Here is a 57,671-nt window from a genome sequence, read left to right as displayed (position 1 = left end):
GATTTCTTCATTCTGTTCTTTTGTATACATTTCTGCTCCCTTACTCACACTTTTCTATTTTCTCTTCGATTTTCATTTTCCGATGATCTAGAATATCACTAATCATTATCAGGACTTCCGAAATAACTACTAAGAGCAACCCTGCTTTTGCAAGATTTTTTCCTTGTTCATCATCGCTTTCTTTTGCTTCTTTGGCTGACCTTGCAAGCAAATCAATTAAACTGATATTAGCCAGGCGTTGAATATTTCTGTTTATTGCTCTATTTTCATAATAGATTTTTCTCAATATCTCTTTGTTTTTCATTATTGCTCCTCATCTTTTACCAGACTCTTTTTACAAATTTTGCAGATTGTCCCAGCTGGTGTAACAAGTATTACCTTTGCATATGCAACATCTCCAATCTTGTCGTAGAGACGTCCGGCACTCATCGACTCACCAATAACAGTATAAGAGCTGTTCGCCACATACCCGATTTTTCCAAGGCCTTCATAAGTTACTTTGATTGCTTCCTTGTCATACTCATTATCCGGCTCTTTCTCCAGTCTGATTTTCGTACCCTTTTCAAGAAAATCATTTCCGAAATAATGTTTTGTTCCTGTCAGTGTGATAAATACTTTTGTCATTGTAACCACTCCTTCCTTAGAAATCATATTCATCCGGATCCAGTCCGGCATCTTCTAGTGCTTCTCTTCGTTCATCTGCATCCATAAACTCCAACTCGTCTGGATCCAGTCCCGATAATTCTAACTCCGTCTGTACGTCAGAATCGTCTTTCAGTAGTTCATTTAGGAAAGTAAATTCCATTGCACTTTCCAGTGGACTAATATTTCCATCATGGTTCAGATCAAACATACTTCCGAATATTCCTTTCATAGCAGCTCCTCCTTTAATCGTTCATGTATTCATAGTAATCGGATTCACTGGCAAACAAGATATATTTACCATCTACCAATCCCATGTAACCATCACCAGTGTTAAAACCTTTCATTGCCAACTCCTCCATTTCTTTGAATTTTATGATTTAATCTTCTTTGATGGTTACAGTGTATATTAATAGGTGGGGCATAAAAATCCCACATAATTTTCGATTTTTTTAGCAACCAGCAGTCTTTCTGGCTTCCTATCCATTTATAACCTTGTTGTTTACTGATGCTTCCAGTATAATAAAATCCATAAAGGAAATACACGCACAGCATGTGGACTTAACACCTGATAATCCTCATGTTCGGCGATATACGGGGAGGTTATTCTCATGGGGAAACAATCTACAAGAGAAAATAAAACAATTTATCAGATTTGCCGGGAAGAAGCCGGTCTTACCAGATCAGAAGCCAGCGAAAAAATGACTGCTGTTTCTGATTCTAAAATTGAAAAATTTGAATATGAAATGCAGGAACCTACACCTTACGATATTATCCAGATGGCAGACGCTTACGGGCGACCAGATCTCTGCAATTATTACTGCTCTCATAAATGCGAAATCGGTCATCGTTATGTCCCGGAAGTCGAAGTTTCTAACTTATCCAATATAATCCTGGAAACCATTGCCAGTCTAAATGAAATTAATCCTCTTACCACACGTCTGATCCAGATTGCCCGTGACGGTAAGATCAGTGATGATGAGATCAAGGATTTTGCTTTTATCAGTAACAAACTGGATGAAATTTCTCTGGCAATAGATTCTCTGAATCTCTGGGTTGATAAAACAGCCGGAGAGCAGGGACTAAACATCGAATTGCTCAGAGAAGAAAAAAAAAAACAGAAATAAGTATGAAAAAACAAGGCAGCGAACCTATTTATGGTTCACTGCCTCTTTCCTTTACATATGCTGTAACTGGTTTATGATGTATTCCGTTCTGCGGATAGCTTCTTCCACCTGATGTCTGGCATTATTGATTCGATCCTGCACCATCCAATCCACAACAAATCCATCAAAAAAATAATCTGCAAAAGATAAGAAGTCTCCAGTATTGATGTTTAAATTACAAGCCATGTTCACATCATTTAATTCTCTACTGAAATTACGAAGATCATATTTCGCCTGTTCCATATTTTGTCTGGCTTGATCCATCTTGGAGTGTTTAAACATCGTAGAAAAGAATCCACCGCCAAACATATCCACCAAGCCCCAATTTTTTGCACTGTTCAGGTTTTCTTTTGCTGTCCGAAGACTACTTAACGCACGTTGTCCTGCTTCAATCGCTTCTCGTTTCTCTTTTTCTATATCATATCCCATAATTTCTTCCCTCCTCGTATTTTTATGAGTTAGATGATATAAGTGCAATGATTCCACCGATGATCAACAATGGAAATGCAATATAAATCAGTCCGCCAACAACCATTCCTATCAAAATCACCGGGAAAAATACAACTGTACAGAGCAGCTTTAAGATTCCCCAGGATGCTTTTACACCAAATATAAAAAATTTTCCAATAAACCAGATCATGCATATAGTAAATAGTAACGATAACATATTCTACTCCTTCTGACTCCTGTTATGATTTGAATCATTCATTTTTTTGATTGTTTACTTGATATAAACTCAGATGTATTTCTCACACCGATTTTACTACTGAATTTTGGGTTCTTCTCTATTTTTTCAATCATCCGAATTAACCTTATTCTCTGTGCTGTATCCATCTGCTCACCTCATTCTAACAGTTCTGCCTTTTGATATTGTCAGTATAACCGGACAACTTTTCAAAATATATACCTAATACAAAGAATTGAACATATGTAATTCTCAATTTTCGAGGAATATTAAAAAAGACCCAGAGGAAATTCCCTGAGCCTATTGGTTATATAGCAGTATTTTTTTCAAACAGAATCAACTTAACATCTATTCCATCCAACTTCTCATTAAATTCAAAAGCTCCTTCTGCTCTTTTTCGTCCCTTCTCATCTGTCCCATAATCAAACCATTTCGCAAAATCTAAAACAACAAGTGTATTTTTTGATATAGCTGATGAACAGCTGCAATATACAAATACAGCATCGTATTTTTCATATTCGCTCTGATTTACTTCGTTGCTTCATGCCAACTTATCTCTCGTAGCCTAGCCTTATATATGATTTCTGTTCGTCAGACCAGAGATTTGCTTACAGCTTCCTTCAGATTCTACCTCGCGATAGACACCCTTGCTGTTCGGCTATACACTTCCCACTATCTGGGCATGTTCGGGACTTGCACCCGTTAGAGCGCGCCCATGGCGCGCAAACACAAAAAAGCGCCGTATTGCTACGACGCTTTTGTCTTGCTCGGAAGATGGAGCAAGGGAACGCTATTCAATTATCTGTTGTACTTTTTCTTCCTGCTTACAACCGTTTTTAGTATATCTAATGATTCCTGCTCATCATCGCATAATGCAATGTTAATTATCATTGTAACTTTCCCTCATTTTTCTTTATATATTCTCTTTTACATTAAAAATAATTGCAAGACAGATTACTGCATAAGATATAAACGTACGGAAATATTCTCCGATTGCAACGCTTGAGAACAGTGTCTGCCCAGCAAGTGGCGATACAATAAACAGAAAATGGAACAAAAATAATCCTAAAAACACATTGCGGATATTCGCATTTTTTATTCCGGCTCCACCAGCCAGAATTGCCGCACTTGAGAAAATCTCACGATTGCTTTGCGCGGTATACACGCTCAACATTCCAACATTCTGTAAATACATGATCTGTCCGTAAGCCGCAAGCACCGTAGAAATAATAATTGCGATGATTCTCATTTTATTCACATCGATGCCAAGGCTCTGCGACTTATCCATACTTTCACCGACAGCTTTCATATTAATACCGAGCTTGCTTCGAAGCAAGTAAAATATGAACAGACTGACTACTGTGATGATCACAAGATTCAACACCGAGCATTTAATCCCCCATATTTCAAATTTCAAACAATCATCGATAATGCCACTCAGACTTTCCAGGTTTACAACATGCTGAATTCCCAGTCCGGATTTTAAAAGCAATTTTTCATTTGTAGCAGGAATGATCGTTCCAAATCCGACCATAAAGATTAACTGATAGATACTGATTCCGATATATCCGATAATGATGGAAGTAATCATCTCTCGCCCTTTTACACGGTTTAAGATTGCTCCGATCACATAACCAAATGCGACAGCAAGGATTGTAGAAAGAAGTACAACCGCTAAAAGTGCCGGATATCCTTCCAGTCCATAATTTAATACAAAAAGAATGGCTGTCTGTGCTGCCAGTGCACCAATGCTGATGGCAAAGTTAAGTCCCAAACCGGCTATGATCGGAACGATCAGTGACAATACCATCACGCTGTTTCGCAAAATTCTTGTTACTACTTCAGACATAACAAAATTAAGCGACATTCCTGACACAATATATCCTATGACAGACAGGATAATGAATAACAATGGAATTCGATTTGATTTAAGCTTTTTCAACATTCTTCTCCTTTTTTGTTTCTTTAAACATTGCAAATAAGATAATGACATTTGTCAAAATAGATCTTGTGATCTCTGTAAGCTCTGTCGCAACCAGCTCATTTGCAAGAGGCACACTAAACACTAAAATCCCGTGAAAAATCAATGTACCTACAATCACGTTTAAAATATTTCCATTATGTTCCGTACAGCCTCCGATAAGAAGCGCAGATGCTGCAGAAAAGGCGATTGCTTTCGGTGCATTATAAAGTTCCAGATATCCATAGCTTTGTGAATAGAAACAGATACCTACACCTGCAATGATCGTTGATAAAACGATTGCCGTCATCTTAATCTTATTCGATTGCAGCCCCATAATCTCGCAATAGGCTTCATTTTCACCGAGGGCAAGCATATTTTGACCGATATTACTTTTAAAAATAATATAGATGATCACGCACACGATAAAAAAGCAAAGGAGATATCCTACCGGAATCATTATTCCACCTATTTTTATCTGGAAAATTTTTTCAATGATTTTGTCAAAATATCCTTCCAGCCCAATCTTTGGACGCATTCCTTTTCCTGCGATTGGAAATACCATGACCGGATTGTCAAATGGAATAGTCACCCATAAAATACAGGACAGCGGAATGATTGATAAACCTAAAAAATTTCCTGTGATCTCCTCTGTTCCACTTGCCTTTATTAAAATGCGTCCATAAATTCTTCCGAACACAAAACTAATAAGAATTGTAAGGAGAAGCACGCATAAAAATCCTTTCACACCAGTGATTTCAAAGTTCATAACCGTGCTGATACTAATAAGACCGGCTATGATCCCGACTGGCATTCCGAAGTTAAATCCCATTCCGGCATTCAGCATCGGAAGAAGTGATAATACAAACACACCGTTCATAGGAAGTCGGATCAGCATATCCGTAAGCAGCGGGCGGATTGGAATTCCCATGTAACAGGAAACAGCGATCATGACAAGCAAAAAGATCAGCAATACATTTTTTTGTAATTTAAACTTTTTCATAGCTGTCCTCCTCTCTCATTTTTGAAAAAGCTCTCGCAAACTGTTCTGCATCTGCATCGTGTTTTAAAACATCTACAAGTTCCCCCTCATAAAATACGCAGATGCGATCACATATTTTTTTCATCTCTTCAATATCTCCGGATGCGAGAATGATCGTAGTCCCTGCTCTTTTATTCAAATCTGCGAGCAATTTTAAAATATTGTCTTTTGATTTGATATCAATCCCTCTCGTCGGTTCATTAATAAATAATACGTCCGGATCCATTAAAATCGCACGTGCCAACGCTACTTTTTGCTGGTTTCCACCGCTCAATTCACAGATTGGCTGTCGGATTGACTCACATACTACGTCATATTTCGTTACTACTGTTTCTGCCTGATTTTTCTCTTTATTTTTATCATAAAATTTAATTTTATTTCCGATAGACAGACGATTTAACTTATCAGAGAAATTCTTCAAATAGAAATTGATATTCTCTGCTACTGATTTGTCCAAAAGAAGTCCATTTTTTCTTCTCTCTTCTGTGACAAACACAATACCTGATTCAATCGCTTCCGCTGTTTTATTAATTTTTATTTCCTTCTCATCTTTGTAAAATGTGAAATCTCCGGCAATTTTATCTGCTCTTAACGTGCCATATGCCAGTGCATTTTTCCCATGTCCGTTCATTCCGGTAAGACCGATGATCTCTGACTGATATATGTCAAAGTTCAGATTTTTTATCGGTTCGTTTTTTCGTGCAACATAAAAATCTTTATACGTCAGCACTACTTTTTCCTGCTTTGCTTCTTTTTCCTTAAAACGCTCTACAAATGCGTAATTATATCCGATAATCTCTTCCGCTATTTTTTCGCGGCTGAATTCTTCTTTTTTGTCACTTAGATAAACCGGATCTCCGTCCCTTAATACGAGGATTGTATCCGAAACTGCGATGATCTCTTCAATTCGGTGTGACACTAAAATAATAGTTAATCCTTCATCTGCCAGTTTTTTCAACTGTTCCAGAAGCTTGTTAGAGTCTTTTTCATTCAATGTAGCTGTCGGCTCATCCAGCATTAATAATTTTGTATCTTCATTGGCGATCGAGCGGGCGATTTCTACAAACTGCTTATTATTAATCGGAAGTTCACAGATTTTCATCTCCACATCCAGATCAAGCCCTAATCTTGCCAGGATCTCTTTTGCTTTTCTTTTATTCTCTTCTGTATAGAAATTCTTCATGCTTCCTTTTATCTCACGATAGGAATTCATTACATAATTAGGCAATGCTATATTTTCCCATATACTTAAATCTTCTAACAGACTGAATTCCTGGTGCACCATACAAATCCCGTAGCTCTGGCTTTCTACCGTTGATGTGATCTTTACTTTTTGTCCATCTATGAAAACATCACCTTCGTAACCACCTGTCTCGTCAATAATATGGTCACCGGAAATAATATTAAGCATTGTACTTTTCCCGGATCCATTAACTCCCATAAGTCCTAAGATCTGCCCTTTTTTCAACTCTATATTCACATTTCGTAAAACGGAGTTACCACTAAATTTCTTTCCCAAATTGTTTAATTTTAAAACTGTATTTTCCATCGTCATTCCCACTTATAAAAGATAGCTGTGGCACGACTGTGTCACAGCTAGTCTTTTTCATTATATTTTAGTAATAAATTGAATCCATAATGTAAAGGAGATAGTTGTCATATTTACCATCAAGTTTTTCCATTTCGACTGATACACCTGTTACGTCTTTTGCGATTTTTCCTAATGCATCAATATCTGTTAATTTGATGTCGCCTTTCAAGGCCTGGATTGCTACTTCTGTCGCAAATTCCGGCTGGAACGCTTCCATAGAAATTGGCCATGTAGACAGTCTTCCTGTAACACCATTCTTCTTTGCAACATCGCTGATCATCTTGTTGATTGCATCGTAATCACCTGCAATGTCTTTTGTGATCTTAAGGTTCATACCTGCCGGATATCCCTGTGTAGGTGTCGGGCAACACTGCTCAGCTACGATATATTTGTATTTTAATTCCAGCCCGATTACGAAATCCTGTGTCGGACAGTATGTACTGAAGATACAAGTATCTTTTCCATATTTTTTGATCTCTTTTGGAATATCTTCTTTGATGAACTGATTTGTTGCACCGTCAGATGTTACGTATGGGTCTGGCATTGTTACATCGATGAAGTCCATACCAAGCTTCTTCGCTGTCTTTTTCATCGTCTCTCTTCTCTGTGCAATTTCTTCCATCTTAAGATGTGTCGGGAAAGAATAGTGGATAATTCTCTCAGCACCCATCTTTTTCGCTTTCTCTGCAATTACCTGCCCACGTTTGTTCCAATTTGCATCGATACATAAATCAATGACATCCGCCATCTCATATGGATCATCCCATACAGGTGCAGTGATCACTTTCAAGTCCGGATTTTCTTTTTTTGCCATTTTGATTGCCGGTAAAATACCAGAATCACCATAGCAGATAACAAGTGCCTTGAAAGATGGATCCTTTGCAACATTCATGATCTGAGTGATTCCCGTCTCCTGCTCTGCTGCAAAGTCATCTGGCAATGTCAGATGCTCAACAACGCCCGGATACTTCTCAGCCATCTTCTCACCGGATCTGTACTGATCTTCACTCCAGGAAAGTGTCGGTGTCAACACACATACTTTTCCATCAATTTTCTTGTCTTCCTTTTTTGCTGTTCCTTGTTTGCCACATGCTGCTACTGAAAACATCATCACGCAAATCATCAGAACTGCAACCAGTCTTTTCATCTTTTTCATTTTCGTCTTTCTCCTCTTTTCCCCATTTTTTTACGCATTAAATCTGTTTTTGCGCAAAATAAAATCATTAATATATCTTCCAAATATTAATAACTTTATCCTACTATCATAGTAGCACCAATATGCTGTTTTTTCTAATTGAAGTTCTATATAACTGCGTTTACTTATAGTTTTTTTCTATTTTCTTTCTCAAAGAAAACTTCCGGCTCTTCAAAGGCTGCCTCTTCACCTGTCGCAATCACGTGAAGGTCATACCTCCGATATTCATTCGATTATACGGAGATTGTAATGAAACAGATAAAGTCCGTTGCCGCTTCCTCACGGGCATTCGGTCTGCCCATCCTCGGAGCCGAGGCAGAGAAGGCGTCCTCCGCACTCAGCTCCAGCTCATCAAGAAAGTTCACGCCCTTGTCGGCTACCTCAAAGAGAATAGCCGAGCCCATCGGTGCAAGATTGCTCTTGACCTGCACCAGATAACGCTCGGCGGGGTTTTGCTTATTTGCCGTGCGTGTGACAGCAAGAATGCTTCTCGCTGCACCGGCAATGTCGATAGAGCCGTTGGTGCGATAGAGGGGGCTTGTATCCTTCGCCTTGTTCATATGGGCGATGATAACGATGGCGCAGCCGGTGTCCTTGGCAGCGGCAATCAGGTGGTTGAACTCAGCTCTTGTTTCGTTGGCGTTGTTCATCGAGCAGGTGTCACCGATATACGAACTCATCGGGTCGAGAATCAGCAGCTTGGCGTGGTACTTCTCCACAGCTTCACGGATACGGTCGTCTCCAAAGGTCAGGCTCTTTTCGTCCTCCTTGATGAAGATGAGCCTGTCTCCATCACCACCTGCCGAATTAAATCTCGGCACAACGGTATCGTCTGCATCGTCCTCGGTGGTCTGATAGATAACTGTCATCGGCTCGGTATGTTCCTCCTCATCTGCAAAGGGAAGCGGCTCTCCCTTGGAAAGCAAAGCGGCAAGGGAAAGCATTAGCTTACTCTTGCCGTCGCCCGGATCGCCTTGCAGAAGCGTGACCTTGCCGAAGGGAATATACGGATACCACAGCCAGCGCACCTCTTTCGGGATAATCTCGCTCGCCTTGATGATTTCCAGCTTTGCGGAAATGTTGTTCAGATAGTCTGTCATTGTCTTGTTCTCCTTTTCGATAGATAGTGTGGGCAGTGAATAACGGCGGCACGGAAGCTCTGCTTGCAGCTCCTTTCGCATTTCCTGCAAAGCTCGTTGTATTTCTTCCGTCCACGCTCGTCAAGAAAGAACGCCCATTCTCTCTTGAGATATTTCGGCATACGGGGTATAGGGGCCACCTCCTTTTCACTGCCGAATTGCCGATTTGCTCCCGAAACACAGAAACGCCCAAAACCGTTTCCCGCTGTATAGTTTCGGGGCGATTTTGGGCGTTTTCTTTCGATATGAGCGGCTTTCAACCGGCAGGGGTATTGCTTACCATCTGCCGCAAAAGCGCGCTGTTTGTCGCTTCCGGGTAACAAAAAAACGCCGTATCGCTACGACGCTTTTGTCTTGCTCGGAAGATAGAGCAAGGGAACGCTATTCAATTATTTGTTATACTTTTTCTTTCTGCTGATAACAGTTGTGAGGATTATCACACCGCCGCTGACAAAGAGCAGCGCGATCCACAGGAACATATTGCTGTTGTCGCCGGTCTGAGGCGAGGTAGTTGCATTACTGCTCGGTTTATTGTTATTACCAGTGCTACCGCCAGCGCTTGTATTGTTATCACTCGGAAGCTTTGCCGTTACAGTTTGCTCCTTGGTGATTTCCTGTGTTGCTTTGGCATCCTTGTAATATTTGCCGCATCCTTCGCAATACCAGTATTCGATATTGCCTTCAGAAGTCTTGGTTGCCGCTTTTGCTTCAATGTGCTTCAAGTCGGTATGGTTATTTGCGTCGAGTTCGCCGTAGCTTTCGCCGCAGACCGCGCACTTTGCCTTATCCTTGCAGGTGGCCGTGCCGCCGGTGTGTTCACTCAGCGTTTTGCCACAAAGGTCGCACTTGTGATCCTTATTGGTATCGGCGCACTTGCTCAGAATCTTGCCGCAAACATCGCATTTGTGATCTTTGTTACCATCCGCATGGTTGTTCACATCGGTTTTCTCGCCGCAGGCACACTCCTTCCAATGGGTTTCATCATCAGCTTTATACGTATCTGAATATTTGTGGCTGATAACGAGCTGATAGCTCGTTTCAGCAGCGGCATAAATATCCGTTTGAGCAGCGTGAATCGTAATTGTCACCGTACCCGGCTTATTTACCGTGATTACACCGGTTGCTGAATCCACCGAAGCAATTTCGGGATCGCTGCTCTCGTAACTCAAAGTACCCTGTGGGTTGCTGACATGGCGAGGCTGCAGCACTTCCTTGCAAGAAGCCGTGCGGTCTGCGGTGTCCATTATGAGATTCTGCTTCAGCCGCTCAATTTTCGGATACTCTACCGTAAATGTAAAGGTCTTTCCATCGCCGCTGATGCCCTGACCGTCCTCCACTCTACAAGTAACCTTGTCATTCTTTGCTCCATTGTCAAAGGTGGGATATGTGGTCATATCTGTCCAGGAGTAAACCTGCAACTTGTTTACATCAAAACTGTTATCGAAGAAATAGAAGTCATTTGCTTTCAGTGTTACGGTCAGTTTCGGTATCTCGTCAGCACTCCAGCTTGTACTGGCATTTCCGCTCCATGCCGCATCGAAGGTACTTATCTCAAAGTCAAATCCAGCCAACCTGACATCGGCAGGATTATTTGGCACATGCTTGATTTGCGGCTCATAGCCAACAGCAATCTTGCCATTTTCAGATGTAATACGCTGCGCCAGGCACAGATAATTTCCGTTATACTGCGCGCTGAACACAACGCCATACACACCGCTTGTGTCAGATAATGCAAAGCTGGTTGCTGCTATCGAATTAGGAACCTCTAACAGCTTATCTCCGGCTTTGGCGTTTTCAAAAGGAACCAGCTTGACCGGCGTTCCTGCAGTAACCGTGCCACTGATAAGGCTGGGAGCATTCTTTTTGCAGCTGATGGTGCAATCACCCTCGGCGGCAAAATTCTTTGTATTGAATTGACCACTGAATGTAGAAGACTTCATGGAGAGTGACTCAGACGCACTGATGTTGCCGCTGAGCTGGCTGTTTTCCATGGTAATATTAGAAATATCACCCGAACCGATGGAAAGGCTGCCGGTGCAGTTCGTGAAAATCAGCGAACCGGTGCCCTGCGTGTCTCTACAGAAGTTGGAATCCGAAAAATTCAGATTTTTCAGTGTGACGGTGACGCCATCCGACACATAATTGGGAGATGAAGATGTCAGCGTAAAAGCGTTTCCATCTTCGCACTTGACCGTAACGCTCTTGCTGAAAGCGATCAGACCTCTGTAATCGCTCAGCAGAACGATCTGGCCGCCGTCGGTGATCTTATCCAGTGCTTTAGCTATGCTTTTCACAGGCTGTGCCGCAGTATCACCCAGATTGGAATTATTGCCGTTGTTTTGGTCGACATAGACGGTATCCAGCAGCTTCTGCGTCACCGTACCTCGCGCGTCCAGACTGCCCATAGTTCCGTTAGATGTACACATCACATAGGGCGTTTTCATAGAAAGACTCAGTTTTAGTGCGCCGGTCTCCGTTAATGTCGGCGTTGCGGCATTGTCATATAGTGGGAAGTCGCTGCTGTTTTTCCATGTGAATTTAAAGACATCAGCAGGATTCACGCCATCAATCAGATTGCTGAATGTAACGTTGATGGTATCGCCGGTCTGCATAGTATCGGGCAACGCCGCTGTGACCGCTTGGGAAATATCCTTCACAATATTGATGCGGCAGCCATCCAACATTGTTTCAGGGACGCAGCCATAGTCTACATAGGTGGAAGGGTCACCCCATGAATCCTTGCCACCAATCAGCTTGCCTTTGCCGGTAGTCGTTGCTGTCCAGGAGCATTTCTTACTGCTGTTTACCTGAATTGTACCATTGTTTATAATCGTACCAGACACTGTCGTTTGATAATTATTCAATGTGAGTGTCACACCGTCATCCACTTGAACGGGCTTGGTTGCGTTCAGCGGATCATTATAAGTCATATCGGCGCTGATACGAATTTCTGTGACACTTGCATTGTTCAGTGCATCATTCAATTCTTCCTTTGAGCGGACGTTTGCAACACTGTCTGCTGCCCAAACGGACACAGGCAGAAGTGTTAGCGCCAGACACAGCATCATCAGAATACTCAATACTCTTTTCTTCATTTGTTTACCTCCCTATAAGGTTTCTCTGCTCTTATCTGTTTTGTTACTTGTCGTAATCTGTATCATCCCTTCCTTTTCGCAAGCTGCATCAGTCCTTTTTTCGCCGCCTCTATCTGCGGCAGGAACAGCGCCCGCTCATTAAAAATCATATAGTTGTTCAGCGCCAGAATAGACAGGTGGACATACGGTTCTACTTCCGCTGCGGTGCAGCCGAGAATCTCGGCAATTTTTTTCGTATAATAAGGGTAGCGACCTGCAAGCTGTACAAGGTATGGCTTGACTTTGTTTCCGTATTCCTGCGACACACATACGCTGACCAGAAAACGCATAACCGGAGACAGTTCATCCGCAAGAGTGCCGAGATGGTCCATCATATTGGCAATATCTTTGATATCTTCAAAGGCAATGCTGAACGCACCCTGCTCAATGCGAGAAATTGCTTCTTCGACACAGGCCAGAACCATCTCTTCTTTTGTGTCAAAATAGTAATAGATCCCGCCGTTTTGCAGATTGTTTGCATTGCAGAGATCTGTGGTGGTCGTTACCGTCAGCCCTTTTTCAACAAAGCAGTCAAGGCATATACCGATGATTTCCTTCGTCCTCTCAGCTTTCTTTGATATGTTCAAGCTCAAATACTCCTTTCCCGCCGAATATACTGCATCATAGTAAAGTATAGCACACCCCTCCTGAAAATCAAGTATCTTCTTGAAAAATAATATAAATTCAACATAAAATCTTTTGAGCTTCTTCGACTGTACACAGAACTTTATGACTTCTTGATTACTTCCCGAAAGTAAAAGCCGCCGTCGCTTGACAGCAGCCTTTCGGTAGATATTTGTTATGTGTAAATCAAATCGCTTGAAACAATCTCCATAGCGTCATTGCAGATGCTGTTCATCCTCTGCACCCACAGCAGTTGGTTTTCTGCTTTGATGGCTTCCGTTACGCCCTCCTTTTCGGCAAGTTGTTTTACCAGCCGAGAGAACATTTTCTCTGCTTGCTCGTTTAGGTCGGCAAGGTAATCGTTCAGCTTTCCGCTTATCAGCAGTTCGGAATAGAGTACCTTGCGGTGCTGTTTCAGATACCGCAAATGCCGCTTTCCCCATATCCCGATTGGTCTGCTCTCCGGCTCGTCCTCTCCGGCAATCAGATAGTAGTCCCCGGCAAGCTCATAACGCAAGCCTGTCCTTTCTCTGCTTTTCGGTTGCACTGTTCGGGGTGGTATTGGAGGGTGTATGCCGATGGAATCAGCACCTTTTCCTCCGTAAGCTGTCTTGCGATTGCCGGAGGCGTCAAGCCCTCTGCCGCAAGCTCAAAGATGTGTTTTACCACCTGAGAAGCAACAGGATCGACCACTAAGGTCTGCTTATCTTCGGGCAGTCGATTGTAGCCGTAGGGAATGCTGCCGGAGCAGCGTTTACCATCGCTCATACGGGACAGAAAGATGGACTTTATCTTGTTGCTGGTGTCCTTGGCGTACCACTCGTTCATTATGTTGAGGAATGCCAGAATATTCAACTGCTTCATCAATCGTCAAATTAGACTTATGCCATATCGGCACATCATATTTTTTTCGGATAATCTTTTCTGTATCTGCCATTACGGAAGCACCTCCTTGTTTTTTTCTGCCCTTATGATAATTAAAAAATGGCGATGAGCCTATTATGCGAACCGACCCATCGCACATTTTACAAATCAGCTATATCGAATACGCATTATCAAGATATTCGTCCAGTTTTCTTCTTTTAATCAGTCGCTTACTTCCATTCCAAAGAACAAAAGGGCAAAACTCCGAGTCGGACATTTCTCTTAATTTTCTTGAGCCAATACCACAATAAGCTGCGGCTTCTTCTACTGTAAGATTGGACTTCTTCCAGATAGGAATAATGATTTTATTTTCTGTCATTGCTTCCCCTCTTTTCTTTGATGAATATCTGTCGGTAACAACATAATCCCAACCATCTCCATCACACTTATCACATCTGTCTTTTCGCTTTGCAAATGGGTCAAGTCGCCTTACAATATAGTCCGGATTGTGGATGTAATCATTCAGGCACTTCGGGCATAGACAACGAATATTTTCTTTCCCCTCCGGCTTGTAAACCCAAAGTCCAAAAGTCTTTTTCAAAGTTGCGTTTATCTGCCTGAAAAGTTTATCGTCATCTACCGTACCTATGTATTCACGCAAATCCTCTCTATTGACTGTCCGTATCTGCTCCAGAAGAACAGTAAGTTTGTTACCATTCACTGAAAAGCTCACTCCACTGATACTTGCCTTGAAATTATATTTGGACAGCACATTATTGGACCTGTTCTATTGATGGTTCTGCTCTTTACAGTGGCTATCCATTCGTGTCCTAATTTACATTTCCATATCACTTTCTTGTGTGAGCCGATAGATACCTCTGTCGGTTCGATTTCATTTTCCTCTGACCACTCTGAAGCTAATTCCGGCTTCAATGTACTTAAATCGTTAATGCCTGCAACTACTCTTGCACCGGAGCATATCGGGCATTTCTCGCCGTTGGAACGAGCCTTTACGCTTGTTTCCCATTCGTGACCGCAAGCACCTTTCCACCATACTTTCTTATTCGAGCCGAAAGTTATACTGTCCGGTGTCAGTGGTAAATTCTTTTCTGACCACTCTGCAATCAATTCTGGATGTACTGCCGCTAAGCTGTTACTCATATCAAAACCTCCACTTCCTCTGTGATTAAAGTATATGAGGTTTCGGCTTTTTCTTGTAGTTTGCGAATATCCGTAAAAATAGAAAAAGCCCTTTGAGAAAAGATTTCTCCTCTCTCAAAGGGCTTGATAAATGGGAATTTTCAAATTAGTCTTTGCAAATAACCTTTGAACCTTCACCATCAATTACAATTCCCTGACGGTTGTTAATCGGGCATAGATTCAAATCCGAAAACTCAGTCATTATTTTCTCGGTAACTTTCTTAAATGGTGCTGTAAGATAATGCGGAAGAACATAGAAATCAATCAAATCAAGCCCTGCATCATCTTCTTGTGAGTAGTCCTCTGGCTTTTCATCCATTTGCTCGATATATTGGATGCTTGGAGCGCATATAATTGCGCCTGCCGACTCGCCGATCATCAATTTTCCATTTGCCAATTCCTTTTTCAGTAGCCCATCAGTTCCCGTTTTACGGAGCTGGTCCATAAGAAAGAAAGAATTTCCGCCGGTAAAATATATCACATCTGCTTCTTCAAAAACAGACTGTATCGTTGAATAAGCCTCCGTTGAAATATCAATTTCAGTTACGATTGCTCCCAACTTTTTGAATAATTTTCGAGCCGAGCCGACATAACCGGTGTAGCCTTCACGCAGTGAAGCTGTTGGAATAAATGCGACTTTCTTATTTTCAATTTCTTCCTTTATCAGACTTCCCACGCTTGAAAAGTGCGAACATAAAAATAGTTTCATCAATATTCTCCTTTATAAATACCAATTTATCTTTTTCTTTCTGAAAATGGGCAATCCCGATTGGGACTGCCCATTCATCTTGAAAATTATGCGATTTTTAAGGCTCTGCACCGTTTCAAGCACCATTTGGTGTAAATTTGGTGTATTTGTGTATTTTCAGAGCTTTTTCACAAATGAAATACATCCCGTTTTGTAAGGTAAAACGGTACTTCTTAATAAAGCTTTGCACCTGCCGGAATGTGGTTATCAACCATCAGAAGATGAAGTTTTTCTTCGCCCTCTTCCTCATGGATTGCACTAAGTAACATTCCACAAGAATCAATTCCCATCATGGCTCTTGGTGGCAGATTTGTGATTGCAATCAGTGTCTTTCCAACTAACTCTTCTGGCTCATAATAAGCGTGAATACCGCTTAAAATGGTTCTGTCTGTGCCTGTTCCGTCATCAAGAGTAAACTGTAACAGCTTCTTTGACTTCGGTACTGCAACGCACTCTTTAACCTTTACTGCACGGAAATCTGACTTGCTGAATGTATCAAAATCAACCATTTCTTCAAACAATGGCTCGACTTTTACCTTAGAAAAATCAATCTTTTCAACCGATTTTTCAGCCTCTGCAGGAGCTGCTTCGGAAGTCTTATTTGCCTTCTTATCAGCGTCCAGTGACTTCATTGTCGGGAACAATAATACGTCACGGATTGCTTCTGCTCCTGTAAGCAGCATACACATACGATCGATACCAAATCCGATACCACCTGTAGGCGGCATACCGATCTCCAGTGCGTTCAGAAAGTCTTCATCTGTTGTGTTTGCTTCCTCGTCACCCTGTGCAAGCAGTTCTTCCTGTGCTTTGAAACGCTCTCTCTGGTCGATTGGATCATTTAACTCAGAGTACGCATTTGCCATCTCCCATCCATTCATGAAGAACTCAAAACGTTCTACATAATTCGGGTCTTCCGGTTTCTTCTTTGTAAGTGGAGAAATCTCGATCGGATGATCCATAACAAATGTTGGCTGTAACAGGTGTTTCTCAGCATACTCCTCAAAGAAGAGGCTTAAGATATCACCTTTCTTATGTCTTGCTTCGTATTCGATATGATGCTCGTCAGCTAACTTCTTCGCATCTTCTTCTGTCTCAACTTCATTCCAGTCGATACCTGCATATTTCTTAACAGCATCGATCATTGTAATTCTTTCAAACGGCTTACCAAGGTCGATCTCGATTCCTTTGTAAACAATCTTAGTTGTTCCGAGAACTTCCTGTGCAACATGACGATACAGGTTCTCTGTCAGATCCATCATTCCATTGTAATCTGTATATGCCTGGTATAACTCCATCAGCGTAAATTCCGGGTTATGTCTTGTGTCCAGGCCTTCATTACGGAATACACGTCCAATCTCATAAACTCTCTCCATACCACCGACAATCAGTCTCTTTAAGTACAGCTCCAGAGAAATACGAAGTTTCAGGTCTTCATTCAGTGCATTGAAATGTGTCTCGAACGGTCTTGCTGCTGCACCACCGGCATTCTGTACCAGCATTGGTGTCTCAACTTCAAGGAATCCCTGGCCATTCAGATAATTTCTGATAGATGCGATAATTTTGGATCTCTTGATAAATGTGTCACGTACTTCCGGGTTCATGATCAGATCCACATATCTCTGACGATAACGTGTATCTGTATTGGTCAGTCCATGGAATTTTTCCGGAAGAATCTGAAGACTCTTAGATAACAGTTTTACAGCAGAGGCATGAATAGAAATCTCTCCTGTTTTTGTTTTGAAGACTTCACCTTCCAGTCCTACGATATCTCCGATATCCATCTTCTTGAAATCTTTGTATTCTTCTTCTCCAATGCTGTCTCTTGCAACATAAGACTGAATGTTTCCACTCTGATCCAGAATGTTACAGAAAGAAGCTTTTCCCATAACACGTTTCTGCATGATACGTCCCGCAAGTGTTACGTGTTTTCCTTCCATCTCTTCATAATTGTCTTTCACATCAGCAGCGTGACATGTCACATCATACTTTGTAATCTCAAATGGATTCTTTCCATTAGCCTGTAAATCGGCGAGTTTCTCTCTGCGGACTTTCTTTAACTGATTTATATCCGGTTCCTGTGTCTTCTTCTGCTCTCCCATTCTTTTCTCCTTCCCTTTTATGCGACTAAACCCCTCAGTCTCTGAGGGGTTGGATTGTCATCTTCTAAATTAGTTTGAGCGACTGATATCCAGTACACGGTACTGCATAATTCCTGCCTGTGTCTCTACTTCTACGACATCGTTCACTGTCTTACCGATCAGAGCATGTCCTACCGGTGACTCATTGGAAATCTTACCTTCCAGACTGTTAGCCTCTGTAGAACCTACAATCTTGAATTCCATCTCTTCATCAAATGTAATATCAAATACTTTTACAGTACATCCAACGTTGATTTTATCATAATCTACTTCATCTTCTACAACAACTTCTGCATTCTTTAAAATGCCTTCCAACTCTTCGATTCTTGCTTCTATGTCTCTCTGCTCATCTTTTGCTGCATCATACTCTGCATTCTCTGACAGGTCTCCCTGCTCTCTTGCCTCTTTGATTTTTCCGGCAACTTCTTTACGTTTTACAACTTTCAGATTCTCAAGCTCGTCTTCCAGCGCCTTCAATCCTGCATAAGTAAGTAATCTCTTCTTTGCTTCCATTATGCTTTTACTCCTTTTCTTTTATACTTGCAACTTTAGTATACATATTCATAAATCTGTTATTTTTATTCATTATTCTGCCTGTTCAGGCACAAATAAAGACACTTTCACAATTTCATTATTATATAGAAAGTTCCTGTTAATGTCAATATTTTTCTTTTCTAATTATATGCTCTTTATATTCAAATTAAAACAGGAATAAACATCCAGCCATGTTTAATATATCTCGTCAATAGGCTGTTGATAATTAATTGTTCCTTTTCTTTTTTCCGTATCTATACTAAGCCTTTCCTTTTCGTTCTGTATATTTCTTTTTCCTATATCCGAACATCACTCTACTTTTTATTATCACAACATTTTTGAATGGTTAATATAACTTTTTTCATATCCAATGGCTTTGCGAGATGTGCGTTCATTCCCGCTTCCATACTTCTTCTCGCATCTTCCGCAAATGCGTTTGCTGTCATCGCAATGATCGGAATCGTCTTAGCATCTTCCCGGTCTAACACACGAATCACACGAGTTGCAGACAGTCCGTCCATTACCGGCATCATAATATCCATTAGGATTGCATCAAATGTTCCTTCCGGTTTTTCTATGAATAAATCTACCGCCTGTTGTCCATCTCTGACAATTGTAACGTCTGCTCCTGCTTCTTTCAATTGTAATTCTGCAATTTCCGCATTTAATTCATTATCTTCAGCGAGTAGCAATGACAACCCATCAATCGTTCCATCAATCGGAAGTTCTTTGAATTTTTTCACCTCAGATTCCGCCTGGTCCAGCACCATACCGCATGCCATTCTGACACTTTTTATCCATATTTTAGACCAAAATTCAGTCTTATTATACCATAAAGTGATACCCAAAAAAATTATTAAACAAAATCGTTACCTCTTTAAAGCAAAATTGTTATATAGTTAAGAAAGCTACGGATATTTCAAGTATGAAAGTGAGGGGGGTGAGGATCTGAACAAGTATTTACTGGAACAACTGTATAAACGCTACTACAGAGAACTGTATCTTTACATCTATTCACTCAGTTCAAACTGCACTGTAACTGACGATATTTTACAGGATACATTTTTAAAAGCCTGGCTTTCGCTGAAGGATTCTCACACCAATATGCGTGCCTGGCTTTATATGGTAGCGAGAAATCTTTACTACAATTATTATAAGAAAGCAAAAACTCTTGCATCACTGGAGGCAATCCATACAGAAGATGCAGCTCCTGTTTCGGAATATTTTATCAAGAAGGATGTTCTGGAAGAAATTTTACAAAAAGAAGGGACAAAACAGCTTTGGGAAGCGATCCACCATTTAAAAGGACAGCAGAAAGAAGTCATTCTTTTACAATATTTTGGAGATTTTTCCCAGAGAGAAATTGCCGCCATGCTACGGCTCACTACCGGCAGCGTGAAAATGCTTGCCTATCGTGCGAAAAAAGAGCTCAAAAAATATCTTATATCATATAGGAGGGAACAAGATGACTTATCGTGAATTAATTGAATTATATAAAGCCGGCGAACTTGAGCCGGAACAGCAAAAAAAAATAGAACAGGACATTGAGCGTCAGGAAGCTATTGGTGATTATCTTTATGAAAAAGAGGAAATTCCGGAATTAGGCGATGTATTTATGGAAAAAGACGATACCGATTTTATCAAAGTCGTCAACCGCTCTATCCGAAGTGCTTTCCGCAAACTTGGACTCGCTGTGCTTGCAGTTACACTTGTACTGGTGTTATTTATACAATTTTGCCTGCCGTCAGTCGTTTCCAGATTTTATTATAATCCTGCCAAAGAAGCCAAGGCCGGTCAATCCACCCAGACACAGCTCAGCCGGGATATGGCAGCTTACACAGAACTGTTTCTTCCAGGTAAGCGCAGAGTTTCTGCCACTGTGGAATCAAAAGGATATGGCGATTATAATTTTACAATTCCACAGACTTTCAGCATGACCGGAACGATGACAGATGTCTCCGGTTATATTACACGCGGAAAAATCCATTACTATGACAGCAATGTTTTAAAAACGCCAGTCGGCAATTCATTTTTCTGGAATCAGGCAGGTGCAAAGTCAAAAACCTCTTCTGCTTCTGAAAATGTTGCATACATGGAAAAAGTTGTAGATTTGAAAGAAGGCGAATCTATTTCCACAAGCGCCGGTGGAAACAAAGAAGATTCAAAAGCTTACATCAAAGATCTGGATTCACGTAAAATGTACTTAGCTTATGTATCTCTGGAAAATATTATGGATTATCCTTCTTTTGCAAAATATATTCAAAAGCAGAAGATCAACGAAGTATGGTGCGGTGTGCAGATAAATGCATTTGATTCTTTAGATGGTGATCCATCCTATTCACTCCATACCTCAAATATCGGTTTCGTATGCAATCCTTCTTCTTTCGGTCCGATTGCATGGAATGATAAGAAATATCCTAATTTATTTCCGGGATGTAAGGTCAATAAAGATGGCTGGATTGATGAAGCAGATAGTGCAATTAAAAATCTATACAAAGGAAAATATGCGAAGCAGCATTTTCTGAGCCTTTTAAATTACCTTACCGATCAGGAAAAATTTGTACAGATGATGTCCGAATCCGGTAATACCGGAACTTTTAATGCCGGAATACTTGCACAGGCGAAATCCTATGTGAAGAAACACGGACTTCACATCTATGGATACGCAACCGTTACGGATAAAGAAACTCTGGAGGAACTGATTAATCAGAAAGAAGTCTATTCAATCTATACAGAAGAGATGCAGTAAAACTAAATTTGGGACGGGGATTTTCTAGAAAATCCCCGTCCCAAATTTAACACTTTATCACATTAAACTCATCGTTATTTTTTTGATTAATATGTTAAAAAATTATCACACTTTTTTGAAATTGTGCTATACTATAGACGGTGACAAAAAGATATATAATTTCAGGAGGTAACTGATCATGATGGAGAGACTTAGAGCAATGCGTGAACCACTCAAATATGTACAGGGCAGAGATGCACTTTTGAAATTTCAGGAAGAAATGGGCTATATGGGAAAAAGATGGTTATTTGTCTGTTCCCGAAGCGGATATAAAGCCTGCCACGATAAAATCGAGCAGAGTTTTGGAGATTTAGACGACTACAGACGTTATGAAATTTTCGGCGGCATTTCCAGCAAAAGTGAAATAGCCAAAATGCAAGACATTGTAAAAGAAGACAAAATAGACACTGTTGTTGCTGTCGGAGGTGGAAGTGCAGTCGATACAGCAAAAGCAACTGCATACTATTCAGGAAAACATATCGTTATTGTTCCTACAGTTGCTGCAACTGATGCACCATGTACCGGACTTTCCGTTATTTACAACGACGATCATAGTTTTGATAAATATTTATTCTATCCTACTAACCCGGATGCAGTCATGGTTGATACGACGGTCATCGCCAATGCGCCGGTAAAATTCCTCATTGCAGGAATGGGCGATGCACTCGGAACTTATTTTGAAGGTCGTGCTTCTATCCGTACTGAATCTGCCAGTCTGGAAGGTACTGGAATCACAAGAGCCGGTCAAGCACTTGCAAGATTGTGTTATGACACACTTCGTGAATATGGTAAACAGGCTGTAGAAGCATGCAAAGTACATGCTGTTACTCCTGCTTTGGAGAATATTGTAGAGGCAAATGTATATCTTTCCGGTGTTGGTGCTGATAATGTAAACTGTGCCGCTGCACACTCTTTCTACAATGGTGTAACTTCTCTTGGAATCGCACATGCCGACCACGGCTGCTGCGTTGCACTCGGAACATTGGTTCAGCTTATTCTGGAAGGTGTTCCAAAAGAAGAATTTGAAGAAGTACAGAATTTCTGTATGGAAGTCGGTCTTCCTGTCACACTTGAAGAAATTGGAGTTACTACTGCAGAACAGGTTGAAACAATCGCCAAAAATGCCTGTGTACCAGGTGAGACCATCCACAATCTTGCCGGCGACGTACAGCCGGTTGAACTGTATGATGCTATCCTTCAGGCAGATGCAATGGGTAAGCTCGCACTTGGCAAATAATATAATCATACATTAACAAACGAGGCTGGCGCTTTAATGATTACTAGCGCGCCAGCCCCGTTGTATTTCTTAATTATAACATTTCTCTATGATTCCGCACTTACTGCATCTGATGTATTTTCCTTTTCCGGAAATAATTTTCCAAAAATAAAACGAATACACGGTCCACAGTAAAAAATCTGCCAGAATAATGCAACCGGGAAATTAAAAAATGTTGTTTCAAACCATGTTGCAAGCACATTTGCTCCTGCATTTTTGAAAAGTACTGTCGCGATCAGACTCATAACCGGACACATAATGCATACGATCATTGCAGAAATTGCAAGCACGATTACAATCTGTCTGTCCTTCGGTGTCACAATACGGAACGCAAGTGCATGTGCCATCTTATCTACTACAAAGAACTCCAGTAAAAATGCAACCGGCCACATGATTTTCATTTCTCCAAAAGCCATCAGGAAAATTTCATTGCTCATTCCACCCATGTTCAGTGCGATATTGTAACAGACCATGACGTAGACCATCAAAAATGACATCATCAGTGTAAAAAAAATGTTTTGAAATAAAGTTTTTGGCATTGTTTGTTCTCCTTTTCTCTCATAAATTCTTAAAATGGGTACAAAAAAGACACTTGTGTTGTTCGTTAATCAAGCATACACTTGTGTCGTTTCCAATTAATACCAAAATCTTTATTTATTTTTCATACGGTTAACTATTCTAACAAATTCCCGTCGAAAATGCAACTCTCAACTCCAAAATATTCTTTGATTTTTACCAGGAAAGCATTATCTTACTTTCCTGGCATCTCTTTCATTTGCATCTCATCTTATAACACATCACCATAACATATCTAAGACAATCGCTTCTGCTATTTCAGAGTTAATGTTCTGTCCTCTGCTGCTTTTGTCACAGGTACTTCCGCTTTCACAGATGCATTATCGATTGCAACACTGTAAGTCTTATGGATCAGGCAGTTTACCGGATCTTCTGTTGCAATTACAATCGCAAGGCTATGTCCCGGCTGCACCGTATATCTGGTCGCATTCAGATAAATGTTATAATCGTGATATTCACCCTTTTTAAGTTCAATACTGTTCTGCGCTGTTTCCGGTTCGTATCCTGCTTCTGGGTTACACAGGTCTGCAAATGCTCTTGTGATCACACGGTATTTTTTATGTACTGTCTTAAATTCAGCTTCATCAAATGCCGGAAGATCTCCGCCATTTACAATGCCGCCTTCTTTTACGACCTCTACCGGAACAATATTTCTCTCCGGATCAACTGTCTGAATGCTGTCAAATTCCTCATCACACACATCGCAGAGAAGAACTGCAACTTCCACATCATCCATCTTACCGGAAATTTTTGAGTTTCCAAGCTTCATCGTAAGTGTATCTGCATCATTTCTGTTCTCCGGATGGAAATCGCATTCCGCATCTCCGTCTTTTAACGCAGCTCTCATCTTCAGGCACACAGTACCCTGCACTGTAACAGCTTTCTCAAATGGTGCTGTCACATAACGTTTGCCCATGTTGGTAGATGTAATACCCATCACGTCATCAAAGTTTTCTGCACTGATTCCGGCTTTCTCCCAGTCTGTATCGATCACTGCCTCTCCCGATTCAGCGCTGTTAAGCTTCATGCTATCACTTACGAGCCATGACTTTTCTGTTTCCCACTTCTTCTGATCATAGTTCGTCTGTGCCAGAACTTCCGGCATCTCTTCTGCATCATTTTCCACATCAAACAGATAATGAGAAATCCATTTATTTACAACGTCATCATAGAATTGACCATTGAGCAAAATACCGTAATTTTTATTCGGCATAGTCGGTGTGATATGTGGTCCCTGATGCACGATTGTCTTCACCGTCTGTCCTGCCTGTTTGAAAGAACGGTACATCATCTCAAACTGTTTCGTTGAAACATTCTCATCATTCAATCCCTGTACGATCAGAGCGCTGCATTTGATCTTATCTGCATTTAAGCGATAATTTCCGCTTCCCCAGAACTCCGGATCATAGTCAAATCCACATTTTAACTGCTGCAAACTTAATTCGTGATGAAATGCGGCGATATCATCCAGCTGCTTCTCGGATAATGTCTCGTCATTATAGCGGCTGGAGCAGTAGTAAGCCAGAAAACTATTTAACATCTCTTTTGGCCAGTAACGCTGTGCACCCTGCATATTCTGCTGTGTGTACCAGTCTGCGATTCCTGCAACCGGAACGATTGTCTTAAGACCTTCCACACCGGTTGTTGCCACTGCAAATGGCATTGTTCCTGCATAAGATCTTCCAGTCATGGCAACTTTTCCATTGCACCAGTCTGCCTTTGTCTCGGTTGTTCCTGTGCGGTCTGCGTAAGCAGTGCGGTCTCCGTGCAGCCATTCTACCACACATTTGAAAGCATCTCTTTCAAAATCTGAACCGACAAAATTAAATCCATCTGAGCCGAGTGCACCAAATCCTGCGCTGACAATCACTGCAAATCCACGCACAAGATAATAGTTGAAATTCTCTAAATTCTCGTAAACCATACTGTTGTTGTTCCCTTTATCCGGGTAATACCAGTCAGACGGATCTGCTTTAAGTGCCAGTTCCATTGCACTGACAGAACCCGTCGGTACACGCGGATCTGCCTTGTGATTCAACTCTTCCATATCAAATTTGCGGTATTCCTTCTCCGCTACATCTTTCATATGCTGATATCCGTCTTCCTGCACACCGGCACAATACGGACGCGCCTCGAATAAAGCAGGTGCTTTATAATTTCCCTCTACAGCACTTCGCGGAACTTGGATCAATGCTTTGACAAGATCTCTTTTTCCGTCTCCGTCCATATCATAATCGGATTCAACATAAACACAATATCTCACAGTATCAGATGTCTTCGCATCGTATTTTTCTCCGCTTTTCCCATCGGTAAATGGAAATACTGGCTGAGCCATTCCATTTTCAAATACCGGTACTTTACTGTAACACTTTTCTTCCATTGTAAAACCTCCAAATGACAAATCATATCTTTTTATGATTTTCGTATTTTTTCTCCAGACTGCTCTTATAGTCTTCGCCCCAGTCTTTCATGGCATCCAGGATCGGCTGCAGGCTCCACCCAAGTTTCGTCAGGGAATACTCAACTTTCTGCGACACACTTCCAATTGATTTCTTCAATTCACCGAACCGTTTCGTCCCGGTCAGCAAATCGCTCTGTGCTTTGCACTCACGTAATCCTTCTCCGAATATTCATAACCCTTGAAGTTTTCGCTACATGCTTATGATAACACATTCGATTCTTTTATCCAATATTCCCATCTGTTTTTCCATCACCTTCTTAAATTTTTTGTATTTCAGAGACTCCGATTTTCCTTATAAACACGCAATCATTTCCTCCAGGGCACTACACCACTTAATTGTGTGTACTTGTCGGAGAGTGCCTTCCCCAATAAAATAAAACCAGATTCAAGCCAAACACACATGCGTCCCGGCGCATAATCCTGATACAACGCAAATCAACAGAAAGTACTTACAACACTCTGATATTTATTTTAATAATAATATCTTCTCCTCCGGGAGATAAAGCCATGCCGGGAGACCTCGCTCTTCCAGCATTTTCCACTGGTCGCGCTGCACAAACCAACACACATTTTCGCTTGCTTCTGTTTCTACATTTTCTTCCCGGCATTTCTCGGATATCCGCAGAAAAAATCTGTGCTCAAATGGAAGTTTTGCTACACTTTCAATTTTCACCGGGATCCGGTTGTTATTCAAATTTTCATTCGCTTTCTCCTGATTCCGCTTTCCTTCATCTGAAATCTCATCCCACACCGGCACAAAGTCATGTGCGCGGATTCCTATGTACTGGATTTCTTCCGATATCTCCTGCTTCAGTGCAAGACAGATTTCCCATGCCGGCACCTGTAAATGATGGGCATCTTCACGGATTACTTTCGTGATATTTTTACACCCGGTCAATCTCGCTGCTTCTTTCCACTCCGGGTATGCAAAAATCTCTTCTGTCTTTCCGGCGCATACCACTTTTCCCTTGTCTATAATGACAAGTTCTTCACTGAAACGATAAATCTCATCCCTGCTGTGAGACACTAAAATAACCGTACCCGGATAATCTTCCAGCATTTCCATCAGTTCCTGCTGCAATTTATCTTTCAGAAATTCATCCAGCGCTGAAAATGGCTCATCCAGCAAAATCGCATCCGGTTCATATGCCATAATTCTTGCCAGCGCCACTCGCTGCTGCTGCCCGCCGGACAGTTCCCCCGGAAGTCTGTTTCCCAATCCGGTCAGCTGGAATTTCTCAATCATCTGATCCGCAATTTTTTCCTGCTCTTCCTGGCTGCATCGAAGTCCTGCCATAATATTTTTCCGCACAGACATCGTCGGAAACAGCGCATAATTCTGAAAAAGATAACCAATCTTTCTCTTCTGCGGTTTGATGTTAATCTTCTGAGTGTTGTCATACAAAATCCGCTCTTCCAGTACGATCTGCCCCTGATCCGGTGTCTCTATCCCTGCAATACACTTTAATGTCATACTTTTCCCACAGCCACTTGCGCCGAGGATGCCGATTCTTTTGCTATTACTTTTCACATGCATATCCAGATGAAATCTGCCCAATGTTTTCTGTATGTTTATCTCAATCATTGTCTCTCCCACACTCCACTTTTGCCGCCGGATTTGCGTAGCAAATGTACTTCATTTATTTCCATTCCCTTATCCACTGCCTTACACATATCATAAATCGTAAGCAAAGCGACATTTACCCCGGTCAGTGCTTCCATTTCCACACCGGTCTTCCCGGTTGTCTTCGCTGTGCACCTTGTCTCAATTTCAAAAGTATTGTCATTGAAGATAAATTCCACTTCCAGTTTACTTAAGTTTAATATGTGACACAGCGGGATCAGCTCGGAAGTCTTCTTAGCGCCCATGATTCCGGCAATACGCGCGACACCAAGCACATCTCCCTTTTTCATATCATCATTTTTTACTTTCAGGTAACACTCTTCCGACATCCGTATCCGTCCGGACGCTGTTGCCTCCCTTACTGTATCTTTCTTCTCGCTAACATCCACCATAACGGCTTCACCCTGCTTGTTAAAATGTGTAAAATCACTCATCGTTACTCTTCCTTATCTTTCTTTAACATATCTGCAATGTTTCCGCTCACTTCTCCGATATCTTTTGGCACTCTCGTCAGCAGAAAAATGACCGGTGTCAGGAAAAATGTTCCTCCCAGTGACACCGCCAGAAACAGATTGGCATAATCGCTTCCTATCATAAATAATATTATTGTGATGATATATAGCACCGGTATTGCCAGTGCTGCAATAAGTGCAATCACTCGTTTTGCGTTCATAGTATATCTCCTTTATAATTCATCCTGTTTATTTTCTATACTCATGATATTCCTTTGTCTCTCTGTAGATTTTCATAATACTTCCTGAAAATCTGCAAATACTCTGCCTCCGCCACATCAAACGAACACACCGTATAATCCAGCTCAATGCGAAGCTCCGGCTTCTCCTCCTGCTGTTTTTCTTTCAGCAGCACTTCCAGATCATATAAGACCAGAGCATGATCAATTTCATCTAACTGCTCCTGTTCTTCTTCCGTCAATGCCGAGCCAAGAAATTTCTCATAAATCATGCGAAGCAGACGTTCTTCGCGCTCCTCGTACTCCGGGAGCTGCTTCTTAAAAGGTGTCGGGACATCCGACATATAACATTCGCTGGCGTCATGAAGCAGGCACGCAAGCACCATGCGGTCCGGCAAACCTCTGGCTGCCGCTTCCTTCGCACAACAGATGCAATGTTCTGCCACCGACCAGAATGTATGCACATGTCCATTTCCCCGGCAAATCATCGAGAGCGCATGCGCAATGTCTTCCACCCGGATTAGCTCCGGTTCCGGTTCTGTCGGTTTAAAATGTATTCCTGTATAAGTCGTTATATATTCACTCATATGACTGTTCCTTCGTTTTATACTTTATTTTATAGTTTAAGTTCTATCTCCAGTTAAACAAGTCCAGTATAACACAATCACTAGCAATAAAAAAAGATGCCAGAACCATCTGACACCTCTTCCTGTCATTTATTTTTCATTATATAATACCAACAATAATGCACTCGCAATTGTTATAACCGCGCCACCCCCGCTTCGCTTGGTCGCGCCTTTCTCTACCAGTACTACCTTTTTTCCCTTGACTACCTTCCGTTTTCATCTTTTATTTGCATTTTGCAAAATGCATAATATATCATGTTAAATAGACTATGTTACTTCACGCATTAATGTCAAGCAGTGGTACCCCCATGCATAACCTCATATGAGATTTCTGTTCGTCAGACCAGAGATTTGTCCATGAGTTAGTCGACTATATCCTTCCCACTACCGGGTGGATTCGGGACTTTAACCCGTTAGAAACGTGCGCCGCTAGGCGCACATATGCAAAAAAGGATTTCCAGAAACCTCCTGGAAATCCTTTTCGCATCTCATTCTTTTACTTTGTAATCTTTACTTTTTTTACAGTACTCCATCCAGAGTAGTATGTCTTTTTCGCAACTTTCTTACAAGTGCAGATACGTACATAGTATGTCTTTTTTTTGCTCAGCTTACTGATCGTACAGCTTGTTGTACTATTTTTACTGATTGTCTTTATCTTATTTCCTTTGGCAAATTTACTGCTTGTAGAATACTGGATTTGGTAACCATTTCCGGATGTATTCTTTTTTCATTTTACCAGCATCTTTTTGCCTTTTACATTTTTCACGCTGGAAAGAGTTGTCTTCTTAACTGAAACTTTGTTTGTGATCTTAACCTTTTTTGTCACAGTTTTGAAAGCTTTTCCATTGCGGTAAATCGTTCCGGTGATTGTCAATGTTCCCGCTTTCTTTGGAGTCAGAATACGGTTTGGTACACCTCCGCCGGCACCAATACCAATATTGGCAAAATCTGATTTCAAAGCCTTTTCATTGTCATCAATGTTAAGTGTTTTACCGTTTTGTGAAAGCTTGATCTTATAGAATGTATGAGATCCATTCTTATAGTTCCAGCCCCAGTCTGCACCACCCAAGTTAAGCCAATAAGTTTCTCCTACCTTTAATGGTTCTGTTGCTTTCTTAAATGTCTTCATATCATTGATAGAAACAGCTAATTTGCAGTTTCTAACATTCACAGCTTGCTCGTATGAATATTCCACAGATTCTCCGTCAAAACATGGAGAGATATCTACTGTACCTTCGCCAAGAGAAGATGGTGCTTTTACCGTACAAGTAGATCCACCCTCCGCAATACCATATTTTCTCGAATCCCACATATATGTAACTTTCTTACTGTCGTATCCTTTAATATTGGCTTTCAGCGTCATACTTTCTTTCGGAAGCATGTTAATCCACCCGTACGGCGAATCACATCCTTCTACCGACAGTTCAAAACAAGTACATGGCACTGTTTGCTTGAACAATGTAACTCCTGTTTCCGGAGATGTAACCTCATAAGTAATTTGGGTAGAACCTGTTTTTTCTGTTGAAAGTATGTCATCCTCTGTGCTTACAATCTTTGGCGAAGCACTTTTAAGATCCAGTGCAAAAATATCTCCCAATACACCATCACTTGTGAATTGTACCGGCATCTTATCTTCATCTGCTTTGATCGTGATCCAGTAGCTGAACTTTGCTGTACAATTCTTCGGAATGAACACCTTGTTAGTTTCTGTTGTGAGGCTATTTGTCACTTCTCCATCTTCATTTTCCAAACCAACATCAAATGTAAATTGTACTGCATCATCTGAGAGTTTCTTATAGGATACGATTGCACCGTCATCATTAAACTCTAATACTGTATAATATGGTTTGAGATCTGGCTCTTCAGGATCAACCCAGACACCATAGTCTTCGTTTCCGTCTTCTGATTGTCCAAGCTCAATGCACTGCAATGAGTCTCCACCATATACTCCTTTGATTGTCACTTCCTGCCTAGCACTGTCATAGGAAAAGAAATCATTTTCTCCGATATTTGCCAATTTCGCTTCGTCAAAATCTTCTTCTCCCGCAAAATAATCTTTTACCCGACTGCAAAAATCTAATGCGAGAACCTTTTCCTCGTCATTCCAGAAATATTCTGCAGCAGTGTAGAATGCAGCTGTTTTGTCTGTTGGTTTTTCTGTGAAATAAGCGTCATCACCAAGCCTGCCTGCGATCAGCGACCACTTCTTCAACCGACTCATTTCTTCAGCAGCAGATACTTTCATCTGTGGCAATGCAGCTAATGAAAATAACATCGACATTGCTACAGCAAGCGAAAGTACTACCGCTCCTGCCCTTTTCATCATCTTTCTCATGGCATATCCTCCTCATAAAGTCTAACACTTTAAGTATATAACTCGTGACACGTAAACACAAGAAGATTGTTTTTTATTTTGTCACAACCGTTTTCTTACCACTCCATCCAGAATAATATTTTACTTTGGACACTGTTTTATATGTACGGATCTGAACATAATATTTCTTATTTTTCTTAAGATGTGTGATCTTTTTGGATGTCGTCTTGTAGTTTTTAACTGTCACTACTTTTGATGCAGCCATGGAAGATTTCATGCTGTATCGAATCTGATATCCAGAAGCTTGCGTAGCTACTTTTCCCCATTTTGCTGTAAATCCATTTAATCCTCTTTTGAGTGAGGTCAGCTTTGCTGATTTTGGATTGATCGTGAAGTAAACTATCTTTTTCCCTTTGTATCCATTTTTAAATGTTATTGTATATTTGTATTTACCAACATTTTTACGGCCAGATGACTTCTTTACTGTGTAATATTTGGAAGAAATCTGTTTGCCTTCTGTATTGTATACTTTGATCGTTGGATTTTTCACTTTTCCATCGTAAGTATAAAATGTTTTGGATAGAGATACTGCTTTGATTGTTGATGCCGTACTTGGTGTCACATTTGGTTTTGGGTGTTCATCGGATGAAACCTTTGAATCTTTATAGCTGTATGCTGGCTTATCTTTAGTGGTATCAGTAGGCTGGAGACCTATGATAAGCCATGATCTGTCTTTGAATAACTAATGAACGTAAAACTGCGGCTCTTTCTGATGCAGAAACCAGGAACCATTATTCTTTTTTCAAATCAATACAGTCAGGAAACTCAGATTCAAACGCAGATTGATGACGAACATCAGACGATTTTTGACACCTATAAAAATGGCGATATTGAAAAAGCCGCCCAAATGATGAAAAATCATCTGGACAACTCGCTCTTTCCTGATTCCAATTTTTGCAACATCTCGACAAACAAGAAGTTCGTAACTCTATTCTTCCAACATAATAGTCTCTTCGTGTGTCTGAACATCCTCTGTGGTCGGGTAAGCAGAAAAAAATGCAATATTCATAACTATAAGAATAATACATACAACGATGATTACTGCAAAGACTATTCCTATCGTTTTCCATATTCTTTTACGTTGACGATTTCTGATTGCCATCTGTTCAGCAATATGTGCTAGTTGCTCTGCATAAGCATTCTGTTTTTCTTCTGTTGTTTGCACATCACTATCTACCTTTACTTCAAGCAACTGACTTGTTTGAACCTCTAATACATCTGCTAATTTTACAAATACTTCAGCATCTGGAACCGAATAGTTTTTCTCCCATTTTGAAATAGTCTGTCTTGTCACATGAAGTCTGTTGGCAACTTCTTCCTGTGTATATCCTTTTTTCTGTCGATAAGTTTTTATATTTTCACCAAGCATCTCTAGTTACTCCTTTCGTTTGATAAAACTAGTATACTGATTAGCCATCAATACATCAAGCAACGCAAATTAACATTCATGCAACGCCCAATATTACAAGGATTCATTAAGTCCTCTATAAACTTGAATCTATTAATTCCTTTATTATCTAATCTGTTAGCAATCTATCCAACAGCATCTGCCTGTTGTTTATAAAAATTTCTGTTACCTTTCTGTAAAAGACACTTTCTAATCCAGCAATCCTTCGCTCTAAAGAACTCGGTCAACTGAAAGTTATTTATTTCTCCTCTTCGTTAAGACCTAGTTCATTATATATTACTTGCTATCCCTGATACCTTATTCTTTCAACCAGCGTTTCCTTTTTCAGATTACTGCTTAAAACGCAGGAAAGTACAATCTGCAACAGACCGACCAAAAAAATCATAATAAAAATTGGTACGATTGGAACATGATAGATATTCATTCCAAATATTCCATTATGTTTTGCATAGGAAAAAAGTGCATAGCCGAGCGGCAGACCAATGATTAAAGCTACGCATATGGTACCAACCGTAAACATCATTCCCTGTAACTGCAGACATAAATTTAATTGTTTATTTGTCATACCCACAGCCTGTAATACACCATATTCCTGCTTTTTTGTCGTAATATTCATGATTATGGTGTTTGCCATATTCATAAAACCGATGAGTCCTACAACCGCCATAAACAGATAACAGCCAAGCTTCATCATGCGAGCTGTGAATTCTGCAGATTGTAACTGTGCATGATAGGTATCCATTTTTATATGCGAAGTATTAGAAATCAAAGTATTCAGACTCTGTTCCACAGATGCAACATCTTTTTTATCACAGTCCACCCACAGATAGCCATAGGCTGTTCCCCGCGGATTCATGGAACGGTATACACCTTCCGGAATGACAAGATAAGTGTCCGCACTTACAAAGGATCCTGCAATCTTTCCCTGATAGGTATCGGTTCCACTTCCATTCTCAAAGTCAAATGCAATGGATTCACCCGGAGCATATCCATCTTGTTCCATCCATGCCGACCAACCAAAGAAAATATCACCATTCTTTACCGCCTTATCATAGTCCATAGAGCCAATATCCCCGTCTTGGCGCATAAAATCAAAATCATTTTTACTCACAATATCAGCCGGAAATCTTGTTCCGTTCAGATTTACAGAGACAATCTCTCTCGTCATGACATCTGTCACTCCTGGAATGCTTTTGATTTCTTCAATCATTGAATCATTCAATGGATTATCCGTCAGAATCGTATCCAGATTATTCTCCGGATATCTTTCATCGTACTCAGCAGAATAGTCAAGCTGCAGTTCAAATTGTCCATGATTAACGGAAAGACGTGCTTCATGCTCCGTATCAATATTTCCTACATAATTAGAGATAATCACAAACAATGCGCAGGAAAGCCCCAGTGTGAGGATGGTACCAATGGTTCTTTTTGGATTACCCGTTATATTTGCCATTGCCATAGAAAACACGGTAACATTTTTTCTGCCATTTCGTTTTCCTTTTTTTTGTGTTTCTGCATTTTCTAAATACCGTGTTGCCTCGATAGGTGAAATCCGTGAAACAATTTTCATTGGTTTACGCAGTGCCAAAGCAACGGTAAGAAATGATACGAAAATACAGAGAAGCATAACAGGCAGGGAAAACAGAGGCACCTGCTGATTTTGAACTTCCATAGAGCCAGTTTGGGTTGATACAAGGTTCCCCTGTTCTACCAGCCAGTTAAAACCGCATTTTGCAATCAGAAAACCAAGAAGCAATCCAACTGGTATTGAAAAAAATGTCAAAAAAATGCCCTCTCTGAAGATCAGTTGTTTCATCTGCTTTTTTGTCGCTCCCAGAGCCTTGATTTTTCCATACTCCTGTATCTTGTTGGCAATACCGACCTGAAAAATATTATAAATGACCACAACAGAGAAAAGTACAATTGCAAGAATCAAAACCCCGCATACCGCAATCGTTTCATAACTCGGCTGCAAGACCCATTGCAAATAGAGATCATTGACTATAACGTTTTTTTCTTTGATCCCACAAGCTGCTGCAATCTGCTTTATAACCGAATCAATATTATTCATAGATACATTTGCAGAATCATTTAAAGTAAAATAAATATTATACTGTCTGTCATTCTCTGCGACGTGCTCATCATAAAACTCCTGTGACCCGAAAGCAACATAAGATGCCTCGATGGTATACTCATCCCGATCATATAGGATTCCGCTGACAACAAATTTTTCCGGCTTATATTCTGACTGCATCCCTGCGCGATAATCCAGTGTAACCGTATCTCCGATCTTTACATCACCATACCCCATTGCACGAAAAAATGCTCTTCCTGCGGCAATTTCCTGCATTTTTTCCGGATACTTTCCTTCCTTCAACTCATATTCTTTATTATAAGGAAGCATTTTTCTTGCAGTCTCATCCATGCAGACAAACCCGCCTTTTTCATTGCCTTTTATAATACCTTCGGTGCACATAGTGCCTGTAGCATCTATTTCCGCACGGCGGTTTACTTCTTTTAACTGCGATCCGTCTGCGGAAACAAACAGACCATAATTGCTTCCATATGATCCTGCCGCCTGACTTTTCTGTAAATGAATTACCCCATTTCCCACAGTACTGATGATAACAAGCAGCATCGTGGTCAGACAGATTGCCATCATGATCAGTATACTTCTTGTCCTGTTCCTTTTGTCATTGCTATATGCAATCCTGCTTATTGTCTTCATCTGAAATCCACCACCTGTCCGTCCTCAATCACCAGAATACGGTCAGCGACCTGTGCAATTTCGTCATCATGGGTAATCATTACAATTGTCTGTCCATATTTTTTTGCTGTCATCTTAAGCAGAGCGATTACCTCATCACTGGTCTTAGAATCAAGATTTCCTGTCGGCTCATCTGCAAATATAATTTCCGGACGATTCACCAGTGCTCTTGCAATTGCTACTCTCTGCTGCTGTCCTCCGGATAACTGATTTGGCAGATTATAAATCCGGTTTTCAATCCCCAGAGTTGCAATGATATCATTTACATACGCTTCATCCACTTTTCTTCCATCCAGCCCCAGTGGCAGTACAATATTTTCCCAGACATTAACAGATGAAACCAGATTAAATGCCTGAAAAACAAATCCGATTTTTCTTCTGCGGAAAACAGCAAGGGCATCTTCCTTCATCCTGTATAAATCTTTCCCTGCTAAAGTAACACTGCCTTTTGTCGGGGTGTCTAGCCCTCCAAGCATATGAAGTAATGTACTTTTACCGGAACCTGACTTTCCGACAATTGCGACAAATTCTCCCTGCTCAATCTGAATGTCCACCTGATTGACCGCTTTGACCTGATTCTCACCCGCGCCATAAAACTTACAAAGCTGCTTGGTTTCTAATATCACACTCAATGTGCTACCTCCTTTTCAATTCTGTAAAACGTACCTTTTCAGCACACTTTCTTTGCCTGTTTATATAATTGGTCATTTTTCAACCTACATCCAAATTGTATCAGGATAATCTTTCATTTCACTTTCAAAAAACGAGCAGAAGTCTTACAGAATTGTAAGATTTCTGCCCACTTAAAATTTAACCAACATATGGTAATTGAATCACAAACGTGCTTCCTTTTTTCTTTTTGCCGGAGGTTACCATGATTGTACCTCCGTGTTTTTCGATAATTTCTCTCGATAGAAAAAGTCCGATTCCTGTACCACTCTTTTCCATGACCTTCCTGGAACTTCCTCTGTAAAATCGTTGAAAAATTTTGTGATACTCATTCTGCGGAATACCAATTCCCTGATCCTCAATTTCCATTCTTACAAGATCGTTTCTTTTTTGTAACCGGATAAATATTTTTGAACCACACGGACTGTACTTGACCGCATTATCCAGAACGTTGATCACAGCTTCACCAAGCCACCTTTTATCCTGCATAATCGTGCATGTTTCCAGCTCTTTTGCATAGTCAAAAACGAATTCAATTTCTTTCTCATCCGCTTTTGGATAAGTACAGTTCACAGCAGATATGACAGTATCCATAAGCGGAAGTTTTTTCTTATTAATCTGAATCAGTCCAGTTTCCATCTTGGATATATCAAGAAGCGACTGCAATAATGTCTCCAGTCCATCCAGAGCACTCCGACAACGGATACGAAACTCCTCCTGTTCTGTGGCACTTAAGTCATTCTGCATCAGCACACTAAAACATGTATCCAAAGCTGCAACCGGTGTCTTTAACTGGTGAGAGATATCAGAAACCATTTCTTTCGTGCTCTCTTTTTCTTCCCGTGCTTCTTCCTTTAGCAACTGAATATGATGTCCGATTGCTTCAAGCTGGTCATTCAATTTTTCCAGTTCTGCTGGATTTTCCGTTTTCAGTAAAGCATCAAATTTATTTTCACGGAATCTGATCAGAATTTCTTCCAACTGGTCTAAAATTTTCTGATGACACGCATCTTCTTTTTTCTTCCAATAAAGTAAAAAAGTCAAAAGAAGCACGCATATCACAGTACTTACAGCACCGGTCACCATAACCTGATGCCGGAATTGTGAATAAAATGCATTCCCTTTATTCCCCCAGTATCCATATTGCTCCAATAATCGCCTTCCCTGTTCGTTAGTTTCAATATCCTTATCCTTAAGCAATTCCGAAACAGCATCCAGCCCGGAAAATTCTTCCTTTGCAGCAATCTCTGTCATAAGATTCATTTTATATTTATAATCTTCATAAAACACATACGTGGTAAAGCAATTTAATATTGCAAACAATAATATGACAGGCAAAACCAAGGAGAGCGCTACTGTGATCTTCTTGCAATATCTCTTTATCACTGCCTTACCTCCTGATTCCATATATACCCAAGACCTCTGATATTCTTTATATAGACCGGTGCAGCCGGATTGTCTTCAATTTTCTCACGGAGTCTTCTGATATTAACAGCGATTGTATTTTCATCCACAAAATCCCCTTCCAGATCAAACACATTTTCCAATATTTGTGTTTTTGAAAGAATCTTTTTCGGATTCTGAAGAAAAAAAGTCAGCATTTTCAACTCCGTTTTTGTCAGACTGATTTCACGACTCTTTATCAGGACTTTCATTTCTCCTGCGATAAATACGATATCTCCCGAAATCATCTTTCTAGCTTCCGTTTTCTCCTGTCTGCGACGGAAATATGCTTCTATTTTCAAAAGAAGTACCGAAAGACTAAACGGCTTTGTAATATAATCATCTGCCCCTGCTTCATATCCCATAACCTGATCCATCTCCTGGTCTAGTGCTGTAAGGCAAATAATGTATGTATTATAATTGCATCTCATCCACCTTACAAATTCCAGTCCATTCCCATCCGGAAGATTCACATCACAAATGATAACATCCACATTATTATCACTTGCAATTCTTTTCGCTTTTTTCACTGATTCTGCTGAAAAAACCTCATATCCGGATTTTTTCAGTGAGAATGTAATTCCACGATTTAAATTTTCATCATCTTCAACCACGAGTATCCCTGGCATAGCATATGCACCTCTCTTTGTTAACTATTTCTCCTCTTCGTTAAGACCTAGAGCGTGTCTGAAAAAGGCTTTTCGTGAGCTGCGAGTCCCAGTTTGTGGGAGATTTTATCCGAATAAGGGCGGCGTAGCGGGCTACGGCAACCGAATGAGGGTAAAATATACCGCAAAGTGGGGCTTGCAGATTGCGGAAATGATTTTTCAGACACGCTCTAGTTCATTACCTCTGTCAATTCCGATTTTTCTTCACTTTATTTTACCATAGTGTTTTCTAAAGTGCTATTCCAATATATACAAAAGTGTAAATGAACGATCTTATCGCCCTTTTTCATTCCCCAGGCTAATCTTTCGTAAATGCTTCCTTTTGGCATTTGCTCCATCCGTCTCTTTTCTTCCATGACTTTCTCGTTTTGAATATCCTGCTGTACTGCTGTATCTACAGTTTCTATTCCAAGAACACGCACAACACGATCATACCTATCAGAAACACCTTGTAATATATCTTTTTCGGCATCTGAATCATTGTTCTCACTGTCGGCTGGATAAGCTGAACGCTACCCAGGAAGAATGGAAACTGCGTGCTATGGGAACTACAATAGGTTATCATACCATCGGTTTCTTACGTTTGGACACAACGTTATCTTGCGATAACAAATCTATTGTATATGCGCCAATCTCACGACTTCGTCGTTCGTTCGCGGGCATTCGTAAAATGCCCACTTCCAAGGCGATAAAAAAAGAGACTTGCAAGCAAGCTTGCAGTCTCTTTTTTTATCGCCTTGATTGGCGCTTTATTCATTGCTTTCGCGTATATTACTCGATGATTGTAGCAACACGTCCTGATCCTACAGTACGTCCACCTTCACGATATCAGACTGGTGTATTGCTGTGTGCAAATGGTGATTTTTCGTGTGATTGGTGGGGAAAAATCCGGATTTTCCGTTGTGTCCGTATGGTTTTGGGGGATTTTGTTATCATGGTGTTATCATTGCTCACTAATCGAATATGTATCTACAAAAATTTTTATTTCATCTAAACAGTTCTTCAGATACTCTGTTGTTTCTTTTCTTTCAAAGCATTTACGATCCATAATATCTAACTCACCATCTTTTGATGCAATATATGCCACTATTCCACAGAAGATTCTTTCACATTCAGCATTGTTCTCAAGTACTTCTAAAATGTTTTTACAATAGTTCTCCATTTTACGAGCATTGAATCTTGGCATTTCCTCTGTAGATACCAACATTCTAAATAACATCATCGCATGATATCTAGCCCTTCTATATTTTTTATCAATCTTGTGTGTTCTAAATAAATTTTCAATTTTATACAACGCCAAAGAACTCACATAATATATAATTTCTTTATCTGCTGTTTTGAATATTTTATTTCCAACGCGCTTAGCAACTGTACCATATTGTCCAGATACACCACTTGGCTCATCTAAAAACATTGCTGCAACAGTTTTTATCTGCATTGCAATTGTAACAATTCGATTTTTAGGAATATTACTATCTCTATATTGCCCCGTCCGTCTCTCATACACAAGTGCATCCTCATCCCTATACGTCTTATAATACTCTTCCAATTTTTTCTGAAATGTTGATAATGCTTCCAGTTGATCTTTCTTTATAGCAGTTTGGCTATTTGTCGCTCTTGTGATATCATTTTTCAAATTTTCATCTTTAGTTGCAATAATTCTTATAGGAATAATCAGCTCGTCAATTCCTTCTACACTATCCATATTTTCTATCAACACATTGCTTGTTTGACAACCGTTTACAATCTGATAATCTTCAATAGTAGCTATATCTCCTGAAATAATTATTGAAGAAGTAACAACTGTAATTCCATTATTTAACATACTAAATGCATTAACATTTCCCGTTTTAATAGTCTCCGTTATATTTTTGTTAACATCTGGATTAGGTCCTAAATAATCGCGTATATTATCTTCAAATACAGCTTTAGTAACACCGTTCTCGTCTATAATCAACTTTTTAAATTCTTTAAAAGGTAAAACTCCGCTATATCCTACTTCGTCATCATTAATCGAATACATTGTGATTCTCTTTTCAAATTTGAATGTAGCCTTTAATTTTTCCTTTGTTTTGCGATATAAATCTTGTATTTTTTCAGACCCACAAGGTTCAAAGCTAATATTGGAAAACAAGTTTGTTCCCCGCAAGCTTTCCTTTCCTACACTAATTGTTGCTCGTAAGTTTTCATCATCTGTCCATGTTCCCAGGGTAACATAATATAAAAACAATTCTGGATTTTTCTTTAATTTATCCCCTTTAGAAAATATGTATTCCTTCAATTCAATAAAATGTTGCATTTCCGCTGTGCGAAACATGCTCGTATCATCACTAAAAAACAATTTTGAATATGTCAACAAATTTCCAATTTCAGTATTATCAAAAGAGCTGGAGGTCTTCGCCTGAATCAACACAAACTTGACAGATATTGATTTATTATACTCTATCAATGTATCAATATCCTCAATAGTATTTACAAATTTTTGATTTACAATAATCGCAATTCCATCTATTCCTTGTGTTGCTTTCCCTGTAGTTATTTCTTCTAGGTCAAAATCATTTGAACCATATACATTATTTACAACACAATAATTTACAAAATATTCAAACAGTTCTGAATCATCATCAATATTCAAACTTTGATTGCTCTTAAACGAATCAATCATGCTTTGTGTAATTCTGTCCATATTTTTTCCTCCAATACTGTATTTTTTATGTGACCTCGTATAAATCACACTCCTTCCTTTTGTCTTTGTATAATCTATACTATATGTCACATACATTTGTATTATGCCTGCTTATCCATGCTAAATAAAAATATATAACTTTTACTCTTTCTCAAATATCTGATTTAATGTTTTCTCCATATCTGCCACCAGATTAACCACCAGTGCATTTCCCATCATAAATCTGCGTTTTCTCAATGGCATCTCCACTGTTTCTCCCTTAACCAGACAATACTTTGTATGGTCTGTAGGAAATCCTTGAATTCGTTCTGCTTCTGTTGCGGTAAGCAATCTCACTCTTCCAGTCATTTTATCTTTCACAATATGAGTTGTTCTACTAAATCCACCTTCAGATGTCAGCATTGTACGTGCCGGTTTATCTTCCTGATCAATCATAGAAATAGCACCCTCTGAGAATACATATTCATGACCTGTCGAACTTGTACGTAACAATTTTTTTGCACCTTTCAGGTACTGCCAGGTCTGTCTATCCTCCTTTGGAAGACGCTGTTCAGTTTCATCACTATGTGTAACCGCAGGATCCGTATAATATAATTTTTCTTCTGGAATAAAATACTGTTCTTCTACTGCTCCAGTTTCCATAACATCACCAAGAGTTATCTGCTTTCCATGATAATCCGGAACAGTCTTCATTGTATATATTATTCCGTCTTTCATTATTCCAGAATTTTCAAATGCACATTGAAATGTTTCGGACACTTCACCTACTTCTACCGGCAGTTCCTTAATCTTCATCTTAGCAGATTCTGCTTTATTTACCGGAAATGTTTCTGCAAAAAAGCCTTCTTTTAAGATTACATTTTCCATGCATTCTTTCTTGCCTTCTTCCAATACATCTGCATATCCAATTGTATTTAAAATTCTATCCGCATATTTTGTATTATTTTTATAAGCAAAAATAAATGTTCTACGGCGTCTCTGCTGATACCCATATTCCGCAGCATTTATCACACGCCATTCCACTGTATATCCTTCATCTCGAAAACATGCAAGAATCACACCAAAATCTCTACCTCTTTGTTTTGCAGGAGATTTTAATAATCTATCAACATTTTCTAATAATACGAATGGTGGCTTCTTGGCTTCTAAGGTCTCACGTATTGACCACCATAAAATTCCTTTTTTTCCCTCAAGTCCTTTGGAAGTAGCTAATGAAGATGCTACAGAATAGTCCTGGCACGGGAATCCGCCGACTAACAGGTTAAAATCAGGAAGTGTTGTTTTATCTACATCTTCAATATTATAATTTGTGGTATCTTCACCATTATTATCTAATCGTGTTCCGAATCGGTATACATAACAGTCATGTGCATACTGTGTACTTTTCTCTGCCGGCTCCCACTGGCTAAACCAAACTGTATCCCATTTTTCTTCTTTACCATAATCTTCTGCTGTTCTTATATTATTAAGTCCACATCTAAATCCACCTACTCCGGCAAACAATTCGCAAACTGTTTTCTTCACTTTATATTACCTCTTCTTTTATTATTCGAACGATCGTTCTTTATATATAATATCTTATTTTATTGTTTTTGTAAAGATCCTTATTTAAATAATTCTAAAATAAGTTGATCTACTTCTGCTTTATTTTTTATCCCACCAATATCAATGACTTTCCATTTATTTTCATTGAGTACAATTCTTTCTTCTTCATTTAATCCATCAAAAAAAGCCCACTTTTTTGACTGTACTTTAAATTTAGGTGCATATACTTCTCCATTTATTCGAATTTTACCAGTATTATACTCTATACCAATATCAGAAAGTCTTTCTTTCAATTCAAGGATAGAATCAAAGATATTACTCTTCTTAATTTGAAGCTGATTTGTTTGATTCATAGAATATTCATATAAACTTAAGTCGTTCCATTGAGAGGTTGTATTAGGATGTAAATCTGACAAATAACTTCTTTTACACTGTTCATCTAAAATTTTTTGCATTCCCTTAGGATACCCTTTTGCAATACCAACTGCTTTTATTAAAGAATAATCTCCCGCAGCATACTCTCTACTAATCCAATCAACATATCTCATTAGTTGTAAAGGAAAATCCCTCGTTGCTTTTCCTTTTTTCAGCTCTATAACCATATATTTTTCTATTGGTTTTTCGGTGTCTGGAAAATTCTCCAAATATCTGTATGCAAAAATATCCATTTTATCAATATATGCTAACGGTTTAAAAGGAGAAGCTATAACCTGATGTGTCACATAATCATACTTTTCGCCTTCAAATCCATTTTTTGAAATGAAATCTATCATCCAGGCCTCTAGTAGCATTTCCGTATTTATTTCATTTTTTTCATAATTAAACTCTTTTATTATAGTTTCTTCAGGACTGATACGATACTTTTCCAAATCAAATTGTAAAATCCGTTCATGTTCTGATGTACTGTATTCAAAATACTTCTGTTTGTCTCTGTTTTTTAAATAAATACATTCTTTTAACGCTCTATTTTCTTCATCATCTATCTTTATAAAAGTAACATCTTGAAAAGCTCTCAACATTCTGAATGCTGATGGTCTATATGACAGTACCTCATCCATATCAACGCCTTCTGCAAAAAAATGTTGATCTGGCTCAAAGAGACATAACCATCTATACTCTGGTCCCAATTGCATCAATGATTGATCTGCTTCTACTACTTTTTCTTTTCTTTCAAAATTATTTGCATCCAAAAAATTTTTATATTTGCAATCTATTCCCACATTGACCAATTTCCCAACTCCATAAATGCGTCTATCAGATAAAAAATACACATTATCACCAGCTTGCATCGAACAATAGTCTGCCAATACCGCCGCCATAACTTGTTTACTTTTATTACCTGAACTTTCATTTTCCTGTACTGAAAGTTTATCATTTGGTACTTTTGATGCATATAATCCTTGCCTAATACACTTCTTTACCCCTTCAATATTCTCTTCTTTATATATAGAAAAAATGAAACCTGCCATACTATTCCTCCTTGAATCGATCATCTAACTGCGCCAAAATATAACTATTATTCAACCAGAAACATTGCTTTGGATACTGTCTTCCGTCTGGGAGTTCATAAGTATCTTTTGCATTTTGTGCATGTGGTCTTACATGGCACACTGGATTTTCTGATGATTTTGGAAAATTATTATAATTCTTCCCATTTTTCTTTTCTATCTGAAGACCTTCGCGAAGTATTCTCTGCGTCCTTTCCCAAACTGCCTTCACACTACCTTCCAAATCATCATATGGAATATTCCAGAACTGGCAACCCTTTAACCTTAATTCATCTTGTTGATCAAACTTATAAACCACAAATAAAAATCGAGTTTCACGTAAATAATTTCCAAATGTAGAATCTTCCCAGTCTTCCTCTACTAACTCTTTAAATTTGAAAGTTGGAAATGACATATTTTCCTTTATCTTATTATTTTTCTCAATGCGTATCGTCTTAACTACCACATTTGCTTTTTCAAATTCTTCCGCATGGTTTCCTTTTATGCCTAACATCCGATATGCTAACATTGCCTCCAGGCTTTTCGGTTTCTTTTGATATTCTATATGGAATGTATTACATAAATCAGTAACCGACCAATCGCAATACGCATCTATTTTACTCACAACATAATCCTCAAAAGATTCCTCTGCCGTACCTTTAATAATCGGTTCGTATGTATTTTTCCCCGGAATAATATAATTGTTCAGAACATATGTCATGTATGAATTTTTAAATGCAAATGCCCGTGGTTTTGCTAATTCAGCACTAAACGGCTGCTTTCTCCGGTCCCTTGACGTTGCTGCCTTTGGTGCTGCTCCCAGATACAGAGTATCCCCTTCAGATAATTCATGTGCTTTTCCGTTTCTGATTTTCTCAACAATAACCTCAAAATCATGTGCTATGATTTTTATATCTTGCTCCGGCGGTGCAAACAGCTTCACATATCCAATACGATAATCTAGCCGATTCTTTATCTCTTGTTGATACAGATAATACACCAATAAAATCAACCGGGCCTTTTGCCACATATGACTATTTTCAAATGTCTCATCGACAACTGAAAAATAATCAATCATTGTCAATATCAGTCTTTCCTTAGCCACCAATGTTCCATTCTTATTTTGTTTATATGGTGTTACTTTTAGTTCTACACCAGCTTTATCAAAATCCGGGCGTGCATCATTATTCGTCTGATAGTGAAAGAATCTCTCCTCTACCAGTTCTCCTAAACCGCCTTTTCGCTTCTTATTCTCATGTTTTACTTCGTAATTTGCAGTCTCCCTGACAACCATAGCTTTAGTGATATCATCTTGCCTACACACATCGGCAAATGTTTTTCCAATCAACCTTTTTGCATATGTTTCAATTGAAATAGGATCCGTTTCATCGTATTCTTCCAAATAATTCATTATTACATTTCCTCTTCATCGTCTACTTCTTCCAGTTTCTGGTCAAATATTGTCTCTTCTATCACTCTAACGCACTGTTCTGTATCTTTCAGAATATCTTTTCCCCAGAAATGTATCACAGTCCACCCCATAAAATTTAATTGCTGGTCCTTTTCTTCATCTCTCTGGATATTTCGCTCTATTTTCTTAACCCAATAATCCGGATTTTTTCCTTTCTCTAATCGTGGCTTCAATATTTCCCAATCTTTTCCATGAAAAAATTCACTGTCACAAAAAATCGCAATACGATACTTCGTCAGAACGATATCCGGTCTCCCCGGCAATTCCTTATAATTTTTTCGATAACGAAATCCCCTATGCCATAGTGCCTTTCTCAACACAACCTCTATACTTGTATCTTTTCCACGTATTCTACTCATGTTTTTATGACTTTTTTCTGTAACTTCGCCATGAAAACGCGGTTCTTTCGTCGGCATAATTTACTCACCCTCAATACCGTATAATCCATTTTATTGTATCAAACTAACAGCCACTATTCAATTCCCTGCAAACAGAAAAAAGACACGTTTTTATTCAACGTGCCCTTTCTCATATCATATTCGATTTTATTTTACAAGTATTCCTTATGCATAAATTATTTCCAATAATACCATTTCTTCTGCAACATTCTTGATATTATTCATCCTCCTCACCCATTCCATCTGATCCCGCATCTTCAATTCTTCCGTCACTCCCCACTGTTCAGCCATCTGTTCTACCAACATCTCAACTTTTTCTCTTGCTTCCTTATCAACCTGATTCAGATGCTCCGTCAGTTTCCCGGTCAGTACTAGGTACTGATACCTGGCACTCCTGTGCTCCTTCAAAAAATGTTTTCGCATGATTCCATATTTCCCATATGTAGGTTCTTCCTCATTGATTTCCAGGTCTGGCAGATAATAATCTCCATGCAATGTGTAGCTCAGTCCGTTCTTTTCATCATAAATCTGTTTCGTCATATTCTTACAACTCCATTCCTCTGTACTTTGCTTTATTCTTCTTAATTTGTGCATTGTGTTCTTCACTTCGTTCTCTTGCCCATTGTATGCGGTCACCTATTTTTTTCGGCATTTGCTCTTTCCTCTTTTTCGCTTCAAGTTCCTCCTGTATCCGGATATCGTCCTGTACCAGTCTTTCTACCATATCTTTCCCCAGCATACGTAAAAGTCGATTATATCTGTCCGCAAGACCCTGTAGTATTTCTTTCTCACCAGACAATTTCTGATAATCTTTCTGAACTTCTGCCAGTTCCTTTTTTGTTTTTTCATGCTCTTGCTTTTTCTTTTGAAACTTACTTTTCCAACTATCTCTTTCTCTTGTGAGTTCTTTCACCTGTGCAGCCATCGCACCGATTTTGTTTTTCATTTCAATGAATAATGGTTTTATTTTCTTATTCCGGTAAGTTACCGCACGTTCAAATGCTGTAGCTTCCGGCAGAAATGTTTTGATCATTCCATATTCTTTTATTTCCTTACTGACATTATCCATCACTGCTTGCAGGAATTCTCTTCTGTCCTCCAGTTTTTTCAATTCCGTTTCTGCTTTCTCCGCACGTTTTTCCGCTATCTTTTTATCTTTCTGGAACTGAATTTTTTCTTCTTCCAGTAGCTTGATATCTGCCCTTGCTTCTGCAATCTGAGAAGTCAATCCTTCATTCTCCACTGTCAGATTTTCTTTTTCCTGTTCCAATTCCTGCACTTCCTTTTTGCGTTCTTTTTTCTTGAAATTGTAAACATCCAGATGTTCTTCATGTGTGCCTTTCTGTTCCCATTCAATTCCATACTGTTTTGCGATTTCAGCCAGCACTTCCTTTTCATGATTTATCCACTGATTCAGTTCTGTATCATGCTTATTTCCACCTTGAAATCCAAGACTTTTCAATGCCTGCTTCAGTGAAACCCTGGTATCCATTCCTTTTCCCTTCCAGTTGGTCACATAAGGAACAAAGTCAATATGCAGATGCGGAGTAGCTTCGTCCTGATGCAGATAGCAGCTAAATACCCGAAGTGTCGGATTCCGTTTCTGGAAGTCTTTCACATATTCGTCCAGTACCTTTACAGCCAGATTTCCTTCTAACGTTCCCACTGCCATATCCTCACGATTACCAATCTGGAATATTACTTCATGGAACAGCTTCTCCTGTTTGCCCTGTCGGATTTTTTCATAATAATTTGCAATCTGCCGGTCCTTTCTTTTCCCGACATTGTATCTCTCCACAGCATCGTCAAACAGTTCCTTATAAACTTCTTTCAGATTCTCATTCTTATAACAAATGTTCAATTGCACTCTGTCCGGATCTACATTTTCTGCTACAAAATCCCGTCTGTTATGAGTCAGTGAACCGGCTCCGATCATGCCACTGATTGTCCGTTTCATCATAAATTTTCTCACCTCTTTTCTACTCGAGTGCCAGACATGGCACATAATTTTTATTTACGCCAGTTATGGCGATATTTAAGAAATTTTCGCCGGATACGGCGGTTTTGTTACTTTTGTCAAAAGTAACGCAAAAGCACTTTCGACAGCCGTACCGTCCATCAAAAGTCCCCTTGCGCCCTGCCGGGGCATAACGTCCTTATGGACGTCTGTTCTGCACCGACCGAAGTGGATCATAGATCTGTTTATTCTAGTATCCTCGCCTGCACATATTCCAAATCTCCACAATAAGGCGTTCCCACCAGATACCATTCTCTTGCCAGATTCATCTCCATTCTGGTCCGTACCCATTCATCATCTACCAGCACTTCCAGTCCTTCTCCGCAGTGAAATCCTGTATCAATCCATAAATCCGATGATAATAATCCATATCTTCCATTGCTGCTGTTATATCCTAATCTTCCCTGTTTCATCATTTTCTGCTCCTTTCCAGTCTGTAAACGGAATTTGTAAACGGAGTTCAAAAGATTTTAAAAGTTAACGTTTTAAGTTTTTTCTTCAAGTTCCGTTTACATCGTTTACAATAATCTTTACTCAAACGGTATTTCCAACTGTTCCGGTACTTCTATAAATCCGTCTTTATCTTTCTTCACCGAATCTTCCATCCGTTTCCATGACCGCTGTATTCCATATTCCTTTCCGAATCGATGTGTACCATGTGGTTTCCAGCCTACAATCGCATTGTTCATAATATTGGCAATTTCTTTACCTTCCCACTGTTTCATTTCTCCGGTTCGATGTAGCGCTTCATCGAACAGAATTCTTGTACATACATAATCATCATCGTAGTCATCAAGAAATGCCTGTATGATTCCGGCATTGGTATCTTCCGGCATAAATTCTTTCTGCAGACGCTTTGCCTCTTCCTCAATTTCCTTTGTAAATCCTAAGAACACATTTCCCTGTCGATACAATACCATTGCCTCTGCCCAGGCCTGTTCGATATAGGCTTTGCTCTCTGCTTCATTATCCAGAATATGAACTTCTGCTTTCGACATATCTGTCATCACCGGAGCAAATCGTCTGTTTCCGGTTCTGTCCAGCGGAAGGAAATTCAAATCATTTGAAGTACCACAAAATACACACTGTCGTGGTCTGTCTTCCGGGTGAACTTCATAAGGTACTTTGTAAGTTTCTTTCTGTCTGCTCAAAAACGATTTTATCTGTTCAATATTCTTTGCTGTGATAGTTGCCTTCATTTCCCCCATTTCGATAATCCAGTGATTCTGCAGTTTTCTGTAAATATTTTCATCATCCAGATGATCCAGATTGTCGCTGAACCATTCTTCTTTTATCGCCAGATATTTGAAAAACGTAGACTTTCCGGCTCCCTGACTTCCAACCAGGCACAGCATAATGTCATATTTTATTCCCGGTTCATAAATTCTTGAAATCGCTGCCAACATGTGCATTTTCATTACTCCGATTGTGTATTTGCTCTTTTCTGCTCCCAGAAAATGCGGAAGCATATTTTCTATTCTTGGAATTCCGTCCCAAACCAGGCTCTCCAGATAATCTCTGATTGGGTGATATTTATTTTCATTGGAAACAATATCTATTCCCGCTTTGATCACACGCTCACTTGTTATTTCATAATGCTCTTCCAGATACATTTTCAGATTGTATTCGTCTGTATCTGTAACCGTAGGACTGTTATTTCTCCGCTCCCATGGCACCTCTTTTACAATGTCCATTCTTCCGGAAAGCTCATTTCGTTTAATCGCTTTTTTCAGTACCGGATCATTTTGAAGTACCGTTACACAGTTTCTGATTGTCTGCTTTGTTCTTCCCTTATCCGTATGCTCCAGCATATTATTGACATCTTCTATTGTAAGCATTTCCTCGTTCACAATATCTTCTAATTCCATCAAGGACTTCTCGCTGATATTCGTTAATTCTTTCTTCAATTTTTTCAACCTCCCTTCTCTTCATTTTGAAAAATTCTACAATTTCTTCTCCTGTTCCAAACATCAGCACGTCCAGATAGTCATTTATCTTTCTTTCATTTGCCAATGCCTCCGTAAATAATTCATGCCACTCTTCTTCTGGTTCTGGTTTGTAAAACTCTTTCCAGAACTGAATCCATTTCAGATATCTGATCAGCACGTCTGTTGCATGTTTCAACCACTGCTCCAGTTTTTCTCTGATCATCACAACTTTAGGTTTCTTTGATATCAAAGTATTCCTGCTTTGGTGCGTCCTTTTGTATTTGTTTCTGTCTTCGATTTTTATATCCAGTCCAAAATCTTCTATCATCTTTTTCGCAGCTTCATACTGTGATATTCCAAATAACCTTGCTGTAAAATCTATCGCATCACCGCCCACTCCACATGCAAAGCAGTGATATATTTTATCTACCTTCATACTTGGGTGTCGGTCTTTATGAAACGGACAACACGCCATTCCATTTCTTTTTACTTTTATCCCGTAATGCTCCGCAGCCTGTCTGGCTGTCACACATTCTTTTACCTGTTCAAATAATGTCACTTCTACCTCCTGCCCCTCCGAGCAAGTCTCCGATGAACAGATATTCGGGAATTGTTGTATCTTTCAATTCGTGATATACTGAATCTGCCAAGATGGTATATCAGTGAATCTGATTATCAGAGAACTTGCTCAGATATTTTATCTGGGCTTTTTCTTTTTGTCTGTCAGTAGTCATAGCTTTTGCTCCTTACACAAATCTCCTTGTAGGAATAATAATGATTTCAAATTTGCTTCCATCCTCTAATTCAAGAAGAATCACATAATCTGAATCCCGATCCGGTAAAATGGAACTTATTTTCAGCTTCTTACTGTAGTTAATTGCATCAAATATTTTTCCGACTACTTTCTTTGTTTTCATTTGCTTCTTTTCCTCCGTATTAACGTTTATTGTCCAGCATCTCAGCAACTTTTTTCTGCTGTGACGGGTACAGATGCCCATAAGTGTTCAATGTCATCTGAATGTCTTTGTGCCCCAGCCTTTCCTTGATAATCAGCGGTTCTACGCCCTGGTAGATCAGATATGCCACATGGCTGTGACGGATATCGTGCACTCTGATTGGTTTTACACCGGTCAGTGCTTCATATTTCTTAAGACGTTTCTGCAGTGTTCTCGCCACAATCGGGAACAACCGCTGATCTTCCGGAAATCCATAATGCTTCTTTGCATACTCCTGTACCTCTTCCTTAAGAAAATTGGGAATGTCAATAGTACGGACCGAATTTTCTGTTTTTGGAGTATCAATCACATCTCTTTTCTTGATCCGGTTATAGGTCTTATTGATATGCAGGAGATTTCCACTCATATCAAAATCCGAAAGACTCAATGCTAGAAGCTCTCCTTCCCTAATTCCTGTCCAGAACAGAATTTCAAATATCAGATAATCTTCACTCCCCGGCTCAATCCCGGCGATAAATCTGTCATATTCTGCTTTCGTCCAGAACTCCAGCTTATTTGCATCCGATTTTCCCATCTTTTTTACTTTCTTACATGGATTTTCCTTCAGATTGTAAATTTTCTGTGCATGATTAAACAGTGCATTTAACTGATTCTGGATCATACGCTCATAAGTCTTACTGTATCCTTTTTCCTGAATGGCATTCTGCCACTGGATAATCTCTGCCGGTGTAATTTCATTCATTTTTCTTGTTCCAAAATATGGAACAATGTGCTTGTTCATCATGTGCTGCTTATTACGGATTGAATTTTCTTTCAGTTCATTCTTTTTATCTTCAAAATAGACTTGAATAAAACTGTTCATCTCCATTTTCATATCCGCTGCAGTCTTTCTTATGAATTCCTTTTCATAATTCAATGCTTCTTTCTTTGTCTTGAACCCTCTTTTCAGCTTCTGCGTTTTCTTACCTGTCCAGTCAATATAGCGGAAGCTCACATACCAGGTTCCCTGTGTTTTGTCTTTGTAAGCTGACATCTCAAAACCTCCTTCATACTGCTCTCTGAGAGCATCCATAAAATTTTGTTTCCCAGTAGGGACGTGGAATCTTTCCACGAACTGCTACATATCCTTCCTTTGCCAGTTCATCATTGAGCTGCTTCAGAATAGAATATGCTTTACTGCGTTTCACTCCTAATTCTTCCATGACATCATCAACAGTCATCATATAATTAGTTCTCATAGCGTCCTCCTTTCCAGTCACTTTTGTGACTCTTTCGTTGTTCTCTTATAATAATTCACTTTTGTGAATTTGTCAATAAACATTTGCGAATTTATTTTTTCCATTCCATACCTATCGCTTTCGTATCAACAATTTGTTAAATCTCACTCTTTTGTATCATTCACTTTTGTGCTAGAATAGAAGCACAAATATTATTAAGGAGGCAGCATTATGATCGGTAAAAAAATCCGGGCATTCCGGGAATTTAGAGGATACAGTCAGATACAATTAGCCGAGCTGTCCGGCATTAACGTAGGAACGATCAGAAAATATGAACTGGGAATTCGGAATCCAAAACCGGATCAGTTAGAAAAGATAGCAACTGCACTGGGATTAAATGTTAGTGTTTTTCTGGATTTTAATATTGAAACAGTCGGAGATGTGCTCTCCCTGCTGTTTTCTATTGATGATTCAGTGAACCTCTCACTTGCTGAGATGCCTGATCAGAAGATTTCACTGACGTTCGATAATCCTACAATGCAGGACTTTTTCAGGAAATGGTGTCAATTTAAAAATGTCTATGAAAAGGAAAAAGCTGAAATATTAGCTATCGAAAATGAAGATAAAAGACAGGAAGAATTAGATAAGCTGAACGCTACCCAAGAAGAATGGAAACTGCGTGCTATGGGAACTACGATAGGTTGTCATACCATCGTTAAGAAGGGCACTGAAGGTAATGACATCAAGACATATGATCTGACTTAATCCACAGTCAAATCTCTGATTTGTGAATAAATCCACTTTATCTGTTATCATATTTACGAAAATTATATATTTTGTTATCATTCTGTTATCACAAACGGTTGTCAGGACACTCTCCCGGCAACCGTTTTTCTATACTGTTCGTTATTCTTTTCTGCTCTTTTTATATATTTCCAGGCAACAGAAAAACCCGTAGAACCGAAGTTCTACGGGCATCTTACGTTTGGACACAATGTTATCTTGCGATAACCATATATATAATTTTATCTGCTAATCAGTGATTACTCGATGATAGAAGCAACACGGCCTGATCCTACAGTACGTCCACCTTCACGATACTTTAATCCCGTTTTACCTCATATTTTTTATGGTTTTCTCTCCAAAATACAGTGAAAAACGGCTGAATTGCACCACCTATTTTGATTTGCCTGATTTCTTGGCACCGTTTTGGCACCGGAGAATACTCAAACCGATTTTCTTCTGTAGATACTAGATACTTCTCTACCAACTTTATATTGCACCGGTAATTTTTAACTGTTATAATCGAAACATGGGTGCTACCATAACGGTAGGCGGTTAGTCCTTCTCCAGAGGGACTGTGACCCTCTGATTACATAGAAACCTGTAAAGGAATCCATTGGAAAGGAGGGCTAAGCCAATGAGTATTATTGACTTCATAGCAGTAGTGAGCTTCGGCTTAACCTGCTTTAGTATCGGATATACATTAGGCAAAGATAATCATAAACCACAAAAATAACCGCCCTGGTCTGGTAAACTAAGCGGTTATCTTTGATGATATTCTAAATAGTAAAACGGACTAACCGTCTATCGGTAGCACTCTTTTTCTATAATCATATTAGCACGCATCCGTGGAAATGTCAAAAATTTTCTTCTTTCTCAACTATATCTATTTCCATACATTTTTACAACCTATTTCAAGTGTTCCTCAAAAATTAATTCGAGTTCCTTATTCCCTCTCAAGAATTCATACTCTTTCTTATTTTCAATTTCCGAATACAATTCACGAACAAAATTTTTTCCAACTCCCGAAAAGGCTTTTCCCTGTGCAGTATCTTCATACCTGTAATACAAAGGGGATTGTGTCATATTCCAAGGCTTCTGTGATTCACTTAATAATTGCTTAATTAACTGAACACATTTTTCTACATCTTTTCGATATCCAGCAATCAGCAGATATGGCACTGTGTTGCCGTAATTCCATAGTCCAAACAACGATATCATGTGATCTGTAATCTCAGCAATTCTCTCTGCTTTATCATGATTTCCTGTTTCTTCTTCCATTTCAATTAACTTATACAAGTAGCTTTGAATATTGACAACTGCCTGTAGCAGTTTCCCTTCCAGGAATAACGCAGCAGTGTCTGTTCCTTCCTGATGTGCTAATACACTTGTTTTCATAATCGTTGCATCAATTACAGTATCAGGAATTTTTTTCAAAAGGGCATTTGCTTCTTCATATTTCTCCATTTGGACATATTTTGTTGCAAGTATAAAAACGCTTGAATTTCTCACTCTTTCATCCTGACTGTCTGCTGTTCGTTCCAGCCACTCAATAATAGCTGTATTATATTCCATTCGTTCTTCGCCATTAAGATCTGACAAAGTCAAAGATCCGTTCAGAACGGTTGCGATCGTATATATTAATAAGTCGCAATGAGGATACTCCTGTATTTTACGAGATGCCATCTCGAAAGCCTCTGTAAAGCTGTCCAATGAAACTTCCGAAAGTTCATTCACAAATTGTCCAATCTCTTTTTCGGTCAATTCTTCACGAAACGAAAACAATTCATTCATATCAATTTTCAATAATCGTGCCAAAGCTGGAAGTAATGAGATATCCGGATATGTATTTCCCTTTTCCCATTTATTTACCGCAGGAGTAGAAACACCCAGATAATTTGCCACCTGTTCTTGTGTTAATCCCTCAGTTTTTCGATAGTTTTTTATCTGCTCACCAATACGCATTGTTCGCACCTCCTGTCCTTATTTCCATTATAGCGTTCCCAATACATGTTTACAATTGAGCCTTTGTTTACTTATTACTTTCTTTTTTTAACTTTCAATTAATTTTCTCTAATATTTATATCATCAGCAACAAACTGCCCACAAATTTAAGAACGGGCTACTAACCCTCAAACGACAGTGCATTACATTGCATCAGCTAAACCAACCTTGTTATCCTGAATCACCACTCCTTCATCTTCGCTTCATGCCTATTTTTCATAATTTGCAACTGGTATATAATGACAGGGATTAGAAAAATCACAGCAACTATGCCTAAAATAACAGACCGATTTACGGTAGCAAATGCCACGAGCATAAGCATTAATAAAAGCCAGGGATTTCGCAAATTACTGTAATAATTTGCCCTATCTTCATAGGACGTATGAAGTTCAAAAGGTTTTCCATCATTTTCTTTTTCTACAATCAGCAATTCCCTGTTAAATGTTGTAGTGTTTGTTGCAATACGACCGCCAATTTCAGCCCACGGACGCCAGCGAACTTTACCAACAGAATAATTAAGATTGATATTTTTATAGAATACGGAATATCCCATTTCTTCCAAGAAATCATGGTAATCTTCAGCATTAGCTTTTGATTTTTGTCCTATAAACTCCACGCAATATTGAACTTGACCTGGCTTACATTTTTCAAATTCATAGAGTAATTTTCCCGTTCGAATAAGGCGATAACCTTTTTCAGCCATCTTATTCAGCCAGTTTTTCTGTACCGTCAATAGCCCGCCAAAAAAACGATAACACTTTTTGCTCATAATGTACCTCCTACAATTCCGCTTGCAATACCTACAAGTTCACGAAGTCTGATAAGTTCTTTTTCAGCTATCTCCTTTCCTTTTACAGTGATAAGATACTCTTTTTTTCTACCTTCACTATCTCCGAAAAGCTCAATCCATCCCTTTTCCTGCATTGAATTTAATGCACCATATAAAGTGCCTGCTCCCAATGAAAGCCGCCCACCTGTTTTTTCTTCAATGAACTGCATGACAGCATATCCGTGTTTAGGTGAATAGAGTGAAAGCAAAATATAGAATGTCACTTCTGTGAGTGCACCACTTTTCACATTATCCCTCATAGCATCCCCTCTTTATTACGGTTACTGTAATAACTATATCAGTAACCGTAATAAAAATCAAGAGATGTGAAATAAATCTTAATAAGCCGGATAGTATTATACTTTTCCTGTTCAGTCCTTTACAACCAATACTTATATATAAAGTATTTCTCTCAACACCATTTCTTCTGCACTGGCTTTTATATTATTCATCAGCCTAACCCACTTCGTCTGGTTCTGTACCTTTAATTCTTCAGTTACACCCTGTTTTTCTGCCATCTGTTCCATAAGCATTTCCACCTGTTCTCTGCTCTCCTGATCAATCTGATTCAGGTGTTCCGTCAGCTTTCCAGTCAACAACAAATATTGATATTTTGCTAATCTGTGTTCCTTCAGAAACTGTTTTCGCAGCATTCCATATTTCCCATATATCGGTTTTTCTTCATTCAATACCAAATTCGGCAAATAATAATCTCCATGCAAAGTATAGCTTAATCCGTTCTTTTCATCATAAATGTGTGTTTCCATAATCTTATCTCTCCATTTCTCTGTTTTTTGATTTAGTTTTCTTACGCTGCTGATTCTCCATCTCGCTTTTTTTCATTCCCCATGCCAATCTTTCATGAATATTTCCCTTCGGCATTTGCTCCATCCGTCGCTTTTCTTCCAGGACTTTCTCGTTTTGAATATCCTGCTGTACTGCTGTATCTACAGTTTCTATTCCAAGAACACGCACAACACGATCATACCTATCAGAAACACCTTGTAATATATCTTTTTCTTCTGACAATTTCTGATTGTCTTTACGTATATCATCCAGTTCTCTCTGAATAGCATTATATTTCTGTTTCACCTTTTGATATTTTTTCTTCCACCCTTCCACCTCTTTCGTGAGTTCTTTAACCTGAGCCGCCATTACAGCAACCTTATTCTTTATTTGAAGAAACAGTGGTTTAATTTTTTTGTCTCGATAGGTTACTGCCCGTTCTAGCGTGCCCGCCTCCGGCAGTAACATTTTAACTGTTCCATATTCTTTGATTTCTTTGCTCACACTATCCATAATCGGTTGTAGCTGTTCTCTGCGATCTTCCAGGCTTTTTAGTTCTTTTTCTGCGCTCCCTGCCTTTTGTTCTGCTTCTTGCTTCGCCTTGATTGCCTGTTCCTTATCGTCTTTTAAATTCTGGATATCTGCTCTGGATTCTGCAATTTGTGCTGTTAATTCTTCTTTTTCAGCAGTTAGATGCTCTTTTTCCTGCTCCAATTCCTGTACTTCCTTTTTCCGTTCTTTTTTCTTGAAGTTATAGACATCCAGATGTTCCTCATGAGTACCTTTCTGTTCCCATTCAATTCCATACTGCCTTGCAATCTCTGCCAGTACTTCTTTTTCATGATTTATCCACTGATTCAGCTCCGTATCATGCTTATTTCCACCTTGAAATCCAAGACCTTTTAATGCCTGTTTCAGCGAAACTCTGGTATCCATTCCTTTTCCTTTCCAGCCCGTCACATAAGGAATAAAGTCAATATGAAGATGTGGAGTAGCCTCATCCTGATGCAAATAGCAACTAAATACCCGAAGTGTCAGATTCCGTTTCTGGAAATCTTTTACATACTCATCCAGTACGTTTACAGCCAGATTTCCTGCTTCTGTTCCAACAGCCATATCTTCTCGGTTTCCAATCTGGAAAATCACTTCATGGAACAACTTTTCCTGTTTTCCCTGCCGGATTTTTTCATAGTAATTTGTAATCTTCCGGTCTTTTCTTTTCCCGGTATTGTATCTCTCCACAGCATCATCAAATAACTCTTTGTAAACTTCTTTCAGATTTTCATTCTGGTAACAAATATTTAATTGTACTCTGTCTGGGTCTACATTCTCTGCGAAAAACTCTCTCCTGTTATGAGCCAGAGAACCTTTCCCAATCATACCGCTAATTGTTCGTTTTATCATAATGTTTCTCACCTCTTTTCTAATCAAGTGCTAGATATGGCACATAATTTTTATTCACGCCAGTAATAGCGATATTAAGAAACTTTCGCCGGATACGGCGGTTTTGTTACTTTTGTCAAAAGTA

The 57,671-nt window shown here is 39.4% G+C and carries 58 protein-coding genes and 3 pseudogenes; 6 read left to right on the top strand and 55 right to left on the bottom strand.

Features of this window, described 5'->3' with window-relative positions; translation table 11 throughout:
• Positions 1–40: 40 nt before the first annotated feature.
• The 3 genes from DXC04_RS04440 to DXC04_RS04430 are packed head-to-tail and all read right to left on the bottom strand — an operon-like array spanning position 41 to position 874.
• A complete protein-coding gene (locus DXC04_RS04440) occupies positions 41–304 on the bottom strand; it encodes a hypothetical protein (RefSeq protein WP_118660113.1) in 264 nt (87 codons plus the stop codon).
• On the bottom strand, positions 304–624 hold the full coding sequence (locus DXC04_RS04435; protein ID WP_118660193.1) for an HIRAN domain-containing protein: 321 nt from the start codon (positions 622–624) through the stop codon (positions 304–306). Before DXC04_RS04435 ends, DXC04_RS04440 begins: the two co-directional genes overlap by 1 nt.
• A gap of 16 nt (positions 625–640) precedes the next feature.
• The gene (locus DXC04_RS04430) at positions 641–874 is read right to left on the bottom strand and encodes a hypothetical protein (protein WP_118519743.1); all 234 of its coding nucleotides are present in this window, start codon (positions 872–874) and stop codon (positions 641–643) included.
• A 379-nt stretch (positions 875–1,253) separates the two neighbouring features.
• On the opposite strand from DXC04_RS04430, the gene DXC04_RS04420 reads away from it, so the two are divergent.
• Entirely contained in the window at positions 1,254–1,769 is a 516-nt protein-coding gene (locus tag DXC04_RS04420) for a helix-turn-helix domain-containing protein (protein ID WP_118660109.1), read from the top strand.
• A 51-nt stretch (positions 1,770–1,820) separates the two neighbouring features.
• On the opposite strand, the gene DXC04_RS04415 is transcribed toward DXC04_RS04420, so the two are convergent.
• The 18 genes and pseudogenes from DXC04_RS04415 to DXC04_RS04320 all read right to left on the bottom strand — a co-directional run.
• Complete coding sequence (locus DXC04_RS04415; RefSeq protein ID WP_055215523.1) at positions 1,821–2,237, bottom strand: hypothetical protein; 417 nt, start codon at positions 2,235–2,237, stop codon at positions 1,821–1,823.
• Between the two features lie 22 nt (positions 2,238–2,259).
• A complete protein-coding gene (locus tag DXC04_RS04410; protein ID WP_055248899.1) occupies positions 2,260–2,475 on the bottom strand; it encodes a hypothetical protein in 216 nt (71 codons plus the stop codon).
• Between the two features lie 931 nt (positions 2,476–3,406).
• The gene (locus DXC04_RS04405) at positions 3,407–4,342 is read right to left on the bottom strand and encodes an ABC transporter permease subunit (protein ID WP_158580443.1); all 936 of its coding nucleotides are present in this window, start codon (positions 4,340–4,342) and stop codon (positions 3,407–3,409) included.
• Positions 4,343–4,421: 79 nt separating this feature from the next.
• Positions 4,422–5,456 (bottom strand): ABC transporter permease subunit, encoded by a 1,035-nt coding sequence (locus tag DXC04_RS04400; RefSeq protein ID WP_118660105.1) that lies wholly within the window; start codon positions 5,454–5,456, stop codon positions 4,422–4,424.
• Positions 5,443–7,014, bottom strand: a complete 1,572-nt coding sequence (locus DXC04_RS04395) for a sugar ABC transporter ATP-binding protein (protein WP_158580442.1) — start codon at positions 7,012–7,014, stop codon at positions 5,443–5,445. Before DXC04_RS04395 ends, DXC04_RS04400 begins: the two co-directional genes overlap by 14 nt.
• Positions 7,015–7,111: 97 nt before the next feature.
• Positions 7,112–8,242, bottom strand: coding sequence for a DUF3798 domain-containing protein (locus DXC04_RS04390; RefSeq protein WP_243112098.1), 1,131 nt, complete (start codon positions 8,240–8,242; stop codon positions 7,112–7,114).
• 272 nt (positions 8,243–8,514) lie between these two features.
• Complete coding sequence (locus DXC04_RS04385) at positions 8,515–9,381, bottom strand: AAA family ATPase (RefSeq protein ID WP_118660101.1); 867 nt, start codon at positions 9,379–9,381, stop codon at positions 8,515–8,517.
• Positions 9,382–9,809: 428 nt separating this feature from the next.
• Positions 9,810–12,515 (bottom strand): LPXTG cell wall anchor domain-containing protein, encoded by a 2,706-nt coding sequence (locus tag DXC04_RS04375; RefSeq protein WP_118660097.1) that lies wholly within the window; start codon positions 12,513–12,515, stop codon positions 9,810–9,812.
• 62 nt (positions 12,516–12,577) lie between these two features.
• Positions 12,578–13,141, bottom strand: a complete 564-nt coding sequence (locus DXC04_RS04370) for a TetR/AcrR family transcriptional regulator (protein ID WP_158580440.1) — start codon at positions 13,139–13,141, stop codon at positions 12,578–12,580.
• 212 nt (positions 13,142–13,353) lie between these two features.
• On the bottom strand, positions 13,354–13,695 hold the full coding sequence (locus DXC04_RS04365) for a TnpV protein (RefSeq protein WP_243112097.1): 342 nt from the start codon (positions 13,693–13,695) through the stop codon (positions 13,354–13,356).
• Entirely contained in the window at positions 13,662–13,946 is a 285-nt protein-coding gene (locus DXC04_RS04360; protein WP_330426421.1) for a recombinase family protein, read from the bottom strand. The genes DXC04_RS04365 and DXC04_RS04360 overlap by 34 nt, the downstream gene beginning before the upstream one ends.
• Positions 13,933–14,115 (bottom strand): excisionase, encoded by a 183-nt coding sequence (locus tag DXC04_RS15845; RefSeq protein ID WP_243112096.1) that lies wholly within the window; start codon positions 14,113–14,115, stop codon positions 13,933–13,935. Before DXC04_RS15845 ends, DXC04_RS04360 begins: the two co-directional genes overlap by 14 nt.
• 99 nt (positions 14,116–14,214) lie before the next feature.
• Positions 14,215–14,763 (bottom strand): excisionase, encoded by a 549-nt coding sequence (locus DXC04_RS16275; protein ID WP_442873194.1) that lies wholly within the window; start codon positions 14,761–14,763, stop codon positions 14,215–14,217.
• Positions 14,764–14,771: 8 nt separating this feature from the next.
• Entirely contained in the window at positions 14,772–15,203 is a 432-nt protein-coding gene (locus DXC04_RS04340; protein ID WP_243112095.1) for a zinc-ribbon domain-containing protein, read from the bottom strand.
• A 145-nt stretch (positions 15,204–15,348) separates the two neighbouring features.
• Positions 15,349–15,951: a Type 1 glutamine amidotransferase-like domain-containing protein gene (locus DXC04_RS04335; RefSeq protein WP_055271744.1), complete on the bottom strand. Its 603-nt coding sequence runs from the start codon at positions 15,949–15,951 to the stop codon at positions 15,349–15,351.
• Between the two features lie 212 nt (positions 15,952–16,163).
• Positions 16,164–18,092 carry a lysine--tRNA ligase gene (gene lysS / locus DXC04_RS04330; RefSeq protein WP_118660089.1) on the bottom strand — a complete coding sequence of 643 codons (1,929 nt, stop codon included), beginning with the start codon at positions 18,090–18,092 and terminating at the stop codon, positions 16,164–16,166.
• A gap of 69 nt (positions 18,093–18,161) precedes the next feature.
• Positions 18,162–18,644: a transcription elongation factor GreA gene (greA, locus tag DXC04_RS04325; RefSeq protein ID WP_021859512.1), complete on the bottom strand. Its 483-nt coding sequence runs from the start codon at positions 18,642–18,644 to the stop codon at positions 18,162–18,164.
• 335 nt (positions 18,645–18,979) lie between these two features.
• Positions 18,980–19,378: pseudogene (locus DXC04_RS04320) on the bottom strand (response regulator); the annotation flags it as partial.
• A gap of 235 nt (positions 19,379–19,613) precedes the next feature.
• Here DXC04_RS04320 and DXC04_RS04315 point away from each other — a divergent pair.
• From DXC04_RS04315 to DXC04_RS04305, 3 genes are all read left to right on the top strand, one after another.
• Positions 19,614–20,144: an RNA polymerase sigma factor gene (locus DXC04_RS04315; RefSeq protein ID WP_118660085.1), complete on the top strand. Its 531-nt coding sequence runs from the start codon at positions 19,614–19,616 to the stop codon at positions 20,142–20,144.
• Positions 20,131–21,414, top strand: coding sequence for an anti-sigma factor C-terminal domain-containing protein (locus tag DXC04_RS04310; RefSeq protein WP_118660083.1), 1,284 nt, complete (start codon positions 20,131–20,133; stop codon positions 21,412–21,414). Before DXC04_RS04315 ends, DXC04_RS04310 begins: the two co-directional genes overlap by 14 nt.
• A gap of 181 nt (positions 21,415–21,595) precedes the next feature.
• Positions 21,596–22,690, top strand: a complete 1,095-nt coding sequence (locus tag DXC04_RS04305; protein ID WP_118660189.1) for a glycerol dehydrogenase — start codon at positions 21,596–21,598, stop codon at positions 22,688–22,690.
• 86 nt (positions 22,691–22,776) lie between these two features.
• Here DXC04_RS04305 and DXC04_RS04300 read toward each other — a convergent pair whose 3' ends face one another.
• The 16 genes and pseudogenes from DXC04_RS04300 to DXC04_RS16170 all read right to left on the bottom strand — a co-directional run bounded on the left by DXC04_RS04300 (position 22,777) and on the right by DXC04_RS16170 (position 38,157).
• Complete coding sequence (locus tag DXC04_RS04300) at positions 22,777–23,268, bottom strand: DUF2798 domain-containing protein (RefSeq protein WP_118660081.1); 492 nt, start codon at positions 23,266–23,268, stop codon at positions 22,777–22,779.
• A gap of 290 nt (positions 23,269–23,558) precedes the next feature.
• Positions 23,559–25,685: a CocE/NonD family hydrolase gene (locus DXC04_RS04295; protein ID WP_021859518.1), complete on the bottom strand. Its 2,127-nt coding sequence runs from the start codon at positions 25,683–25,685 to the stop codon at positions 23,559–23,561.
• Between the two features lie 22 nt (positions 25,686–25,707).
• Positions 25,708–25,896, bottom strand: a pseudogene (locus DXC04_RS04290) (winged helix-turn-helix transcriptional regulator); the annotation flags it as partial.
• Positions 25,897–26,232: 336 nt separating this feature from the next.
• Complete coding sequence (locus DXC04_RS04285) at positions 26,233–27,351, bottom strand: sulfate/molybdate ABC transporter ATP-binding protein (RefSeq protein ID WP_118288091.1); 1,119 nt, start codon at positions 27,349–27,351, stop codon at positions 26,233–26,235.
• Positions 27,348–27,824, bottom strand: coding sequence for a cyclic pyranopterin monophosphate synthase MoaC (gene moaC / locus DXC04_RS04280; RefSeq protein WP_117537598.1), 477 nt, complete (start codon positions 27,822–27,824; stop codon positions 27,348–27,350). The genes DXC04_RS04285 and moaC overlap by 4 nt, the downstream gene beginning before the upstream one ends.
• 2 nt (positions 27,825–27,826) lie before the next feature.
• A complete protein-coding gene (locus DXC04_RS04275) occupies positions 27,827–28,063 on the bottom strand; it encodes a hypothetical protein (protein WP_118660077.1) in 237 nt (78 codons plus the stop codon).
• A gap of 41 nt (positions 28,064–28,104) precedes the next feature.
• Positions 28,105–28,668, bottom strand: a complete 564-nt coding sequence (locus DXC04_RS04270; RefSeq protein ID WP_021859522.1) for an HD domain-containing protein — start codon at positions 28,666–28,668, stop codon at positions 28,105–28,107.
• Positions 28,669–29,203: 535 nt separating this feature from the next.
• Positions 29,204–29,404: a hypothetical protein gene (locus DXC04_RS16270; protein ID WP_442873196.1), complete on the bottom strand. Its 201-nt coding sequence runs from the start codon at positions 29,402–29,404 to the stop codon at positions 29,204–29,206.
• Positions 29,405–29,434: 30 nt separating this feature from the next.
• Entirely contained in the window at positions 29,435–31,042 is a 1,608-nt protein-coding gene (locus DXC04_RS04265; protein WP_118660075.1) for a hypothetical protein, read from the bottom strand.
• A 73-nt stretch (positions 31,043–31,115) separates the two neighbouring features.
• The gene (locus DXC04_RS04260) at positions 31,116–31,643 is read right to left on the bottom strand and encodes a fibronectin type III domain-containing protein (protein ID WP_158580438.1); all 528 of its coding nucleotides are present in this window, start codon (positions 31,641–31,643) and stop codon (positions 31,116–31,118) included.
• A gap of 366 nt (positions 31,644–32,009) precedes the next feature.
• Positions 32,010–32,450, bottom strand: coding sequence for a helix-turn-helix domain-containing protein (locus tag DXC04_RS04255; RefSeq protein ID WP_118660071.1), 441 nt, complete (start codon positions 32,448–32,450; stop codon positions 32,010–32,012).
• Positions 32,451–32,772: 322 nt separating this feature from the next.
• Complete coding sequence (locus DXC04_RS04250; protein ID WP_118660069.1) at positions 32,773–35,217, bottom strand: ABC transporter permease; 2,445 nt, start codon at positions 35,215–35,217, stop codon at positions 32,773–32,775.
• Positions 35,214–35,888, bottom strand: coding sequence for an ABC transporter ATP-binding protein (locus DXC04_RS04245; RefSeq protein WP_006426335.1), 675 nt, complete (start codon positions 35,886–35,888; stop codon positions 35,214–35,216). Before DXC04_RS04245 ends, DXC04_RS04250 begins: the two co-directional genes overlap by 4 nt.
• A 178-nt stretch (positions 35,889–36,066) precedes the next feature.
• On the bottom strand, positions 36,067–37,332 hold the full coding sequence (locus tag DXC04_RS04240) for a sensor histidine kinase (protein WP_118288097.1): 1,266 nt from the start codon (positions 37,330–37,332) through the stop codon (positions 36,067–36,069).
• Positions 37,308–37,997 carry a response regulator transcription factor gene (locus DXC04_RS04235; RefSeq protein WP_118288098.1) on the bottom strand — a complete coding sequence of 230 codons (690 nt, stop codon included), beginning with the start codon at positions 37,995–37,997 and terminating at the stop codon, positions 37,308–37,310. The genes DXC04_RS04240 and DXC04_RS04235 overlap by 25 nt, the downstream gene beginning before the upstream one ends.
• A 40-nt stretch (positions 37,998–38,037) precedes the next feature.
• Complete coding sequence (locus tag DXC04_RS16170) at positions 38,038–38,157, bottom strand: DUF6783 domain-containing protein (protein WP_334295017.1); 120 nt, start codon at positions 38,155–38,157, stop codon at positions 38,038–38,040.
• Between DXC04_RS16170 and DXC04_RS16165 the strand changes: the two are divergent.
• Positions 38,116–38,259: pseudogene (locus tag DXC04_RS16165) on the top strand (DUF6783 domain-containing protein); the annotation flags it as partial. The gene DXC04_RS16170 and the pseudogene DXC04_RS16165 overlap by 42 nt on opposite strands.
• A gap of 720 nt (positions 38,260–38,979) precedes the next feature.
• Here the strand turns inward: DXC04_RS16165 and DXC04_RS04220 are convergent.
• The 13 genes from DXC04_RS04220 to DXC04_RS04165 all read right to left on the bottom strand — a co-directional run bounded on the left by DXC04_RS04220 (position 38,980) and on the right by DXC04_RS04165 (position 51,762).
• Positions 38,980–40,722 carry an AIPR family protein gene (locus DXC04_RS04220; protein WP_158580436.1) on the bottom strand — a complete coding sequence of 581 codons (1,743 nt, stop codon included), beginning with the start codon at positions 40,720–40,722 and terminating at the stop codon, positions 38,980–38,982.
• A 141-nt stretch (positions 40,723–40,863) separates the two neighbouring features.
• Positions 40,864–42,246, bottom strand: a complete 1,383-nt coding sequence (gene dcm / locus DXC04_RS04215) for a DNA (cytosine-5-)-methyltransferase (RefSeq protein WP_118619268.1) — start codon at positions 42,244–42,246, stop codon at positions 40,864–40,866.
• Between the two features lie 80 nt (positions 42,247–42,326).
• Complete coding sequence (locus DXC04_RS04210; RefSeq protein WP_118619266.1) at positions 42,327–43,736, bottom strand: hypothetical protein; 1,410 nt, start codon at positions 43,734–43,736, stop codon at positions 42,327–42,329.
• 1 nt (position 43,737) lies between these two features.
• A complete protein-coding gene (locus tag DXC04_RS04205) occupies positions 43,738–45,165 on the bottom strand; it encodes a Sau3AI family type II restriction endonuclease (RefSeq protein ID WP_118619264.1) in 1,428 nt (475 codons plus the stop codon).
• Positions 45,166–45,167: 2 nt separating this feature from the next.
• On the bottom strand, positions 45,168–45,641 hold the full coding sequence (locus DXC04_RS04200; protein ID WP_118619262.1) for a very short patch repair endonuclease: 474 nt from the start codon (positions 45,639–45,641) through the stop codon (positions 45,168–45,170).
• A gap of 147 nt (positions 45,642–45,788) precedes the next feature.
• On the bottom strand, positions 45,789–46,163 hold the full coding sequence (locus DXC04_RS04195; protein ID WP_118619260.1) for a TnpV protein: 375 nt from the start codon (positions 46,161–46,163) through the stop codon (positions 45,789–45,791).
• A 4-nt stretch (positions 46,164–46,167) separates the two neighbouring features.
• On the bottom strand, positions 46,168–47,583 hold the full coding sequence (locus DXC04_RS04190; RefSeq protein ID WP_279220487.1) for a plasmid recombination protein: 1,416 nt from the start codon (positions 47,581–47,583) through the stop codon (positions 46,168–46,170).
• A gap of 242 nt (positions 47,584–47,825) precedes the next feature.
• A complete protein-coding gene (locus DXC04_RS04185; RefSeq protein WP_118619256.1) occupies positions 47,826–48,053 on the bottom strand; it encodes a DUF5348 domain-containing protein in 228 nt (75 codons plus the stop codon).
• 117 nt (positions 48,054–48,170) lie between these two features.
• The gene (locus tag DXC04_RS04180) at positions 48,171–49,508 is read right to left on the bottom strand and encodes a virulence-associated E family protein (protein WP_118619254.1); all 1,338 of its coding nucleotides are present in this window, start codon (positions 49,506–49,508) and stop codon (positions 48,171–48,173) included.
• On the bottom strand, positions 49,453–50,127 hold the full coding sequence (locus tag DXC04_RS04175; RefSeq protein WP_118619252.1) for a CHC2 zinc finger domain-containing protein: 675 nt from the start codon (positions 50,125–50,127) through the stop codon (positions 49,453–49,455). The genes DXC04_RS04180 and DXC04_RS04175 overlap by 56 nt, the downstream gene beginning before the upstream one ends.
• Before the next feature lie 187 nt (positions 50,128–50,314).
• Positions 50,315–50,485: a hypothetical protein gene (locus DXC04_RS15690; protein WP_009243121.1), complete on the bottom strand. Its 171-nt coding sequence runs from the start codon at positions 50,483–50,485 to the stop codon at positions 50,315–50,317.
• A 19-nt stretch (positions 50,486–50,504) separates the two neighbouring features.
• Positions 50,505–51,557, bottom strand: coding sequence for a site-specific integrase (locus DXC04_RS04170; protein WP_008705153.1), 1,053 nt, complete (start codon positions 51,555–51,557; stop codon positions 50,505–50,507).
• 13 nt (positions 51,558–51,570) lie between these two features.
• Complete coding sequence (locus DXC04_RS04165) at positions 51,571–51,762, bottom strand: helix-turn-helix domain-containing protein (protein WP_009243123.1); 192 nt, start codon at positions 51,760–51,762, stop codon at positions 51,571–51,573.
• 210 nt (positions 51,763–51,972) lie between these two features.
• Here DXC04_RS04165 and DXC04_RS04160 point away from each other — a divergent pair, with 210 nt between their 5' ends.
• Entirely contained in the window at positions 51,973–52,506 is a 534-nt protein-coding gene (locus DXC04_RS04160; RefSeq protein WP_110103086.1) for a helix-turn-helix domain-containing protein, read from the top strand.
• A 927-nt stretch (positions 52,507–53,433) separates the two neighbouring features.
• Here DXC04_RS04160 and DXC04_RS04155 read toward each other — a convergent pair.
• The 5 genes from DXC04_RS04155 to DXC04_RS04135 all read right to left on the bottom strand — a co-directional run bounded on the left by DXC04_RS04155 (position 53,434) and on the right by DXC04_RS04135 (position 57,547).
• Positions 53,434–54,489 (bottom strand): helix-turn-helix domain-containing protein, encoded by a 1,056-nt coding sequence (locus tag DXC04_RS04155; RefSeq protein WP_055281939.1) that lies wholly within the window; start codon positions 54,487–54,489, stop codon positions 53,434–53,436.
• A 220-nt stretch (positions 54,490–54,709) separates the two neighbouring features.
• Positions 54,710–55,297 carry a DUF2812 domain-containing protein gene (locus DXC04_RS04150; RefSeq protein WP_055056226.1) on the bottom strand — a complete coding sequence of 196 codons (588 nt, stop codon included), beginning with the start codon at positions 55,295–55,297 and terminating at the stop codon, positions 54,710–54,712.
• The gene (locus tag DXC04_RS04145; RefSeq protein WP_055056227.1) at positions 55,294–55,617 is read right to left on the bottom strand and encodes a PadR family transcriptional regulator; all 324 of its coding nucleotides are present in this window, start codon (positions 55,615–55,617) and stop codon (positions 55,294–55,296) included. The genes DXC04_RS04150 and DXC04_RS04145 overlap by 4 nt, the downstream gene beginning before the upstream one ends.
• 132 nt (positions 55,618–55,749) lie before the next feature.
• Positions 55,750–56,124 carry a TnpV protein gene (locus tag DXC04_RS04140; protein ID WP_055258600.1) on the bottom strand — a complete coding sequence of 125 codons (375 nt, stop codon included), beginning with the start codon at positions 56,122–56,124 and terminating at the stop codon, positions 55,750–55,752.
• Positions 56,125–56,128: 4 nt separating this feature from the next.
• On the bottom strand, positions 56,129–57,547 hold the full coding sequence (locus DXC04_RS04135; protein WP_117639954.1) for a plasmid recombination protein: 1,419 nt from the start codon (positions 57,545–57,547) through the stop codon (positions 56,129–56,131).
• Positions 57,548–57,671: the final 124 nt, after the last annotated feature.

The sequence above is a fragment of the Dorea sp. OM07-5 genome (assembly GCF_003481355.1).
In the GTDB taxonomy this organism is placed as follows: Bacteria; Bacillota; Clostridia; order Lachnospirales; family Lachnospiraceae; genus Dorea_D; species Dorea_D hominis.
The sequence above is the reverse complement of the archived record's forward strand: the minus strand, read 5'-3'. Positions and strand labels throughout refer to the sequence as shown.

Coding starts and splice junctions, on each gene's coding strand:
- DXC04_RS04265 (WP_118660075.1), bottom strand. CDS start 31,042: ATGAGAAAGATGATGAAAAGGGCAGGAGCGGTAGTACTTTCGCTTGCT.
- DXC04_RS04210 (WP_118619266.1), bottom strand. CDS start 43,736: ATGGCAGGTTTCATTTTTTCTATATATAAAGAAGAGAATATTGAAGGG.
- DXC04_RS04390 (WP_243112098.1), bottom strand. CDS start 8,242: ATGAAAAAGATGAAAAGACTGGTTGCAGTTCTGATGATTTGCGTGATG.
- DXC04_RS04440 (WP_118660113.1), bottom strand. CDS start 304: ATGAAAAACAAAGAGATATTGAGAAAAATCTATTATGAAAATAGAGCA.
- DXC04_RS15690 (WP_009243121.1), bottom strand. CDS start 50,485: ATGAAAACAAAGAAAGTAGTCGGAAAAATATTTGATGCAATTAACTAC.
- DXC04_RS04295 (WP_021859518.1), bottom strand. CDS start 25,685: ATGGAAGAAAAGTGTTACAGTAAAGTACCGGTATTTGAAAATGGAATG.
- DXC04_RS04135 (WP_117639954.1), bottom strand. CDS start 57,547: ATGATAAAACGAACAATTAGCGGTATGATTGGGAAAGGTTCTCTGGCT.
- DXC04_RS04420 (WP_118660109.1), top strand. CDS start 1,254: ATGGGGAAACAATCTACAAGAGAAAATAAAACAATTTATCAGATTTGC.
- DXC04_RS04400 (WP_118660105.1), bottom strand. CDS start 5,456: ATGAAAAAGTTTAAATTACAAAAAAATGTATTGCTGATCTTTTTGCTT.
- DXC04_RS04275 (WP_118660077.1), bottom strand. CDS start 28,063: ATGAACGCAAAACGAGTGATTGCACTTATTGCAGCACTGGCAATACCG.
- DXC04_RS04375 (WP_118660097.1), bottom strand. CDS start 12,515: ATGAAGAAAAGAGTATTGAGTATTCTGATGATGCTGTGTCTGGCGCTA.
- greA (WP_021859512.1), bottom strand. CDS start 18,644: ATGGAAGCAAAGAAGAGATTACTTACTTATGCAGGATTGAAGGCGCTG.
- DXC04_RS04220 (WP_158580436.1), bottom strand. CDS start 40,722: ATGGACAGAATTACACAAAGCATGATTGATTCGTTTAAGAGCAATCAA.
- DXC04_RS04285 (WP_118288091.1), bottom strand. CDS start 27,351: ATGATTGAGATAAACATACAGAAAACATTGGGCAGATTTCATCTGGAT.
- lysS (WP_118660089.1), bottom strand. CDS start 18,092: ATGGGAGAGCAGAAGAAGACACAGGAACCGGATATAAATCAGTTAAAG.
- DXC04_RS04160 (WP_110103086.1), top strand. CDS start 51,973: ATGATCGGTAAAAAAATCCGGGCATTCCGGGAATTTAGAGGATACAGT.
- DXC04_RS04335 (WP_055271744.1), bottom strand. CDS start 15,951: ATGAAACTATTTTTATGTTCGCACTTTTCAAGCGTGGGAAGTCTGATA.
- DXC04_RS04195 (WP_118619260.1), bottom strand. CDS start 46,163: ATGACGAAACAGATTTATGATGAAAAGAACGGACTGAGCTACACATTG.
- DXC04_RS04415 (WP_055215523.1), bottom strand. CDS start 2,237: ATGGGATATGATATAGAAAAAGAGAAACGAGAAGCGATTGAAGCAGGA.
- DXC04_RS04255 (WP_118660071.1), bottom strand. CDS start 32,450: ATGCTTGGTGAAAATATAAAAACTTATCGACAGAAAAAAGGATATACA.
- DXC04_RS04145 (WP_055056227.1), bottom strand. CDS start 55,617: ATGAGGGATAATGTGAAAAGTGGTGCACTCACAGAAGTGACATTCTAT.
- DXC04_RS04300 (WP_118660081.1), bottom strand. CDS start 23,268: ATGCCAAAAACTTTATTTCAAAACATTTTTTTTACACTGATGATGTCA.
- DXC04_RS04405 (WP_158580443.1), bottom strand. CDS start 4,342: ATGTCTGAAGTAGTAACAAGAATTTTGCGAAACAGCGTGATGGTATTG.
- DXC04_RS04165 (WP_009243123.1), bottom strand. CDS start 51,762: ATGAGAACTAATTATATGATGACTGTTGATGATGTCATGGAAGAATTA.
- DXC04_RS04310 (WP_118660083.1), top strand. CDS start 20,131: ATGACTTATCGTGAATTAATTGAATTATATAAAGCCGGCGAACTTGAG.
- DXC04_RS04305 (WP_118660189.1), top strand. CDS start 21,596: ATGGAGAGACTTAGAGCAATGCGTGAACCACTCAAATATGTACAGGGC.
- DXC04_RS04360 (WP_330426421.1), bottom strand. CDS start 13,946: ATGAGCGATGGTAAACGCTGCTCCGGCAGCATTCCCTACGGCTACAAT.
- DXC04_RS04270 (WP_021859522.1), bottom strand. CDS start 28,668: ATGAGTGAATATATAACGACTTATACAGGAATACATTTTAAACCGACA.
- DXC04_RS15845 (WP_243112096.1), bottom strand. CDS start 14,115: ATGGCAGATACAGAAAAGATTATCCGAAAAAAATATGATGTGCCGATA.
- DXC04_RS04385 (WP_118660101.1), bottom strand. CDS start 9,381: ATGACAGACTATCTGAACAACATTTCCGCAAAGCTGGAAATCATCAAG.
- DXC04_RS04250 (WP_118660069.1), bottom strand. CDS start 35,217: ATGAAGACAATAAGCAGGATTGCATATAGCAATGACAAAAGGAACAGG.
- DXC04_RS04150 (WP_055056226.1), bottom strand. CDS start 55,297: ATGAGCAAAAAGTGTTATCGTTTTTTTGGCGGGCTATTGACGGTACAG.
- moaC (WP_117537598.1), bottom strand. CDS start 27,824: ATGAGTGATTTTACACATTTTAACAAGCAGGGTGAAGCCGTTATGGTG.
- DXC04_RS04410 (WP_055248899.1), bottom strand. CDS start 2,475: ATGTTATCGTTACTATTTACTATATGCATGATCTGGTTTATTGGAAAA.
- DXC04_RS04170 (WP_008705153.1), bottom strand. CDS start 51,557: ATGTCAGCTTACAAAGACAAAACACAGGGAACCTGGTATGTGAGCTTC.
- DXC04_RS04435 (WP_118660193.1), bottom strand. CDS start 624: ATGACAAAAGTATTTATCACACTGACAGGAACAAAACATTATTTCGGA.
- DXC04_RS04155 (WP_055281939.1), bottom strand. CDS start 54,489: ATGCGTATTGGTGAGCAGATAAAAAACTATCGAAAAACTGAGGGATTA.
- DXC04_RS04240 (WP_118288097.1), bottom strand. CDS start 37,332: ATGGAATCAGGAGGTAAGGCAGTGATAAAGAGATATTGCAAGAAGATC.
- DXC04_RS04190 (WP_279220487.1), bottom strand. CDS start 47,583: ATGATGAAACGGACAATCAGTGGCATGATCGGAGCCGGTTCACTGACT.
- DXC04_RS04235 (WP_118288098.1), bottom strand. CDS start 37,997: ATGCCAGGGATACTCGTGGTTGAAGATGATGAAAATTTAAATCGTGGA.
- DXC04_RS04340 (WP_243112095.1), bottom strand. CDS start 15,203: ATGAGTAACAGCTTAGCGGCAGTACATCCAGAATTGATTGCAGAGTGG.
- DXC04_RS04180 (WP_118619254.1), bottom strand. CDS start 49,508: ATGGAATTAGAAGATATTGTGAACGAGGAAATGCTTACAATAGAAGAT.
- DXC04_RS04185 (WP_118619256.1), bottom strand. CDS start 48,053: ATGAAACAGGGAAGATTAGGATATAACAGCAGCAATGGAAGATATGGA.
- DXC04_RS04205 (WP_118619264.1), bottom strand. CDS start 45,165: ATGAATTATTTGGAAGAATACGATGAAACGGATCCTATTTCAATTGAA.
- DXC04_RS04200 (WP_118619262.1), bottom strand. CDS start 45,641: ATGCCGACGAAAGAACCGCGTTTTCATGGCGAAGTTACAGAAAAAAGT.
- DXC04_RS04430 (WP_118519743.1), bottom strand. CDS start 874: ATGAAAGGAATATTCGGAAGTATGTTTGATCTGAACCATGATGGAAAT.
- DXC04_RS04140 (WP_055258600.1), bottom strand. CDS start 56,124: ATGGAAACACACATTTATGATGAAAAGAACGGATTAAGCTATACTTTG.